54 protein-coding genes (2 of these 54 running past the window's edge) are annotated in these 55687 nt (G+C 65.2%); 38 read left to right on the forward strand and 16 right to left on the reverse strand.

Annotated features, from left to right (window positions below):
- The 15 genes from psrA to J2R76_RS04675 form a co-directional block, all read left to right on the forward strand.
- Window positions 1-513, forward strand: the end of a protein-coding gene (gene psrA, locus J2R76_RS04605; protein ID WP_076831197.1) for an iron-containing alcohol dehydrogenase PsrA. 618 nt of this gene lie to the left of the window's left edge; 513 of the gene's 1131 nt are visible here — the last part of the coding sequence; its start codon lies beyond the left edge, outside the window; its stop codon occupies window positions 511-513.
- A 25-nt stretch (window positions 514-538) separates the two neighbouring features.
- Entirely contained in the window at window positions 539-1786 is a 1248-nt protein-coding gene (gene phnA / locus J2R76_RS04610) for a phosphonoacetate hydrolase (RefSeq protein WP_371852169.1), read from the forward strand.
- Window positions 1787-1812: 26 nt separating this feature from the next.
- A complete protein-coding gene (gene phnY / locus J2R76_RS04615; RefSeq protein WP_076831686.1) occupies window positions 1813-3261 on the forward strand; it encodes a phosphonoacetaldehyde dehydrogenase in 1449 nt (482 codons plus the stop codon).
- An 86-nt stretch (window positions 3262-3347) separates the two neighbouring features.
- Complete coding sequence (locus J2R76_RS04620) at window positions 3348-4664, forward strand: MFS transporter (protein WP_076831191.1); 1317 nt, start codon at window positions 3348-3350, stop codon at window positions 4662-4664.
- 207 nt (window positions 4665-4871) lie between these two features.
- Complete coding sequence (locus J2R76_RS04625) at window positions 4872-5900, forward strand: IS110 family transposase (protein WP_057016162.1); 1029 nt, start codon at window positions 4872-4874, stop codon at window positions 5898-5900.
- A gap of 640 nt (window positions 5901-6540) precedes the next feature.
- A complete protein-coding gene (locus J2R76_RS04630) occupies window positions 6541-7845 on the forward strand; it encodes an MFS transporter (protein WP_028336433.1) in 1305 nt (434 codons plus the stop codon).
- A 52-nt stretch (window positions 7846-7897) separates the two neighbouring features.
- Window positions 7898-8674: an aspartate/glutamate racemase family protein gene (locus J2R76_RS04635; RefSeq protein ID WP_076834556.1), complete on the forward strand. Its 777-nt coding sequence runs from the start codon at window positions 7898-7900 to the stop codon at window positions 8672-8674.
- A gap of 15 nt (window positions 8675-8689) precedes the next feature.
- Window positions 8690-9496: a GntR family transcriptional regulator gene (locus J2R76_RS04640; protein WP_307720418.1), complete on the forward strand. Its 807-nt coding sequence runs from the start codon at window positions 8690-8692 to the stop codon at window positions 9494-9496.
- Window positions 9493-10257, forward strand: coding sequence for an aspartate/glutamate racemase family protein (locus tag J2R76_RS04645; protein WP_057020829.1), 765 nt, complete (start codon window positions 9493-9495; stop codon window positions 10255-10257). The genes J2R76_RS04640 and J2R76_RS04645 overlap by 4 nt, the downstream gene beginning before the upstream one ends.
- Window positions 10257-11663, forward strand: coding sequence for a dihydropyrimidinase (gene hydA / locus J2R76_RS04650; protein ID WP_194295427.1), 1407 nt, complete (start codon window positions 10257-10259; stop codon window positions 11661-11663). Before J2R76_RS04645 ends, hydA begins: the two co-directional genes overlap by 1 nt.
- A 46-nt stretch (window positions 11664-11709) precedes the next feature.
- Window positions 11710-12594 (forward strand): alpha/beta fold hydrolase, encoded by an 885-nt coding sequence (locus J2R76_RS04655; protein WP_076834551.1) that lies wholly within the window; start codon window positions 11710-11712, stop codon window positions 12592-12594.
- A gap of 474 nt (window positions 12595-13068) precedes the next feature.
- Window positions 13069-14715, forward strand: a complete 1647-nt coding sequence (locus tag J2R76_RS04660; protein WP_256521415.1) for an alkaline phosphatase family protein — start codon at window positions 13069-13071, stop codon at window positions 14713-14715.
- Window positions 14716-14824: 109 nt separating this feature from the next.
- On the forward strand, window positions 14825-16156 hold the full coding sequence (locus J2R76_RS04665) for a cytochrome-c peroxidase (RefSeq protein ID WP_076834547.1): 1332 nt from the start codon (window positions 14825-14827) through the stop codon (window positions 16154-16156).
- A 72-nt stretch (window positions 16157-16228) separates the two neighbouring features.
- A complete protein-coding gene (locus tag J2R76_RS04670) occupies window positions 16229-17014 on the forward strand; it encodes an aldo/keto reductase (protein WP_076834545.1) in 786 nt (261 codons plus the stop codon).
- 206 nt (window positions 17015-17220) lie between these two features.
- Window positions 17221-18126 (forward strand): hypothetical protein, encoded by a 906-nt coding sequence (locus tag J2R76_RS04675; RefSeq protein WP_076834543.1) that lies wholly within the window; start codon window positions 17221-17223, stop codon window positions 18124-18126.
- Window positions 18127-18319: 193 nt separating this feature from the next.
- Here the strand turns inward: J2R76_RS04675 and J2R76_RS04680 are convergent, their stop codons facing one another.
- Complete coding sequence (locus tag J2R76_RS04680; RefSeq protein WP_076834541.1) at window positions 18320-18997, reverse strand: DUF599 domain-containing protein; 678 nt, start codon at window positions 18995-18997, stop codon at window positions 18320-18322.
- A gap of 119 nt (window positions 18998-19116) precedes the next feature.
- Here J2R76_RS04680 and J2R76_RS04685 point away from each other — a divergent pair, with 119 nt between their 5' ends.
- From J2R76_RS04685 to J2R76_RS04705, 5 genes are all read left to right on the forward strand, one after another.
- On the forward strand, window positions 19117-19770 hold the full coding sequence (locus tag J2R76_RS04685; RefSeq protein ID WP_076834539.1) for a glutathione S-transferase family protein: 654 nt from the start codon (window positions 19117-19119) through the stop codon (window positions 19768-19770).
- A 117-nt stretch (window positions 19771-19887) separates the two neighbouring features.
- Window positions 19888-20256 (forward strand): YidB family protein, encoded by a 369-nt coding sequence (locus J2R76_RS04690; protein WP_057020822.1) that lies wholly within the window; start codon window positions 19888-19890, stop codon window positions 20254-20256.
- 217 nt (window positions 20257-20473) lie between these two features.
- Window positions 20474-20677 carry a hypothetical protein gene (locus J2R76_RS04695; RefSeq protein ID WP_018272021.1) on the forward strand — a complete coding sequence of 68 codons (204 nt, stop codon included), beginning with the start codon at window positions 20474-20476 and terminating at the stop codon, window positions 20675-20677.
- A gap of 155 nt (window positions 20678-20832) precedes the next feature.
- Window positions 20833-21783 (forward strand): hypothetical protein, encoded by a 951-nt coding sequence (locus J2R76_RS04700; RefSeq protein ID WP_076834537.1) that lies wholly within the window; start codon window positions 20833-20835, stop codon window positions 21781-21783.
- A gap of 138 nt (window positions 21784-21921) precedes the next feature.
- The gene (locus tag J2R76_RS04705) at window positions 21922-22362 is read left to right on the forward strand and encodes a DUF1489 family protein (RefSeq protein WP_028336418.1); all 441 of its coding nucleotides are present in this window, start codon (window positions 21922-21924) and stop codon (window positions 22360-22362) included.
- A 43-nt stretch (window positions 22363-22405) separates the two neighbouring features.
- On the opposite strand, the gene J2R76_RS04710 is transcribed toward J2R76_RS04705, so the two are convergent.
- Window positions 22406-23152 carry a hypothetical protein gene (locus J2R76_RS04710; protein ID WP_076834535.1) on the reverse strand — a complete coding sequence of 249 codons (747 nt, stop codon included), beginning with the start codon at window positions 23150-23152 and terminating at the stop codon, window positions 22406-22408.
- Between the two features lie 141 nt (window positions 23153-23293).
- Window positions 23294-24145 (reverse strand): pantoate--beta-alanine ligase, encoded by an 852-nt coding sequence (panC, locus tag J2R76_RS04715; protein ID WP_076834533.1) that lies wholly within the window; start codon window positions 24143-24145, stop codon window positions 23294-23296.
- A gap of 280 nt (window positions 24146-24425) precedes the next feature.
- On the opposite strand from panC, the gene J2R76_RS04720 reads away from it, so the two are divergent.
- The 4 genes from J2R76_RS04720 to J2R76_RS04735 all read left to right on the forward strand — a co-directional run bounded on the left by J2R76_RS04720 (window position 24426) and on the right by J2R76_RS04735 (window position 28316).
- Window positions 24426-25349, forward strand: a complete 924-nt coding sequence (locus tag J2R76_RS04720) for a division plane positioning ATPase MipZ (RefSeq protein WP_076834531.1) — start codon at window positions 24426-24428, stop codon at window positions 25347-25349.
- Window positions 25350-25740: 391 nt separating this feature from the next.
- Window positions 25741-26682 (forward strand): alpha/beta hydrolase, encoded by a 942-nt coding sequence (locus tag J2R76_RS04725; protein ID WP_057020818.1) that lies wholly within the window; start codon window positions 25741-25743, stop codon window positions 26680-26682.
- 89 nt (window positions 26683-26771) lie between these two features.
- Window positions 26772-27512 (forward strand): VWA domain-containing protein, encoded by a 741-nt coding sequence (locus J2R76_RS04730; RefSeq protein WP_168857453.1) that lies wholly within the window; start codon window positions 26772-26774, stop codon window positions 27510-27512.
- An 84-nt stretch (window positions 27513-27596) separates the two neighbouring features.
- Window positions 27597-28316: a DnaJ domain-containing protein gene (locus tag J2R76_RS04735; RefSeq protein WP_168857452.1), complete on the forward strand. Its 720-nt coding sequence runs from the start codon at window positions 27597-27599 to the stop codon at window positions 28314-28316.
- Window positions 28317-28555: 239 nt separating this feature from the next.
- On the opposite strand, the gene J2R76_RS04740 is transcribed toward J2R76_RS04735, so the two are convergent.
- Window positions 28556-30349: a serine hydrolase gene (locus J2R76_RS04740; RefSeq protein ID WP_253623766.1), complete on the reverse strand. Its 1794-nt coding sequence runs from the start codon at window positions 30347-30349 to the stop codon at window positions 28556-28558.
- A 423-nt stretch (window positions 30350-30772) separates the two neighbouring features.
- Between J2R76_RS04740 and J2R76_RS04745 the strand changes: the two genes are divergently transcribed.
- Window positions 30773-31111: a phasin family protein gene (locus J2R76_RS04745; RefSeq protein ID WP_016844841.1), complete on the forward strand. Its 339-nt coding sequence runs from the start codon at window positions 30773-30775 to the stop codon at window positions 31109-31111.
- Window positions 31112-31183: 72 nt separating this feature from the next.
- On the opposite strand, the gene J2R76_RS04750 is transcribed toward J2R76_RS04745, so the two are convergent.
- A complete protein-coding gene (locus J2R76_RS04750; RefSeq protein ID WP_057020815.1) occupies window positions 31184-33064 on the reverse strand; it encodes a pilus assembly protein in 1881 nt (626 codons plus the stop codon).
- Window positions 33065-33409: 345 nt separating this feature from the next.
- Window positions 33410-33586, reverse strand: a complete 177-nt coding sequence (locus tag J2R76_RS04755; RefSeq protein ID WP_156436563.1) for a hypothetical protein — start codon at window positions 33584-33586, stop codon at window positions 33410-33412.
- On the opposite strand from J2R76_RS04755, the gene clpS reads away from it, so the two are divergent.
- Both clpS and clpA read left to right on the forward strand, forming a co-directional pair.
- Window positions 33579-33911: an ATP-dependent Clp protease adapter ClpS gene (clpS, locus tag J2R76_RS04760; RefSeq protein ID WP_038385792.1), complete on the forward strand. Its 333-nt coding sequence runs from the start codon at window positions 33579-33581 to the stop codon at window positions 33909-33911. The genes J2R76_RS04755 and clpS overlap by 8 nt on opposite strands.
- Window positions 33912-34170: 259 nt before the next feature.
- On the forward strand, window positions 34171-36576 hold the full coding sequence (gene clpA, locus J2R76_RS04765; RefSeq protein ID WP_076834521.1) for an ATP-dependent Clp protease ATP-binding subunit ClpA: 2406 nt from the start codon (window positions 34171-34173) through the stop codon (window positions 36574-36576).
- Between the two features lie 84 nt (window positions 36577-36660).
- On the opposite strand, the gene J2R76_RS04770 is transcribed toward clpA, so the two are convergent.
- From J2R76_RS04770 to J2R76_RS04780, 3 genes are all read right to left on the reverse strand, one after another.
- Entirely contained in the window at window positions 36661-38082 is a 1422-nt protein-coding gene (locus J2R76_RS04770; RefSeq protein ID WP_253623767.1) for an MFS transporter, read from the reverse strand.
- Window positions 38083-38206: 124 nt separating this feature from the next.
- The gene (locus tag J2R76_RS04775; RefSeq protein ID WP_141342905.1) at window positions 38207-38560 is read right to left on the reverse strand and encodes a PilZ domain-containing protein; all 354 of its coding nucleotides are present in this window, start codon (window positions 38558-38560) and stop codon (window positions 38207-38209) included.
- A gap of 163 nt (window positions 38561-38723) precedes the next feature.
- Complete coding sequence (locus J2R76_RS04780; protein ID WP_253623768.1) at window positions 38724-39680, reverse strand: helix-turn-helix domain-containing protein; 957 nt, start codon at window positions 39678-39680, stop codon at window positions 38724-38726.
- Window positions 39681-39889: 209 nt separating this feature from the next.
- Here J2R76_RS04780 and J2R76_RS04785 point away from each other — a divergent pair, with 209 nt between their 5' ends.
- Both J2R76_RS04785 and J2R76_RS04790 read left to right on the forward strand, forming a co-directional pair.
- Window positions 39890-40900, forward strand: coding sequence for a carbon-nitrogen hydrolase family protein (locus tag J2R76_RS04785; RefSeq protein WP_076834510.1), 1011 nt, complete (start codon window positions 39890-39892; stop codon window positions 40898-40900).
- Window positions 40901-40930: 30 nt separating this feature from the next.
- Window positions 40931-41983 carry a phenylacetaldoxime dehydratase family protein gene (locus tag J2R76_RS04790; protein ID WP_229192561.1) on the forward strand — a complete coding sequence of 351 codons (1053 nt, stop codon included), beginning with the start codon at window positions 40931-40933 and terminating at the stop codon, window positions 41981-41983.
- Window positions 41984-42015: 32 nt separating this feature from the next.
- Here the strand turns inward: J2R76_RS04790 and J2R76_RS04795 are convergent, their stop codons facing one another.
- A complete protein-coding gene (locus J2R76_RS04795) occupies window positions 42016-42951 on the reverse strand; it encodes a glycine/sarcosine/betaine reductase selenoprotein B family protein (RefSeq protein ID WP_253623769.1) in 936 nt (311 codons plus the stop codon).
- A 92-nt stretch (window positions 42952-43043) separates the two neighbouring features.
- Here J2R76_RS04795 and J2R76_RS04800 point away from each other — a divergent pair, with 92 nt between their 5' ends.
- The 5 genes from J2R76_RS04800 to tsaA all read left to right on the forward strand — a co-directional run bounded on the left by J2R76_RS04800 (window position 43044) and on the right by tsaA (window position 46976).
- Window positions 43044-44153, forward strand: coding sequence for a lytic transglycosylase domain-containing protein (locus tag J2R76_RS04800; protein WP_253623770.1), 1110 nt, complete (start codon window positions 43044-43046; stop codon window positions 44151-44153).
- Window positions 44154-44345: 192 nt separating this feature from the next.
- Window positions 44346-45098 carry an AzlC family ABC transporter permease gene (locus tag J2R76_RS04805; RefSeq protein WP_168857446.1) on the forward strand — a complete coding sequence of 251 codons (753 nt, stop codon included), beginning with the start codon at window positions 44346-44348 and terminating at the stop codon, window positions 45096-45098.
- Window positions 45095-45439: an AzlD domain-containing protein gene (locus J2R76_RS04810; RefSeq protein ID WP_028343345.1), complete on the forward strand. Its 345-nt coding sequence runs from the start codon at window positions 45095-45097 to the stop codon at window positions 45437-45439. The genes J2R76_RS04805 and J2R76_RS04810 overlap by 4 nt, the downstream gene beginning before the upstream one ends.
- 61 nt (window positions 45440-45500) lie before the next feature.
- A complete protein-coding gene (locus tag J2R76_RS04815; protein WP_253623772.1) occupies window positions 45501-46481 on the forward strand; it encodes a tripartite tricarboxylate transporter substrate binding protein in 981 nt (326 codons plus the stop codon).
- A 3-nt stretch (window positions 46482-46484) separates the two neighbouring features.
- Window positions 46485-46976, forward strand: a complete 492-nt coding sequence (tsaA, locus tag J2R76_RS04820) for a tRNA (N6-threonylcarbamoyladenosine(37)-N6)-methyltransferase TrmO (protein ID WP_076834498.1) — start codon at window positions 46485-46487, stop codon at window positions 46974-46976.
- A 99-nt stretch (window positions 46977-47075) separates the two neighbouring features.
- On the opposite strand, the gene J2R76_RS04825 is transcribed toward tsaA, so the two are convergent.
- The 4 genes from J2R76_RS04825 to J2R76_RS04840 form a co-directional block, all read right to left on the reverse strand.
- Entirely contained in the window at window positions 47076-47501 is a 426-nt protein-coding gene (locus J2R76_RS04825; protein ID WP_057020806.1) for an HIT family protein, read from the reverse strand.
- 52 nt (window positions 47502-47553) lie between these two features.
- Window positions 47554-48804: a GNAT family N-acetyltransferase gene (locus J2R76_RS04830; RefSeq protein WP_253590034.1), complete on the reverse strand. Its 1251-nt coding sequence runs from the start codon at window positions 48802-48804 to the stop codon at window positions 47554-47556.
- 165 nt (window positions 48805-48969) lie between these two features.
- Entirely contained in the window at window positions 48970-49722 is a 753-nt protein-coding gene (locus J2R76_RS04835; protein WP_076834494.1) for a glycerophosphodiester phosphodiesterase, read from the reverse strand.
- 3 nt (window positions 49723-49725) lie between these two features.
- The gene (locus J2R76_RS04840; protein ID WP_016845428.1) at window positions 49726-50193 is read right to left on the reverse strand and encodes a RidA family protein; all 468 of its coding nucleotides are present in this window, start codon (window positions 50191-50193) and stop codon (window positions 49726-49728) included.
- Between the two features lie 263 nt (window positions 50194-50456).
- Here J2R76_RS04840 and J2R76_RS04845 point away from each other — a divergent pair, with 263 nt between their 5' ends.
- Together J2R76_RS04845 and J2R76_RS04850 are read left to right on the forward strand one after the other, a co-directional pair.
- A complete protein-coding gene (locus J2R76_RS04845) occupies window positions 50457-51323 on the forward strand; it encodes a cell envelope integrity EipB family protein (RefSeq protein WP_057020803.1) in 867 nt (288 codons plus the stop codon).
- Between the two features lie 244 nt (window positions 51324-51567).
- A complete protein-coding gene (locus J2R76_RS04850) occupies window positions 51568-51969 on the forward strand; it encodes a RidA family protein (protein WP_038388572.1) in 402 nt (133 codons plus the stop codon).
- Between the two features lie 164 nt (window positions 51970-52133).
- On the opposite strand, the gene J2R76_RS04855 is transcribed toward J2R76_RS04850, so the two are convergent.
- Together J2R76_RS04855 and J2R76_RS04860 are read right to left on the reverse strand one after the other, a co-directional pair.
- A complete protein-coding gene (locus tag J2R76_RS04855; RefSeq protein WP_253623773.1) occupies window positions 52134-53450 on the reverse strand; it encodes a DNA polymerase IV in 1317 nt (438 codons plus the stop codon).
- The gene (locus J2R76_RS04860; RefSeq protein ID WP_076834488.1) at window positions 53429-53728 is read right to left on the reverse strand and encodes a DUF3572 domain-containing protein; all 300 of its coding nucleotides are present in this window, start codon (window positions 53726-53728) and stop codon (window positions 53429-53431) included. The genes J2R76_RS04855 and J2R76_RS04860 overlap by 22 nt, the downstream gene beginning before the upstream one ends.
- Before the next feature lie 228 nt (window positions 53729-53956).
- On the opposite strand from J2R76_RS04860, the gene J2R76_RS04865 reads away from it, so the two are divergent.
- Together J2R76_RS04865 and J2R76_RS04870 are read left to right on the forward strand one after the other, a co-directional pair.
- Window positions 53957-54322, forward strand: a complete 366-nt coding sequence (locus J2R76_RS04865; protein WP_028336390.1) for a response regulator — start codon at window positions 53957-53959, stop codon at window positions 54320-54322.
- Between the two features lie 15 nt (window positions 54323-54337).
- Window positions 54338-55687, forward strand: the 5' portion of a protein-coding gene (locus tag J2R76_RS04870; RefSeq protein ID WP_028336389.1) for a PleD family two-component system response regulator. The gene runs 24 nt beyond the window's last position; only the first 1350 of its 1374 coding nucleotides appear in the window; the start codon lies at window positions 54338-54340; its stop codon lies off the right edge, out of view.

The raw sequence follows: 55687 nt of genomic DNA on the forward strand, positions 1-55687 counted from the left end.
CCGGTGTCGGCCAACCACGCGGTGGCCGCGGCACGCAGCATCCTCGAGGTGCTGCCGAAGCTCGCCAACGACCTCGGCAATCTCGAGCTGCGCAGCCGCATGGCGCAGGCGGCGCTGTTCGCGGGCCTGGCATTCTCCAACACCAAGACCGCGATCGCGCATTCGCTGTCCTATCCGATTACGCTGCGGCACGGCGTCCAGCACGGCATCGCCTGCTCGTTCTCGCTGCCGATGGTGCTGCGCAGCGTCAAAGGGGCGGGCGGGCTCTGCGAGGACAGCTTGAGGCAGATCTTCGGCGCCGACCTGGCCCGCGCGGCCGACGATCTCGAGGACTGCATGGCGCGGCTCGGCATCTCCTGCAATCCGGCCGCCTACAGGATCGAGCGCGCCGAATGGCACGCGCTGATCGCGGACTCGCTGGAGGGCGAGCGCGGCCGCAACTTCTTAGGGTCGAAGGAACGGTTGATCGAGGCAGCGCAGACGCAGCGGATGCCGAGCGCGGCGAACGCGTGACGACGGCGCAGTGACGAGGAGAGGCATCATGCAAGACAATCGTAAAACCATCACCGTGAACGGGCGCGATTACGAGGCGCCGACGCGGCCAACCGTCGTGATTTGCCTCGACGGTTCGGAGCCCGGCTATATCGAGCGGGCGATCGAGGCCGGCGTCGCGCCGACCTTCGCGCGCTTCATGAAGGAGGGCGCGCACGTCCATGCCGCCAGCGTGATCCCGAGCTTCACCAATCCGAACAACCTCTCGATCATCACCGGACGTCCGCCCGCGGTGCACGGCATCGCCGGCAACTACTTCTACGACACGGCGAACAACGCCGAAGTCATGATGAACGATCCGAAGTTCCTGCGCGCACCGACCATCCTCGCCGGTGTCCACGACGCCGGCTACAAGGTTGCCGCCGTCACCGCCAAGGACAAGCTGCGCACCTTGCTTGCGTACGGTCTGGACTATTCCAGCGGCCGCGCCATCGCCTTCTCGTCCGAGAAGGCCGACCAGGCCACCAGGGCGGCGAACGGCATCGATGATGTGCTCGATTTCGTCGGCCTGCCGCTCCCCGAGGTCTACTCGGCCGATCTGTCGCGCTTCGTGTTCGCGGCCGGCGTCAAGCTGGTCGAGCGTTACCGTCCCGATCTGATGTACCTGTCGACCACCGACTACATCCAGCACAAGGTCGGGCTCGGCACCAAGATCGCCAACGACTTCTACGCGATGATCGACGGCTATCTTGCGAAGCTGGATGCGCTCGGCTGCAACATCGTGGCGACCGCCGACCACGGCATGAACGACAAGTTCCTGCCCGACGGCAAGCCCGACGTGATCTACCTCCAGGACGTCATGGACGACTGGACCGGTACGGGCGCCGCACGCGTGATCCTGCCGATCACCGATCCCTATGTCGCCCATCACGGCTCGCTCGGCTCGTTCGCGACGATCTACACGCCGGAGGGCGCCAACGTCGACACGCTGCTGTCGCGGCTGCGTGCGACCGGCGGCATCGAGGTCGCGCTGACGCGCAAGGAGGCCTGCGCCAGGTTCGAGCTGCCGCCGGACCGGATCGGCGACATCGTCGTGATCTCGACCAGGCACAAGGTGCTGGGCACCAGCGAGTCCCGTCACGATCTCTCGGGCCTGACCGAGCCGCTGCGCTCGCATGGCGGGCTCACCGAGGAGCGGGTGCCGCTGATCGCCAACCGCAGGATCGCGCTGCCCGCCGGTCACGCCCTGCGCAATTTCGACGCCTTCGACGTCGCGCTCAACCGCATCCAGTGACGCATTCGGACCCCAAGGACAGTGCCATGAACATCCAGAGCCCGGCCGTTCGCCATGAGCAGATGCGGATCGCAGGCAGCCTCGTCGACACCGACGAGCATGTCGAGGTTTTCAGTCCCTACACCAACAAGGTGGTGGGCACGGTGCCGGCGGCGCGGCCGGAGCATGTGCGCAGCGCCTTCGCCAGGGCGGCCGCGTTCAAGCCGAAGCTGACGCGCTACGAGCGCCAGCGCATCCTGCTGCGCACCGCCGAGATCCTGGCCGGGCGCAAGGAGGAATTCGCGCGGTTGATCACCGCCGAGTCCGGCCTGTGCTGGAAGGATTCGCTCTACGAGGCCGGGCGCGCCTATGACGTCTATTCCTTTGCCGGCCAGCTCGCGATCAAGGACGACGGCGAGACGTTCTCCTGCGACATCAGCCCGCAGGGCAAGGCGCGCAAGATCTTCACGACGCGCACCCCGCTGCTCGGCGCGATCTCGGCGATCACGCCGTTCAACCATCCGCTCAACATGGTGAGCCACAAGATCGCGCCGGCGATCGCGACCAACAACCGCGTGGTGCTGAAGCCGACCGAGCTGACGCCGCTGACCGCGCTCGCGCTCGCCGACGTGCTCTACGAGGCCGGGCTGCCGCCGGAGATGCTGTCGGTGGTGACCGGCAACCCGCATTCGATGGGCGATGCGATGATCACCGATCCGGACGCCGATCTCGTCACCTTCACCGGCTCGGTCAGGGTCGGCAAGCACATCGCCAATAAAGCGGGCTACAAGCGGCTGGTGCTCGAGCTCGGCGGCAACGATCCGCTGATCGTGATGGAGGACGCCGACCTCGAGAAGGCGGCCGAGTTCGCGGTGACCGGCGCCACCAAGAATTCCGGCCAGCGCTGCACGGCCGTGAAACGTATCCTCTGCGTCGAGGCGGTCGCCGACGATTTCGCCGCGCTGGTGCTGACGAAGGCACGCAAGCTGAAATGCGGCGACCCGATGGACCCGACGGTCGACGTCGGCACCGTGATCCATGAGGGCGCGGCGAAGGAATTCGAGCGCCGCGTCAATGCCGCCGTCGCCGACGGCGCCGAGCTGCTGCACGGCAACGCTCGCGACGGCGCGCTCTATCCGCCGACCGTGGTCGACCGGATTCCCTACACCAGCGAGCTGGTGATGCAGGAGACGTTCGGGCCTGTGATCCCGATCATCCGCGTGCCCAACGACATCGACAGCGTGATCCGGATCTCGAACGCGACCGCGTTCGGGCTGTCATCCGGCGTCTGCACCAACCGGCTCGACTACATCACGCGGTTCGTCAATGAGCTCGACGTCGGCACCGTCAACGTCTGGGAAGTGCCGGGCTACCGGATCGAGATGTCGCCGTTCGGCGGGATCAAGGATTCCGGCCTTGGCTACAAGGAAGGCGTGCAGGAGGCGATCAAGAGCTTCACCAACGTCAAGACCTATTCGCTGCCCTGGCCGGTCTAGAGCAGCGCGTTCGACGAGGGCCGCACGCGGACAACAAGAACAACGCGGCGGCCGACTGCGATCAACCAAACAAAGGGGAGGCCTCAATGTCGATCACGTTCAGTCCGTCGGGCGTCGGCTCGGTCGGAGTCCAGAATCCGGAGCTTGCGACATCGTTCCGCCGCGCGCAGTGGCGGATGCTGTTCGCGGCGATGTTCTGCTATCTGTTCTTCTACACCGGGCGGCAAACCTTCGGCTTCGCCATTCCCGGCATCCAGGCCGAGTTCGGCGTCACCAAGGAGGCGCTGGGCTGGGCCAGCGCGGCGCTGCTCTGGTGTTACGCGGTCGGGCAGGCCATCAACGGCAATCTCGGCGACAAGTTCGGCGGCCGCCGCGTGATGAGCGCCGGCGCGATCCTCTCCTTCATCATGAATTGGGCCACCAGCCTGTCGACCGGGATCGTCAGCCTCACCGCGTTCTGGGGCATCAACGGCTATTTCCAGTCGATGGGATGGGCGCCGGGCAGCCGGCTGCTGTCGAACTGGTGGGGCCGCCACGAGCGCGGCACGGTCTACGGACTCTATACATTCGCGGCCGGTCTCGCCTCGGTGCTGTCGTTCGTCACCTCGCTGGTCGTGGTCGGCTACTTCCAGCTCGACTGGCGCTGGATCTTCCGTATCCCGGTCGTGCTGCTGCTGCTCGGCGGCATCGCGTTCTATCTGATCGCGCGCGAGAAGCCCGAGGACATGGGCTTTGCCTCGCCGCATGACGAGGCCGACGATTTCACCTCTGCGGAAACTGCGGTCAGCGCCAATGAGGGCTCGCTGGCGCGCTACAAAGCGGTGCTGTCGAACTGGCGCCTTTTGGTCGCCGGCGTCGCGATCGGCTTCCAGAACGCGGCGCGTTACGGCCTCTTGGTGTGGGTGCCGGTGCACTTCCTCGGCAGCAATTGGGCCAAGGCCGGCGCCGCCTCGGTGATCGATCCGCGCTGGATCAGCATCGCGCTGCCGGTCGGCATGGCGGTCGGCGCGTTCAGCAATGGCTGGGTCTCGGACAAGGTGTTCGGCTCGCGCCGCTACCTCGCCATTGTGCTCTACATGGCGCTCGCCGCGGTCACCTCGCTGTGCATGTACGCGATCCCGACCTCGGACGCCGTTCTCGGGATGACCGTGCTGTTCCTGTGCGGCTTCTTCACCTACGGCCCGCAATCCTCGTTCTGGGCGCTGTGCCCGGATCTGGTCGGCCACAAACGGGCAGGGACCGCGACCGGGGTGATGAACTTCTTCGCCTATCTGTTCGCAGGTCTCGGCGAGCCGATGATCGGCCACTTCATGGACAAGCATAACCAGACGTCGCTGGTGTTCCTGGTGGTCGCTGTCTGCGCGACCTCCAGCGCGGTGGTGGCGGCCTTCATCCGTCGCTAGCTCACTCACTGCGTCCCGGGCAACGGCCCCGGGGCGCCGCTGTCCGTGCCTCCGTAGATGGGGTAACGGGCCGGCCGCCCGCTCGCTACGGCGCAATTTGGAAGCGCGCTCGCGAGCGGCCTGTTGGTTGGAAGGCGGTCGTCCCTCAAACTGATGGTGTTCAACGGAGTCGGGCAAGCCCGCTCCAGGCATCATTAAGGGACGACCATGTACCACTATGCAGGAATTGACGTGTCTTTGGAATGCTCGAGCGTTTGCCTTGTCGATGGGACAGGCAAGATTTTGCGCGAGACGAAGGTTGCGAGCGAGCCGGCGGCGCTGATCGCCTGGTTCCGGTCGCTGGGTCTGGTACTGGAACGGATCGGGCTGGAGGCAGGCCCCTTGTCGCAATGGCTGTATGCGGGTCTGCGAGACGCAGGGCTTGCGGTCGAGCTGCTGGAAACGCGGCACGTTCGCGAAGCCTTCAAGTCGATGCCGGTGAAGACGGACCGCAACGATGCCCGCCGGATCGCGCAGTTGATGCGGCTCGGCTGGTTCCGGCCGGTGCACTGCAAGTCGGTCGCGGCGCAGGAGACCCGCGCCATCCTGACGGCGCGCAAGCTGCTGCAATCCAAGCTTCGCGATGTCGAGAACAGCCTGCGCGGCATACTTCGCGGTTTTGGCCTGAAGGTCGGTGCGACCACCGAGCGCACGTTCGCCGGACGCATCCGCGAGCTCGTGACCGGCCATCCCGGACTGGAGTTGGTCGCGGCGGCGCTGCTCCAAGCCCATGCGGTGCTGCTGCGGGAGTTCAAGAGCCTGGACAAGCACACCCAGAAGCTCGCCAGGACGCATCCATCCGCCAAGCTCCTGATGACAACGCCGTCCGTTGGTCCGATCGTGGCGCTCACCTATGCCGCGGCGATCGACGACCCGAAGCGCTTCCGCTCCTCGAAGGCCACGGGAGCCCACTTTGGGCTCACCCCGAAGAAGTACCAGTCCGGTGAGACCGACTACACCGGCCGCATCAGCAAGATCGGGGATGCCTCCGTGCGCGAGGCACTCTACCAGGCAGCTCACGTCATGCTGACCAAGCCGGTCAAGAATTGCTCGGCATTGAAGAGCTGGGCGATGCGGATCGCCCGGCGCGCAGGCATGCGCAAGGCCAAGGTAGCGCTGGCTCGCAAGCTCGCCGTGATCCTGCATCGCATGCTCGCCGACACCAAACCGTTCAACCCGATGACCAAGGCCATCTAGCCAGGAGCAGCAATCGGTTCCGGGCGGGCCACGACACCAGGCTCTCCCCGAGCGAAGTCCCTCCGCTGGGACGATGGATCCGGTCAGGCCGCCATCCGGGAAGTGGCTCACGACCACGCAATCCGTAGATTGGCCGGCCGGCTCCTCAATGCACCCCATCAGGCGACGGCCTTCGCGCCGATCCCGTACAGAAGCAAGTGCCCGGCGAGTGGATGACGCGAAAAGGGATTGACTAACCAAGGCCCGTTACAGAAGCCCGGATGAAGCGAAGCGCAATCCGGGGCTGGTTTTGTCCCCGCATGTCGCTTCGCTCATGCGGGCTACGCTCGTTTTTGCAGTGAGCAGAGCACCGAGGCGGGCGATTTGTTGCAGCGGCGACGCCGGGCCAATTCCCTGCAATCGCCTGCCTCGCGCGGCTGACCTGACGCCCAATTCCTGATCATCGGCTGCTCAATTGAAGCACAAGATTGATAAAATATCGATTTATATCAATAAGATAAACTAAATTGTATGCAGAATACAAAATGTGCTTGTCCCGTTTGCCGCCTTGAAGCAGACTTCACGCAGGGCAGGAGAGGCCAGCGACCGTCAAGGACGAGGGGCGCGGCAGGGCAAAACAATCTGTCGGGAGGAGCAAGCAATGAGCGATCAGGTGTCCACCATCGCAATGGCAGATACGGCAAAGCCTTCAGGCGTGCGCTGGAAGATTTTCCTGCTGATGCTGTTCCTGATCTCGATCAACTATATCGATCGCGCCTCGCTCTCGGTCGCGATGCCGGTCATCGCCAAGGAGTTCGATATCGATCCGGCGATGCAGGGCCTGATCCTGAGCTCGTTCTTCTGGACCTATGCGCTGATGCAGGTGCCGGGCGGCATGCTCGCCGATCGCTTCAAGCCGCGCATCGTGATCGCGCTCGCGACGCTGTTCTGGGGCTTCTTCCAGGCGCTGGCGGCGCTGTCGACCAGCTGGATGCTGCTGCTGCTGACCCGGCTCGGGCTCGGCGCGTCGGAAGCGCCGATCTATCCGGCCGGCGGCAAGCTCAACGCGATCTGGATGACGCAGACCGAGCGCGGCCGCGGCGCCACCTTGCTGGACGGCGGCGCACCGCTTGGTGCGGCGCTCGGCTCGATCGTGATCGCCTGGTTGATGGCGGCGTTCAGCTCCTGGCGCGTCGCCTTCGTCATCGCCGGCGTCGGCACCATGCTGTGCGGGCTGTGGGCCTGGTACTACATCCGCAACGTGCCGCGCGAGCATCCGTCGGTCAATGAAGCCGAGGCGCGCTATCTCGAGGAGGCGCACGCGATCGAGGATGCGGCGACGCCGCCGTCTTCGGGCGCAAGCTGGATGGCGTACTTCCGGTTTCGCTCGGTGTGGTGCATGTGCCTCGGCTGGATGTTCTTCAACACCACGTTCTACGGGCTGCTGACCTGGATGCCGACCTACCTGTTCAAGGTGCACGGCTTCGACATCAAGGCGCTGGGCGGCGCGTCCTTCATCATCTTCTTCGCAGGCTTCGTCGGCGAACTGGTCGGCGGCTGGATCGGCGATAACTGGCGGGAGCGGGGAGGGTCGCCCAACACCGTGTTCCGCACGCTGTTCGGCATCGCGGCGATCATGGCGACGGTGTCGATCTTCCTCGTCGCCTACGTCACCAACGCGGTTGCGGTCGTGGTGCTGCTGTCGACGACGCTGTTCTTCCTGCGCTGGTGCGGCATGTACTGGGCGATTCCGTCGGCGCTGGCGGGCCGCGGCAAGTCCGGCTTCCTCGGCGGCTGCATGAATCTCGGCGGCAACATCGCCGGCATCACGACGCCGCTGATCGTCGGCTTCATCGTGCAGGCCACCGGCTCCTATTTCCTGGCCCTGATGTATTTCGCCGCCGCGGGCATTGCGCTGTTGATCTGCTCGACCCTGATCGATTACAGCCGCAAGCTCCCGGTCTAAAACGGATGCGGCCGAATCCGCCAAGGATTCGGCCGCTTGATGAGGCTCACCAATGACACGTCCCGTCCGGCTCGGCATGCTGACGCCGTCGTCGAATACCGCGCTCGAGCCGATCACCTGCGCGATGCTATCGGGCGTCGACGACGTCTCGGCGCATTTCTCGCGCTTCAAGGTGACCGAGATCGCGCTGTCGGAGCAGGCGCTGCGCCAGTTCGACGCCAGCGAGATTCTTCGCGCGGCCGAGCTGCTGGCGCATGCCAAGGTCGACGTCATCGCCTGGAATGGCACCTCGGCAAGCTGGCTCGGTTTCGACCGCGACGAGAGCCTGTGCGAAGAGATCACGGCGGCAACGGGTATCAAGGCCTGTACCACGGTGCTGGCCTATCGCGACGTGTTGCGGCGGATCGGCGCCAGCCGCATCGGGCTGGTGACGCCGTATCGCAAGGACGTGCAGGAGCGGATCGTCGCCAACTGGAATTCGCAGGGGCTGCACTGTTTTGCCGAGCGGCATCTGTCGCTGCAGGACAATTTCTCCTTTGCCGAGGTCAGCGAGGCCGAGGTCGCGCGGCTGATCGAGGAGGTGGTGCGCGAGGGCTGCGATGCCGCCGTCGTGCTCTGTACCAACATGCGCGGCGCCGGCGCGGCCGAGCGGCTGGAGCGCGGATTTGGCGTCCCGGTGCTGGATTCGATTGCGGTGACACTGTGGGCATGCCTTGCCGCGGCCGGCTGCGATCCGTCGCGCGTGCAGGGCTGGGGCAGCCTGTTCTCGAACCCCGATCTGCGCGCGGCCGCCGCGATCCACGTGGGAGGGCGCGATCTCCAATCATGACAGTGAAGGCAAGCGGTGACTGAACCCAAGGCGACCAGACGTAACAAGGAACCCAAGCGCGCGATGACCGCGCTGCAACGGCGCCGTCTGCGCGTGCCGCGGGTTGGGCTGCACGAGCAGGCGGCGACGCGGCTGCGCACCATGATCGTGCGCGGCGAGCTGGCGCCGGGGCAATCGCTGGGGGAGGCGGACCTCTCCGACGCGCTCGGCGTCTCGCGCACGCCGCTGCGCGAGGCGCTGAAGCAATTGGCGAGCGAGGGCCTGGTCGAGCTGCGGCTCAACCACAGCGCCGTGGTGGCGCCGTTCCGCCGTGCCGAACTCGCCGAACTGTTCGAGGCCGTCAGCGGCATCGAACGCTGCGCCGCCGAGCTCGCCGCGCTGCGCATGGAGCCGGACGACTTCGAACGGCTCGCGGCGCTGCAGGACAAGATCGAATGGCATCACGGCCGCGGCGAGCTGCGCGATTATTTTCAAGTTAATCAGCAGATCCATTCGGCGATCGTCGGCTTCGCCCGCAATGCCGTGTTGAAGGCGACGCACGAGGCGCTGCTGGCGCGGGCCGAGCGGGCGCGCTTCTTCGCGCTGTCGGTGCTCGGCCGCTGGGATGAATCGGTGGAAGAGCATCAGGAGATTTTGTCGGCGCTGAAGGCGCGTGATGCGGCCCGGGCCGGGCAGATACTGGCCCACCACGTGCGCCGCACCGGCGAGATCGTCGCCGAGACGCTGGATGCCAAGGCAATGAACGACAAGGCGGACGACGCCGCGGCACCGGAGGCACCGGCAAGGCCACGCGGCCGCAAGACGAGGGACGTTGCGCCATGAAGATCCTGCTGCTCAATCCCAACACGACGGCTGATGTGACGGATCTGCTCCATGCCGCCGGCAGCAAGGCGGCGTCGGCCGGCACCGAGCTCGTGCCGCTCACCGCCGCGCGCGGCGTGCCTTATATCGCCACCCGCGCCGAGGCCCAGATCGGTGGTGCGATCGCGCTGGAGATGCTGGCCGAAGCCGGCCCCGGCGTCGATGCCGCTGTCATCGCGGCGTTCGGCGATCCCGGCCTGTTCGGCGCGCGTGAGCTGTTCGCCTTCCCCGTCGTGGGATTGGCCGAAGCTGCGATGCTCACGGCCTGCATGCTCGGCCGCCGGTTTGGTATCGTCACCTTCGCCGGCGCGCTGGCGCCCTGGTACGAGGAATGCGTCGCCATGCACGGGCTGAGCTCGCGCTGCGCCGGCATTCGCACGCTTGACGGTCATTTCCAGTCGATCTCGGAGGTGCAGGCCGAGAAGGAGGAGCTGCTGGTCGCGCTCGCCAACCGTGCGGTCGATCAGGACAACGCCGACGTCGTCATTCTGTCGGGCGCACCGCTTGCCGGACTCGCGGCAAAAGTCCGCGACCGCATTCCGGTGCCGGTGGTCGATCCGGTCGCGGCGGCGGTGCGGCAGGCGGAGACGCTCGCCGTGCTCAAGCCGCGCAAGGCGGTGGCCGGCACCTTCCGCCGTCCCGATCCGAAGCCGACGCGCGGGCTGGCCGAGCCACTCGCCGCAATCATCGAACACCGCTCACCGAAGGAGGGAACAAACTGATGTCCTTCGACACCATTATCCGCGGCGGCATCGTGGTGACCGCGGCCGACACCTTCGCCTGCGACGTCGGTATCCGCGGCGGCAAGATCACGGCGCTCGGCCATGATCTCGGCGATGCAGCCACGATCATCGACGCCACCGACCGCCTGGTGCTGCCCGGCGGCATCGACAGCCATGTCCACTTCGCCCAGCCGTCCGGCGACGGCATCGTAATGGCCGACGGTTTTGCCAGCGGCACGCGATCGGCGGCCTTCGGCGGCAACACCACCGTGCTGCCGTTCTGTCTGCAGGAGAAGGGCCAGACCCTGCGCGAGGCGCTGAAGCATTACCATTCGCTGGCCGAAGGCGAGTGCCATGTCGACGTCGCCTTCCATCTCATCCTCACCGATCCGACCGAGCATGTGCTGGGCCAGGAGCTGCCGGCCCTGGTCGAGGACGGCTACACCTCGCTCAAGGTCTTCATGACTTATGAGGGCCTCGCGCTGTCGGACCGGGAGTTGCTCGAGACCATGTCGGTCGCGCGCGAGACCGGCGCCATGCTGATGGTGCATGCGGAGAATTTCGACGCCATCCGCTTCCTGACCGACCAGCTCGAACGGACCGGTAACACCGCGCCGCGCTTCCATGCGACCTCGCGGCCGATCCCGGTCGAGCGCGAGGCCACCCATCGCGCGATCTCGCTGTCCGAGCTCGTCGACGTGCCGATCATGATCGTGCATGTCTCGAACCGCGAGGCGATGGACGAAATCCGGCGCGCGCAGCAAAGGGGCTTGCGGGTCATGGGCGAGACCTGTCCGCAATACCTCATGCTGACCGAAAAGGATCTCGATCAGCTCAACATGGAAGGCGTAAAATACGTCTGCTCGCCCCCGCCGCGCGACGTCGCCAGCCAGCAGGCCTGCTGGGAAGGTCTGCAGCAGAAGGTGTTTTCGGTGTTTTCGTCGGACCATTGTCCGTTCCGTTACGACGACCCGCAGGGCAAGCTTGCGCCGAAGGGACGTACCAGCTTCCGCTGGGTGCCAAACGGAATCCCGGGCGTGGCGACGCGGCTGCCGATCCTGTTCTCCGAAGGCGTGGTGAAGGGGCGGATCGACCTCAACAGCTTCGTCGCCTTCAGCGCCACCAACCATGCCAAGATCTACGGCCTCTATCCGCGCAAGGGTACGATCGCGGTCGGCTCGGATGCCGACATCGCGCTGTGGGACCCGAAGCGCAAGGTGACGATCCGTCACGAGTTGATCCACGACGGCGCGGACTACACGCCCTATGAGGGGCTCGAGGTCACGGGCTGGCCGGTGCTGACCATGGTGCGCGGCAAGGTCGTCGTCGATAACGGTACGCTCATTGGCGGCAAGGACCACGGCACCTATCTGCCCCGCGCCAAGCCGCCGAAGGCCATTCCGTAACGCGACCAAATCCGTAACAAGCAAAGAGAGAAGGCAGGAGATCAACATGCCCTATGCTGTGACAGACGACGGAGTGCGGCTCTATTTCGAGGAGACCGGATCGGGGCATCCGGTGATCCTGGTTCACGAGTTCGCCGGCGACTTGCGCAGCTACGAGCCGCAGATGCGGCACTTCGGCAAGCGCTTCCGGACCATCGCCTACAATGCGCGCGGCTTTCCGCCGTCGGATGTGCCGGAGCAGGTCTCGTCCTATTCGCAGGCGCGCGCCGCCGACGATATCCTGGCGGTGCTCGATCATATCGGCGCGCCGAAGGCGCATATCGTCGGTCTGTCGATGGGCGGCTTTGCGACGCTGCATTTCGGATTACGTCACCCTGATCGGGCGCTGTCGCTATGCATCGGTGGCTGCGGCTACGGCGCCGAGCTCGATAAGCGCGAGACGTTTCGCGCCGAGGCCGACGTGATCGCGGGCATGATCCGCAAGGAGGGCATGCCGACCTTCGCCGAGCGCTACGCCTACGGGCCGACCCGCGTGCAGTACGAGAACAAGGACCCGCGCGGCCATGCCGAGTTCAAGGCCATGCTGGCCGAGCATTCGGCGGTGGGATCGGCCAACACCCAGCAGGGCATACAGAAGGAGCGCCCTTCGCTCTACACGCTGGTCGACGAGATGAAGCGGATCAAGGTGCCGACGCTGATCATCACCGGCGACGAGGATTGGCCTTGCCTGCTGCCGGGCATCCTGATGAAGCAGAGCATCCCGTCTGCCGCGCTCGCGGTGATGCCGAACTGCGGCCACGCCATCAACATCGAGGAGCCCGACGAATACAACCGGATCGTCGGCGAATTCCTGGCGCAGGTCGAGAGCGGCCGCTGGCCGCAGCGCGATCCGCGCGCGGTCAGTGCTTCGATCACGGGAATGAAGGGGTAGGCTTCACGCCGAGTTGAATCGCGGCCTTCATCCGCCACCAGACCAAGCATCCGCGCTTTTCGGGACACATCCCCGGAAGGCGCGGATTTTTTTCGGGCGTGAGCAAGCCGCGACAGCCGGCGGTGCACAACCTGTTCGCATGATTGCTGGCTGCTGCAGTCATCTCCAACGCGATCCGTTCAATTCCATGTCTTGTGACCGAAACCGCGTCCACAGATAGCCGATCGCGTGAGACGGAAGAGGAGGGCGTCTGTCATGCGCGCAAAGATTGGTCCCCCGATATCTGCAACCGATGCGGACATGAGCGCGCATCATCGTTCGTCGCATTCATTCGACCGACACAGCGCTGTCATCGGTGGTGGATAACTTGTCGCAGGTCGACGTCATAAATCCTTAAAAATAAAAAGGGGCACTACGGTGAAAGCCAAATTTCTTTCGACGGTCGGAGTCTGTCTGGTTGCTGCCGCTGCGGTGATGTGCAGCGCCGCCGCTCAGGACGACAACAAGGGCAATAACGGCCACGATCATCATCCGCACGACATCCACACCCAAACGCCGATCAAGCATCTCGTCGTCATCTTCAACGAGAACCGCTCGTTCGATCACTACTTCGCAACCTACCCGGTTGCGACCAACCCGACCGGCTCGATTCCGTTCACGGCGAAGCCGCATACGCCGAAGGTCAACAATCTCGCCAGCGCCAATCTGTTGACCAATAACCCGAACACCAATCCGGCCAACGGCACCGGCGCAACCAATCCGTTCCGCCTCGACCGCACCCAGGCCAACACCAAGTCGCAGAACCACGCCTACACGCCCGAGCAGCAGGCAGTCGACAACGGCAAGGAAGACCTGTTTCCGAAATTCACCGGTCGCGGCACCGCCGGCGGCGTCGGCGCGTTCGGCACCAACGGGCAGGTGATGGGCTATTTCGACGGCAACACCGTCACCGCGTTCTGGAATTATGCCCAGAACTTCGCGATGAGCGACAATAGCTGGACCGACACCTTTGGTCCGTCGACGCCCGGCGCGCTCGAGGTGATCTCCGGCCAGACCAACGGCGCGCAGAACATCGTCGGCTCGTCATCTTCGATCGCCGACGGCCAGGGCGGCCTGACGCTGATCGGTGATACCGACCCTGCCTACGATGCCTGCTCTAGCACGACCAGCCAGGTCCTGATGACCAGCAAGAACATCGGCGACCTGCTCAATGCCGAGCAGATTAGCTGGGGCAGCTTCATGGGCGGCTTCGACCTGACGCTCAAGAACAGCAACGGCACCACCAACTGCGGCCGCAGCACGTTCTCGAGCAACGTCAACGGCACCGTCGTGGACTACATCCCGCACCACGCCTGGTTCCAGTACTACAAGTCGACCGCCAACCCGAGCCATGCGCGGCCGAGCTCGGTGAATGCGGTCGGACACACCTATGTGCCCGGCAGCAAGACGCTCGATCCGGCCAATCACGCCTACGATCTCGAGGACTTCTATGCTTCGGTGAAGGCCGGCAACTTCCCGGCCGTCTCCTACATCAAGATGCCGGCCTATCAGGACGGTCATCCCGGCAACTCCGATCCGCTCGATGAGCAGGCCGGCAATGTCGAGCTGATCAACTTCCTGCAGAAGCAGAAGGAGTGGGGCGAGACCGCCGTCATCATCACCTATGACGACTCCGACGGCTGGTACGACCACCAGTACCTTGCACCGATCAGCGCCTCGTATGATCCCACCGCCGACCAGGTCAACGGTCCCGGCCAGTGCGGTCGCGGTATCGGCAGGCAGACGCCGCCGAACGGCCTCAACGGCCAGCCGGTAAACGGCCGCTGCGGTCCCGGTACGCGTGTCCCGTTCCTGGTGATCTCGCCCTTCGCCAAGCGGAATTACGTCAGCCACACCCGCATCTCGCAGGCCTCCGTCGTTCGCTTCATCGAGGACAACTGGCTGCACGGCCAGCGTCTCGGCGGCGGCTCGTTCGACGACAACGTCGAATCGATCGCCGACATGTTCGACTTCGAGCGCGGCCACGGCCAGGACCACGAGTACCGGCAGGACACGCTGTTTCTCGATCCGACCGCCGGCACCGTCATCGTCAGCGCGCCGGACGATCACCATCACCACTAACGCCCTTCGGTTCTGATCCAATCAGAACCGAAGCTCTGCCCTGACGCGTTCTGCTCGCGCGAACTGGTCTCCAGTTCGCGCGAAAACGCTTAACGACACTGGATCTGATATGAATGGCCGCACCTTGTGGCTTCTCGGCGCCGGCCTGCTGTGCATGGCCGGCGCCGTTGCGGCCGTCGAGACGCAGGGACTTCCGGGGACCAATCCGAACCCGGTGCAGCTCAGGCGTCCGCCTGTTGCTCCGCTGTCCGCCATGGCGCAGCTCGGCCAGAAGATTTTTTTCGACGCGTCGCTGTCCTCGTCGGGCGCATTGTCATGCGCGTCCTGTCACAGTCCGGACCACGCCTACGGGCCACCCAATGATGGGCCGGTGATGCTCGGCGGGCCCGCGCAATCCCGGCAAGGGACACGCGCCGTGCCGGGCCTGACCTATCTCGAGCGGCAGCCGAATTTCAGCATCGGGCCGGAAAAGGACGAAGACGACAATGTCGTCGACTTCGCGCAACTGGCCGCGCTCGGCCAGCAGGCTCCGCGCGCCAAGAAGGTCGCGACCGGGACTGCCGCGTCGGCGGTCAACATCGTGCCGCAGGGCGGACTGTTCTGGGACGGCCGCGCCGATACGCTGCAGGACCAGGCGATCTTCCCGCTGCTTGATCCCAACGAGATGGACGGCGGCAGCATCGAAATCGTGGCGCAGAAGCTGCGCCAGGCGAGCTACGCGCCGCGCTTCGCCGAGCTGTTCGGCGCCGGTGTCTTCGACAATACGCGGCTGCTGGTCGCGGAGGCGATGTTTGCCGTCGCGCGCTATCAGGTTGAGGAGCCGAGCTTCCATCCCTACACCAGCAAGTTCGACTACTGGCTGGAGGGCAGGGCGCGATTGAACGAGAGCGAATTGCGCGGCCTGCAATTGTTCAACGATCCGGACAAGGCCAATTGCGGCGGCTGCCATACGTCGCAGCCGACCCGGGACGGTCTGCCGCCGCTGTTCACCGATCACCAATATGAGGCGCTCGGTGCGCCGCGCAACGCCGCGCTCGCCGGCAACCGCGATCCCGACCATTTCGATCTCGGGGTCTGCGGTCCGTACCGCACCGACATTGCCGAGCAGACGCAATATTGCGGGATGTTTCTGACGCCGACCTTGCGCAACGCGGCAACGCGTCGCGTGTTCTTCCACAACGGCGTCTTCACCAGCCTCGAGCAGGTGCTCGACTTCTATAACTTCCGCGATACCAATCCGGAGAAGGTCTTTCCGCGCGGCGCCGACGGCACGGTGCGCAAGTACGATGACCTGCCGGAAAAATATCACGGCAATGTCGACGTCAGCGATCCGCCGTTCGAGCGCCATCTCGGCGACACGCCGGCGATGACGGCGCAGGACGAGGCCGACATTATCGCCTTCCTGAAGACGCTAACCGACGGCTACCAGCCGGAGCGGTGAGACGTCGCGACGTTCCATCGCGGAACCGAACCGCGAGTTGGCAGGGCTTCGTCATGCGCGCATAATGGGCGCATGAATGTCGTCGAAGGCAACGGTGCCAGAATCCCGGCAATCGGGCTCGGCACATGGGAGCTGCGCGGGCGGACCTGCGCACGCATCGTCGAGCAGGCGTTGCGGCTCGGCTATCGCCACATCGACACCGCCCAGATCTATGACAATGAGCGCGAAGTCGGCGAGGGGCTGCGTGCCTCCGGCATCAAGCGCGACGACGTGTTCGTCACCACCAAGGTCTGGACCACGCATTTCATGGCCAAGGATCTCGAGCGGTCGGCGAAGGAGAGCCTGGCGCGGCTGCGCCTGACCGAGGTCGATCTGTTGCTGCTGCACTGGCCCAATGCACAGGTGCCGCTTGCCGAGACGCTCGGCGCGCTGGCGCGGGTCAGGCAGGCGGGCCTGGCGCGGCATATCGGCGTCTCCAACTTCAAAGTGGCGCTGATCAAGGAGGCGGTGGCGGCATGTCCCGAACCGCTCGCCTGCGACCAGGTCGAGTACCATCCTTATCTCGACCAGGCCGATGTGATCGAGGCCTGTCGACGCCGCGGCATGGCGTTCGTTGCCTACAGCCCGATCGCAAAAGGGCGGGTCAAGGGCGACCGCGCGCTCGCGCGGATCGGCGACCGCTATCGCAAGAGCGCTGCCCAGGTCTGCCTGCGCTGGCTGGTGCAGCAGAATGTCTCCGCGATCCCGCGCACCTCGAAGCTCGAACGCCTTCAGGAGAACATCGACATCTTCGATTTCGAGCTGTCCGTTGACGACATGCGCGAGATCTCGGCGATCGGGAGCGCTGACGCACGGTGACGGGCCCCGCGACGCATGGGCTCTTTGCCTGAGCATCAAGTCTTGGAAAGCATCAAGTTTTGGAAAAATGGCTGGGTCCTGATCCGGATCATGCTAATGCGCCGCTGGCCGATTGCAGCTTTGGACCGAATGGGGATTGAGGCAGGCGGGTTCCGGCCGGTATTGTGGCCGGGCGGGAAGAGACGTCACTGATGTGATCGAGTGGGATGAAGTTTCGGCCAAACGCGGATCTGATGGCGTCGGTGTTCGTGCACCTGATGCTGCTCGCGCTGATTTTCCTTTATTCGGAGGTCCATCAATTCGATCCCGTCGCCGCTGACACGGTGCCGGTCGAGATCGTGACGCCGCAGGAGGTCGCCAAGTCCGAGGTCGAGACCAAGCCCGAACCGGCACCGAGCCCGTCGCCAACGCCCGAGTTGCAGTTGCCGTCGCTCGATAAGCCGGTGGATTCGGCCAAGCCCGAACCATCGGCACAGGCGCCCGCGCCGCAGCAGAACGCGCAACAGCAACCGCCGCAGAAGCAGGCGACGCCGCCGGCGCCCAAGCCCAGCCCGGCGCCGCAACGTGCCGCGGCCGAGCCGCCGCCCGCGCCGGCACAGCAAACGCCACCGATGCCCCAGCCAACGGCGCAGCAACAGGCGGCAGCGTCGCCGCCTGCCTATGCGCAGCCCGAGCCCGATCTTTCGGTCAAATACAACGTCATGCTCGGCCTGCCGCCGGATATCTCCGTGAAACCGCCAGCCAGCGCGCCGTCCGGCCTCGGACCCGGCAAGGACAATTTCGACGCGGCCGCCACCGAGCAGGCCGATGTCGGCTCGAGCGTGGTTGCCGAATTCCGCCGTCATCTGAAGACCTGCCTGAAGCTCCCGCCGACGCTGAGCGCGGGCGACGACGTGAAGATCAAGCTCAGGGTGTTCATGAAGCCTGACGGCAAGCTCGCCGCGTCACCCTTGCTGATCGAAGCCACCGCCTCGGAAAAGGGGCCGCTGTTGCTGAAGAGCGCGACCGATGCGCTGCAGGCCTGCCAGCCCTATGCGATGCTGCCGCGGGATCGCTACGGCGAATGGAAGGTGCTCGACCTCGATTTCAGCCCGCGCGATTTCGCGTCGTAGACCAGGGACGAGCGGCGCACTCGGCCTCGCCCCGCGTGCGGGGAGAGGCCGGATTGCATCGCCAGATGCAATCCGGGTGAGGGGGAGTCTCCGCGAACGCGTCTCTCTCCGTCGATGCGGAAACAGCCCCTCACCCCAACCCTCTCCCCGTAAGAACGGGGAGAGGGAGCGCAGCACGGCCTCGACCGTCGCGTCAGCTTCCCATCGCCTGCCAGGCATTCGAGGCGAACTGCCGGCGCCAGATCACGATCACGACCGCGGCTGTCGTGACGAACAGCACCCAGGGGCTGACGAACCAGCCGAGATAGCCGAGCGCGAAGAAAAACGCGCGCTGGCCGCGGTTGAAGTGCCGGCCTGCGGTCTCGAACAGCCGCGTGGTGCGGATCACATGGGCCTCGGCCTCCGGCGTGTCGCGCTGGTCGGCCGGCGGCATCGCGCCGAACAGGATCGCCACATAGTTGAACAGGCGATAGGCCCAGGCGAATTTGAAGAAGGTGTAGATGAAGATCAGGATCAGCCCGATGCACTTGACCTCCCACAAAGCGGGCGAGGGCGTGAGGTTGACCGGCAGGGCGCCGAGCACGGCGAGCGCGTCATTGGTGGCGCGCAATAGCGCCAGCCCGCCGCCGATCGCGATCAGACTGGTGGAGGCAAAGAACGCGGTGCCGTTCTGCAAGCTGGCCATGATCTGCATGTCGACCATCCGTGCGTCGCGGTTGAGCAGATTCCGCACCCAGATCTCGCGATAGACATGCATCCGCGCCGATAGGCTGTCGCGCCCATACGCGGTGTGCTCCAGCGTGATGGCGTAGACCAGCCATTCCAGCGCAAAGAAGCCGACGGCCAGGATGTCGGTCCAATAGCCGGTCATGTTGCCTTCCTTCGTGAGCGCGCGGCTGACTGTCCGCGCCGGGCCGCATCCGCGTCATGTACAGGTTGAACGCGTGCAATGCACTATGGCAAACTACCGAGGCAACAGGATTCCCGGACATGCTCAAGCTCGTCATCGGCAACAAGAACTATTCGTCATGGTCGATGCGGCCCTGGCTGGCGTTGCGCGCCAACAACATCCCGTTCGAAGAGGTCTTCATTCCGCTCTACACGGACCAGGCCGACAAGGACCGCATCCTATCTTTCAGCAAGGCTGGCAAGGTGCCGACGCTGATCGATGGCGACGTCACGGTGTGGGATTCGCTGGCGATCATCGAATATCTCGCCGAGAGATTTCCCGAGGCGAAGCTCTGGCCTGCGGATCGTGCCGCGCGCGCGCATGCCCGCGCGATCTCGGCGGAGATGCATTCCGGTTTCATGCCGCTGCGCAACGAATGCGGCATGAATCTGCACCGGCCGATCCGCGCTGTCGCGCTGTCGGATGATGCGCGCGCCAACGTGGCGCGGATCCAGGATATCTGGGCCGAGTGCCATGCGCGCTACGGCAAGCAGGGTCCGTTCCTGTTCGGCGCATTCTCTGCCGCCGATGCGATGTACGCGCCCGTGGTGCATCGCTTCCGCACCTACGCGATCCCGGTGAAGGCCGAGGCGCAGCACTATGTCGATGCCATGATGCAGCTTCCGGCATTCCAGGAATGGACCCGCGACGGCGTTGCCGAGACGCTGCGGATCGCCCGATTCGAGGATGTCTGACGGTTGCTGCGCTTCCGAATTGTGACAGCGGTCGCAAAGATCGCGGCTTGACGCCGCGGGGCCGAAGGCGTCGAATCCGGAAAGGCTGGTTTTGCAAGTCGTGAAAGGACTTAGACCATGGGCATTCTCGATTCCCTGGAGAATTCGCCGGAGCTGAAAGGCATGCTTGGCCAGCTTGGCGCGGCGGTGATCCCCGTCGTGCTCGGCGAGGTCCTGGGCAATGGCGGGCAGGGCGGCTTGTCCGCGATCGTCGCCAAGCTCGAGCAGGCCGGGCTTGGCGAGCAGGTCAGATCCTGGATCGGTACCGGTCAGAACCTGCCGATCACCGCTGAGCAGCTCCAGCAGGTGCTCGGCAGCGACACGGTCAAGCAGCTCGCCGCCAGGTTCAACATTCCGGTGGACCAGCTGTCCAAGGTGCTCGCCCAGCAACTTCCGGCTGCGGTCGACGGCGCGAGCCCGGGCGGCAAGCTGCCGCAGACCGCTTGAGCCGGTGGAATCAGGGTTCCAACCGGGCTCGGCGGGCAATTTCCGGCTGGCACGCAAATTGCTGCCTATCGCCCTGAAAAACCTGCAAAATCGCACCTTCGCTATGCCCCAATCTTGCTGGATTTGGGGAGGTGCGATGTGCTAGCTTGCCGCAGGGTTCTCAAAATGCCGGCCTGAGCTATCGGGACTGTCAGCTCAGCCAGCAATCTCTAAGAAAATGGAGAGGGCGTTGAAGCATAAGTACTCGATTGGCGAGACCGTCTATTTCACGGCCAGCAACGTGGCGCGCCCCGCCGCGAGCGGCACCTATCAAGTGATCCGTCTGCTGCCGACCGACGGTGACGATTGCCAATATCGCATCAAGAGCTCGACCGAAGCTTTCGAACGGGTGGCCAAGGAGAGTCAGCTCGCGCTGTCCTGAAGGAGTGTTGTGCGCAAGCCGGCGGCTGGAGCGGGTTCCGCGCCGCCGCCGTCAAAAGGCCCTGTTCGCAGACCCATTGTGCTGAAGGTTGGACGTCGGGGTGGCGGCGTTCGCCGTCGCCGATTGTGCTTACGCTGCGTTGAGGGACATCGCGCATGAACTGGGCTTCCTCGCTGGATCAGATCTGGCGCTCACCGACCTTCCCGATGTGGCTGACGCTGGCCGCTGCGGGGTTCTTTGGGATCGTCGTTCTGGTCACGCTGCTGCGTGCGGAAAAATCCGTCGCCAACGGCGCGCTGACCGTGATCACGCTGCTGTCGATCGCGGTTGCGGTCGCCGCGACGATCCGTGGCTTCGGCTCGGGCGGGCAGGCGGTGCCGGCCGAGACACGGACGGCGCAACTGGCCAGCCAGACGGTGCCGGCGCTGGCCTGCGTCGACGACCTCGCCGGAGACGCCGTTCTCAACGCCTGCGAGAAGGTGCTGTTCGGTTCATCGGATACGGCGGCGGCGGCGGTCAGCTACGCGGCGGCGCAGGTCTCGCGCCTGACCGCGCTGGGCGACCTCGCGACCGCCGAGCGCAATTCGACCACCGAGTTGCAGGCGCTGCGCCGCGCCATCGAGCATGACCGCTACGGCCTGGTCGCCTATGCGCTGATGGCGCGCGACCACTGCACGCCGACCGCGTGCCCCGCGTTCCGCTCGCTCGGCGACAACCATCAGATCATCGCCAACATGAACGAGCGGACCTACGAGAACCTGATCACGCGCTACGCAGGGTCGTGGAACGCGCCGGCCGGCGCCCAGGCATCGGCTGCCTCCGGCCTGGTCGCGGCGCTGCCGCAGTCGTTGCCCACCGGCAAGCCGACCAATGCGGAGTTTCCGAGCTCAGCGAACACGCCGCCGGTCAGCATCATGACGCCCGAGCCGGCAAAGCCGGCCGCCGCCGCACCAGCGCCGGCCGCGCGCGCTGCCGCCGCGCCGCCCGCCGCAGCCCCGAAGCGTCCGCCGGCGGCGAAGCGCCCGGTCCAGATCGCGCCGGCCCCGGCCGCGCCGGCGTCGCCTCCTGCCGCCGCCAGCGCACCGGCGGCTGCGAACGAGCAATGAGCGTGATGACGGCGGCTTGAGCCGCCGTCGTTGCGCCGTTCCGGCTTCGTTTGGCTCGAAAAGCGCTCTAGTCCCGATATCCACCGCCGCGGAGAGCGCTCCCTTTTCAAAGCGCTCGCCGGCCGCTACATCCGGCGCATGCCGCTTCATCTCATCAAGCTCGCCGTCGGTTGCGACTCCGTCAAGGAACTCAAGGGCTGGGTTGCCGAACGGATGGCGACCGCGAAGAAAAAGGGCCTGCCGCTCCGTCACGTCCACATCACGCGGATGACGCCGAAGCGCGAGGAGGAGATCCTTGCCGGCGGCTCGCTCTATTGGGTGATCCGCGGCGAGATCGCCGCGCGCGAGAAGATCATCGCCATCGAGCCGTTCCGCGACAAGGACGGCATCGGACGCTGCCGGCTGGTGATGCAGCCCAAGGTGATCGCGGTCTCGCCGCGGCCGATGCGGCCGTTCCAGGGCTGGCGCTACCTGACCGCAGACTCCGCGCCGGCCGATCTCACCAAGTCGAGCGCCGCCAGCGTGGCATCGATGCCCGAGCCGATGCGCCGCGAGTTGCGCGACCTCGGCTTGCTGTAAGCAATCGGGTTGCTCTGAGCAATCGAACGGCAGTGATCCGGGATCACTGGGTTACGAGATGCAGCCGAGCCCATTCTGAGGCCGGGACCTCGACATAACGGCCACCCGCCCTGTCGGCGGTGACGTCGAACAGTTCATGGCCGATCCCCATCTCGCTGAGATATCTCCGGAACTGATCGGTGAAGATTGTGGTAAGGCTTTCGCGGTGCTCGGCAGAGACGTTGGGTGCGAGCCGGTCGTAGATCTGCATCCTTGCGGTCAGGATGACGCGGTTGCCGGGCGGCAGGTTACGATGCACGCCGCCCGCAAGCATCAATACACATGCAAGCTCGCAGGGCACACCGGAGAGCTTTTCCTTCGCATCCAGCGGGCCGCCAGGCCGCTTCAGTGCAAAGCATTCCTCCTCGGGTTTTCCGTTGCATGCCTCGACCTCGGTTGCCGCCACCGCCGCATCGATGCCGCGACCGCGCAGGATGCGACCGAGGCTGGCAGCGACGGTGAGGTCGGAGCCCGGTTTGACATTGATCACCACCGGCAGCTTGCGTCCGTTCTGCCGGTCGAGGATCGCTAGCAGGCGCTTGTAGGTGTCCCATTGCACCGCGCCTTCGGCCGCGATCCAGTTCGAGCAGCCGGGGCCGCAGGCATCAGGCGCACCATGCGCGACGTAGAAGATCATGGCGCCGGGCGCCGAATTGACGCCGCCGACCGGCGGCCGGGTCTGTGCCTGCGCCCCAGCCGCGGCCAGCAGCGCGATGCCAAGAACAATGCCTTGCCTGAAGTAATGGTTCATTCCGATCGCCCTTGAAAGGCGCGATCATCCATGCGTCGCGAGCGTGGCGCAAGCACCCGGCCGCACAGATGAGGCCGAGCCCTCATTACAGGCTCGCATCCTCTCTGCGCATGAACCGTTTCACACTTTTCCGGTCCGGTCTCAGACCGCGATATTGTCGATCAGGCGCGTGCTGCCGAGCTTTGCCGCCACCAGCATCCGCATCGGGCCGTCCTTCGGCGAGCCGATCGGCGCCAGGGAGGCGGCGTGGCGCACTTCGAGATAATCGAGCACGAAGCCGGCCCTGGTGATCGCCGCGGCGCCGTCAGCCATTGCGGTCGCGGTATCCTCGCCGGCGCGCAGGCGGCCGGCCGTTTGCTTCATCACCCGGTGAAGCTCAGGGGCGGCGCGCCGTTCCTCCGGCGAGAGGTAGACGTTGCGTGACGACATCGCGAGACCGTCGCGCTCGCGCACCGTTTTGGATCCGATCACCTTGACCCCGAGGTCGAGGTCCGCGGCCATCTGGGTGACGACCCGGAGCTGCTGAAAGTCCTTCTCGCCAAAGATCGCGACGTCGGGCCGGACCTGGGTGAACAGCTTGCCGACCACGGTGGCGACGCCGCCGAAGAAATGCGGCCGGAAGCGATCCTCGAGCCCGGCGGTGGCCGGCCCCTCCGGCACGATCCTGGTGGCGAAGCCGTCCGGGTACATCGCCTTCACCTCGGGATGCCAGATCAGGTCGACGCCCTCGGCGGCGAGCTTGGCGACGTCGGCTTTCCAGGTGCGCGGATAGGAGCCGAAATCTTCGGTCGGCGCGAACTGGGTCGGGTTGACGAAGATCGAGACGACGACCCGCTTGGCGCGGCGCTTGGCGAGCCGCACCAGCGACACATGGCCATCATGGAGCGCTCCCATGGTTGGGACCAGCGCGACGGTTGCCTTCTTGACGCGCAGCGTGTCGACGGCGCGACGAAGGGCGGGGACGGTACGGACGACGGTGGGATTTCTCGGCATCTGGTCTCGGCTCGTGGGGCAATCCGGGTGGGAACGAATCTGGGCGGGACGGGTTGGCGTTCGGCAGGTCACGCAGCTTACCAAGTCCGAACCACGATCGGCAAACCGGCCGATAAGCCTTACACGATCTCGAACGTGCGCGGATCAAAGCCGCCGATCGACGCAGCAGTCTTGCTTGATCGATTCATCAGCACGGCCGCAATCGATTTCCTGTCGCAGCGATGCATTTCACTTGACCGCAGCGGCGCTCGCTTTGAAGATCATTGCGGGGATTTGAATCATGTTGGTGCAGGCTCGTCAGGGTCAATCCGGCTCCGCACATGTCATCGTGCTGGGCAACGAGAAGGGTGGATCGGGAAAGTCGACCACCGCCCTGCATATCGCCGTCGCGCTGCTGAAGGCCGGGCAACGCGTCGCCAGCATCGATCTCGACTGCCGCCAGCAGAGCTTCACCCGCTACATCAGCAATCGCCAGGCCTGGGCGCGACGCACCGGGCTCGACCTCGAGCTCCCGGCACACCACTGCATCAAGTACGGCGAGACGATGCAGATCGAGGAGAACGAGAACGCGGAATTCCAGCAGTTCATGGCCGCTGTGAGCGCGGTGGAACGCGCCTGTGATTTCATCGTCATCGATACCCCGGGCGCGGACAGCTACCTGATGCGGCTCGCGCATTCGATGGCCGACACTTTGGTAACCCCGATCAACGACAGCTTCCTCGATTTCGACGTGCTCGGCACCGTCGATCCCGCGACTTACGCGGTGACCGGCGAGAGCCATTATGCGGAGATGGTGCGCGACACCAGACGCAAGCGCCGCCAGCTCGATGGCGCCTCGACCGACTGGATCGTGGTGCGCAACCGGCTCTCGATGCTCGGCTCGCGCAACAAGCAGCTGGTGGCCGACGGCTTGAAACAGCTCTCGCTGCGGCTCGGGTTCCGTGCGGTCGACGGCTTTGCCGAGCGGGTGGTCTATCGCGAATTCTTCCCGCGCGGGCTGACGGCGCTCGACGACATCGACGAGGCGACGCTCGGCACCCGCCCGAGCCTCGGTCACGTCACCGCCCGCGAGGAGGTGATGAGCCTGCTGCGCCAGCTCAAGCTGCCGCTCGACGAGCGCGGCCGCCGCAGGGCCGCCAACCGGGCCGAATGGTTCAGCCAGGTCGACAAGCCGCTGGAAGTCGACGACATCATCGGCGGCTAGACCGCCGGGCACTCCTTCTGGCAGGTTCCAGGGCGTCGGGCGTCCAGGAAGTGACTATCGTCACTTCCTGGCCCGTCCAGAAGCACGGTAGTCTTGCGGGGTTTTCGGCCACTCCGTCGCCAATATGCCGGAACAAAGCTGGCCAGATCCGGTTTTCCCAAAGCCAGCCGCGTTTCCGCTCCTCGTTGGTTGGTCTTGAGGTATTATCGTACCGCAGAGCCATGGCGCCAGAAGCGAATGCACAAAGGTTGTGTGCACCGCACAATGAACGTGCTGCGAAGTCCCAACTTTTAGACTTCCTGTCACGGCGCTGTGACATATATTCTCAAAAGGAGGCCGAAGAGTCTCCGGCCAAGAATAGCCCTGAAAAGGCGGGCACCTCGAGGACGTCATGAAGCGTGGAATTCTCGTTCTGCTTTCTCTCTCCGTGGTGATCACGGCGGCCTATTTCACCGCGAGCAAGTGGGCGATCCGTCATGAAACTCTCATGTTCAAGGACCCGACGCGCGATGAGCGGCCGGTCGCGGTCGACGTTGCCGTGCGCTTCGACAAGGAGATGCAGGCCGACGCTGGCATGATCACGCTGCCGGTTGCGATCCTCAATCATGGCAATACCGTCAAATTCACCGAATATTCCTTCCTCGCGAACGTGTTCGCGGCGCGCGGCTATCTGACCATCAGCATTCAGAACGACCTGCCGTCGGACGGACCGATGGTGACCAAGGTCGGTGAGCTCTATGTCGGCCGCCTGCCGCAGTACCAGCGCGGCATCACCAACATCAAGTTCGCGATCGAGGAGATGAAGAAGCGCAAGCCGAACGCGGACTACAGCAAGCTGACGATGGTCGGCCATTCCAATGGCGGCGATATCGCGATGTATTTCGCCAAGCAATATCCGGACGAGATCAAGAAGGTGGTGACGCTGGACAATCTGCGCGTGCCGTTCATGACCGACGGCAAGTTCAAGATCCTGTCGTTCCGTTCGCATGACTCGCAGTTCAAGCCGGATCCGGGCGTCGTTCCCGATGCCGACGAATGCGAGAAGGCCGGCATCACCGTGGTGAACACCAACTTCCAGCACAACGACATGCGTGACACCGGGCCCGAGAAGGCCAAGGACTCGATCCAGGCCATGCTCGATAAATTCCTCGCCGATACCGACAGCGCTGTCGCGCCGGTCGACACCAGGAATGCGCCGCCGAAGATTCTGGAGCCCGGTCCCGTCTCGCTTTACGTGCCGGTCGAGAAACCTCAGACCTTGACCGATAAGCTCAAGAAGTCGCTCTCGCTGACCAAGACCGAGACGAAGAAGGATCCGTCGGTCACGAATTGACCGGGCGGCTCGCGGTCCAGGCTGGCCTCTCACGTTGACCAATCCACTGCCGCGGCCCACATAGTGTTTGCTGTACGAGGCAAGCGCTGATGGCCGGCAAGACGATCAAACCGACATCCGGAAGCGATGTACGCCCGGCCCATGCGCCTGGCGTGCCGGCATCCAGCGCGAACGACATCGCGGCATTCGTCGCCAAGGCGCGGGCGATGTCGCCGCATCGCGCCGGCGCCCACGGCAGGCTGGTGTTCGCGCTCGACGCCACGATGAGCCGGCAGCCGACATGGGACATGGCGTGCACGCTGCAGGCGGACATGTTCCGCGAGGCCGGCGCGCTCGGCAGTCTCGATATCCGCCTCGTCTATTATCGCGGCTTCAATGAATGCCGTGCGTCGGGCTGGATCTCCGACAGCGCGCAGCTCGCGCGGCTGATGAGCAAGATCGATTGCCAGGGCGGCAACACCCAGATCGGCAAGGTGCTGTCCGAGACGCGTCGCGAAGCGGTCGAGGCAGGGGTGCGCGCCTTGGTGTTCGTCGGCGACGCGATGGAGGAGAGCGCCGACGATCTCTGCGCCAAAGCCGGTGAGCTCGGCCTGCTCAAGGTGCCGGTCTTCATGTTCCAGGAGGGCAGGGATGCGACCGCCGAGCAAACGTTTCGCGAGATCGCGCGACTGACCGGCGGCGCCTGGTGCAGGTTCGATCCCGGCGCGGCCGCCCAGCTCCGCGAATTGCTGCGTGCCGCCGCAGCCTATGCCGCCGGCGGCCGCGAGGCGCTGCTGCAACTGGCGAAGACGACGAGCGGCGCGGCGAAGCTGATCGGCCAGATGAAATAGCGCCGCGTCGCGTCAGGCTCCGCCTGATGCCGGGGAGACGAAGCTTCGCATGCTTTTTGCCGCCGGGCCGCCTATATTCCCGACATGCCAACGCTGATCGCCGGCGTCATCGCCGTTGTCGTCCTTTATTCCGCGCTGCAGATGTTCCGTGCGGCCAATCCCGCCGTGCTTGCGCGCGCGATCAAGATCGGCGGCGGGGTGCTCGCGCTGGCGGTCGCGGCCTTTACCGGCGTGCGGGGCGAACTGGCGGTGGCAATTCCGCTCGGCATTTTCGGCGCCGGACTGCTCGGCTGGTCGCCGTTCGGAAGCACCGGATTTCCCAATCTCGGCGGTATGTTCGGCGGTTCGCGCAGCCAGGGACAAAGCTCGCGGGTTCGCTCGCAATATCTCGATATGACCCTCGATCACGGCAGCGGCGTGCTCAGGGGCCAGATCGTGGCCGGACCGCAGGCCGGCCGCATGCTCGATGAGTTCGACCTGTCGCAGCTATTGGCGATGGTCCCGAGCTTCGACGCCGAGAGCGTCGCGCTACTTGAAAGCTATCTGGACCGCCGCTTTCCCGCCTGGCGTCAGGACGCACAGGGCGACCGGGCACGGGGGCAGGGCCGCGCGGCGTCGGGCGGCAAAATGACGAACGAGGAGGCCTATCAGATCCTTGGCCTGCAGCCGGGAGCGTCGCGCGACGACATCAGCCGGGCTCACCGAACCCTGATGAAGAAACTCCATCCCGACCAGGGGGGCTCGACGTACCTCGCGGCCCGTGTGAACGAGGCCAAGGACACTCTGCTTCGCACGCATCTCTAACTCCGGCTACGCTACCAACGCCACAGCCGAGAGCTGCCTTCCGTTTCTGATTGATGCCCCGTCTGGCCCGCCGCTGTCCGGCGTGGCCGATCGCTCTTTCGGGAAAACTTAACCGTAAAATCTTGACGAGAAGTTTCATGGTTGCGCCGCTCGCGGCCGGCCGGCTGTTTTCGCGGCGGCAAAAGCAAAACGGCCGGCGCTTGCGGCGCCGGCCGTTCGAAATCGGCAGATGCTGACGATCAGTTGCGAACGGTGATGCAGGAGATCTCAGCGCGCTTCAGCGTCTTGCAAGCCGCCTCGGCCTGATCGCGCTCGAGGCCGGCAAAACGGGCGCGATAGAGCTTGCGATTATCCTTGGCGACCACCTCGGTAAACGGGTCCGCCTTGCTGAGCAGGCCGCGGGCCGAGCTGCGCGCCAGGTCGATGCGCTTGTTGGCTTCGCCCTCGGACTCCAGCGCGCCAACCTGGATGATCCAGCCGGTATGCGCGGCGCTCGGCTTTGCTGAGCTGGTCGGCGGAGCGGCCTGCACGTTGCGGGTTGCGGGCTCGATCGACGCAACGGCCTGTGGCGCCGGGGTAGCGGGTGCATGGACGGCCGAGGCCGGTAGCACGCCGAGGATGCCGTTGCCGGTGCCGAAATTGGCCGGCTGCGGCGGCATTTCCGGCCTCGAGGTCTCGGCGGCCCGCGCCATCATCGCATTGGAGGTCTCGGGGACCTCGCCGCGCGAGGGGATCGTGTTGGTGATCGGAGGCGCGGACTGCGCGGGGCCGGCCGCGGCGAGCTTGATCTGGCCGGCCTTGACCTGCACCGTCTTCACCTTGACCGGCTTCATCGGTTCAGCCGAGCCGGGGATCGCGGCGATCGGCTGGGTCTGGATCACGCCTGAGGTCAGCGGCGCCGGCTCGGGCTTGGCCTGCGGCTCCGGCTTGGCCGGAAGCGGCGGCAGCGCGGCGGCGGCCGCCGCCATCAGCGAGGGCTTGCTGGCCGGGCGCGGCGCCTGGATCGCGGCAGCTGCAGCGGCGGGCTCCGATGCCGCGACCGGCGAAGTGTCCGGCGCGCGCGCACTATCCGCGTCGGCGACCTCGACATTGGCGTCGGCCGGATTGCGTTCGGTGATCGCTGCGGCAGTGCGGGTGGTCGCGGCCTTCCCGACGTTCTCGGCGAGCAGGTTGCGCATGATGGCGTCACGCGAGCCGCCGCTGCGGCCGCCAAGCACCACGCCGACCAGGAAGCGATTGCCGCGGCGCATCGAGGTCACGAGGTTGAAGCCGGACGCGCGGGTGTAGCCGGTCTTGATACCGTCAACGCCCTCGACGTTGCCGAGCAGATGGTTGTGGTTGCGGATCGATTGGCCGCGGAAGTTAAACACCGAGGTCGAGAAGTAGCGGTAGTAGCGCGGGAAGCGGTCCTGGATCGCGCGGCCGAGAGTCGATTGATCGCGCGCCGTCGTCACCTGCTCATCGTTGGGCAGGCCGGAGGCGTTGCGATAAACGGTCCGGCTCATGCCGAGCGCACGGGCCTTGCGGGTCATCATCCGGGCGAAATCGTCTTCGCTGCCGCCGATCGCCTCGGCGATCACGACCGCGGCGTCATTGGCCGAGCGGGTGACCAGGCCCTTGATGGCGTCTTCGACCTTGATGGTCGAGCCGGGCCGCAGGCCGAGCTTGGTCGGGTCCTGTTCGGAGGCGTGCTCGGACACCGGCATTTCGGTGTCGAGCTTCATCTTCCCGGAATCGAGGCGCTCGAACAGCAGATAGAGCGTCATGATCTTGGTCAGCGAGGCCGGGTGGCGCAAGCCGTCGGGACTGGTGGCGGTGAGCACCGAACCGGTGTTGCCGTCGACGATGATCGACGCGAATTGCGGGCTGTAGCTCTCGCGCGCTTCCTGGCTGTGGTGGTGACGGGCGTAGTGGCGCCGGTGACGGCGCGCCTCGGCGCTATCACTCGTGATCAGGATCGCCGTCGTGACGGTAACGAGCCCAAGAACGCCAACTCGCAGCGCCCGCGAGGAGGCCAAGGTTGTTCGAAGCATCTACTTCCCCGTCCCAATTTCTATCTAGATCACTGGCTCGTGAGGCGAAATTGTGCCCGGCGGCCATCGATCCTTGCCTGCGCAACAAACCACTTCGGGCAGAACCATCGGCCGAGGTGGCGGCTCAGGTCGCTCTTCTAGCTAAGGTGTTGTTCACAAACAGCTTTCGAGGCTGTCTGTCGGAAGGCGAACAAAGTCCGGGAATCAGGTTAGGCGGACCGAGTTTCCAAAAGATTAAGCAACCGTTGCGTAGTCCCCCGGGGTTTATCGCGAATGCCGGAGATTCGGGGTTGTGGGATTGTGCGATGCACAATATTCGTTGACTCTATTGTGCGATGCGATATGGCTATCGGCGTCAGGGGGCCGGGAGCTTCCCGGCAATGGGAATTTGCGCCTTCAAGTCTGGGAAAAGGAATTCCATCCATGGTCAAGATCGAAGACATTCAGAACTACGGCAAAGAGCATTTCGAGTCGGTCACCGCGTCGGCGAACAACCTGCAGAGCGGCGTTCAGGCCATCGCCACCGCCTATGGCGACTATGCCAAGAAGTCCTTTGAGGACACCAAGTCGTTCGTCGAGAAGCTGTCGGGCGTGAAGTCGCTGGACAAGGCGCTCGAGGCGCAGACCGAGTACCTGCGCTCGTCCTACGAGACCTTCGTTGCGGAATCGCAGAAGATCGCCGGCCTGTACAGCGACTGCGCCAAGCAGACCTTCAAGCCCTATGAGGGTCTGGTCTCCAAGTTCGCGCCCGCCGCTCAGTAAGCGTTGCCGTCCAAGACAAACGAAAAGCCCGGCCGTTTGGCCGGGCTTTTTTGTTGTGCCTCAAGCGGGCGACTATTTGGCCAGCCGCAGCTTGCTGAGGGCCGTTCCGATCGTGTTGAACGTCGTCAGGATCTGGGTCGAGCTGGTGAGCATGAAGAATTTGTCGGGCGTGCTGGCGCAGTTCTTCAGGACGGTCGAGGTCGGATCGGCGGGCGAGTGCGTGTTCACCTGGATCGTGTAGATCGTGTACAGCGGTTGGCCGCTGGAGTCCTTCGCGGCCTGCAGATTCTGGCACAGCAGGGCCTGCCTGGCGTCGATCGGGTTGCCGGAGGCCTGCGTGCGGCCGTCGCCGTATTCGGGCCAGCGGTCCTCGGTGTTCAGACCGTCGGACAAGAGAATGATGACCCGGTTGTAGGTGGTGTTGGAGTCCTCCGCCGGCGTGTTCAACGGGCCGCCCACCAGTAGCGACTGCCATGCCCACGCCAGGCCGACCGCCTGGTTGGTGCCGCCGGTCGGCTGCATCGCGTTGACCGCATTTTTGAGCGCGGTCCAGTTGTAGCTCAACGGAATGATCGGCTCGAGCTGCGGCGAGGAGTTGCTGCTGCAGTAGGAGTAGCCGTTCTCAAAGAGCTCGTTGGCCGGGAAAAGCGTGGTGACGTCGGATGACGCCGGCAGCACGCCGGTCGCATCATTCGGCTGGGTGCGGTCGGCGATGCAGCCCGTCCAGTTGCCGATCGGGTTGGTGGACGCTTGCCGCCAGTCGTTTTTCACGGTGGGGATCTGGTTGGTCGAGGTCCATTGATTGTTGGTCCATCCGACGACGGCGCTGACCCGGGGCTGGCCCTGATTGTCGGCCGTGTCGTTGGGGCCGGGCTGCGTCCAGTCGTGGGTATACAGCTTGCCGGTGCATTGATAGACTCCGCCGGAGGTGCCGCAACTGCAGCCGGAGACATCGTTACCCGACGAATTCTTCGGACAGCTGCACGACGTCGAGCCGCTGCAGAACACGCCGGTGCCGACCTGCGTGCTCACCCAGCAGCCATTGTAGCGCGTGTAGGAGTTCGCATCGACGCTGGGGCAGATGTAGCCTGAATAGGTCCCGCTGGAGGGGATGTAGTTCGCGCTGCCCGTATTTGTCGGGCTCTTCTGGCAGGTGAAGCCGCCGTTGTTGTTGGTCCACGGGCATCGCGCACCGGGTCCGACCGCGTGCCAGTTCATCGGCAGGCTTGCCTGCATGGTGCCGTTGGCGGGCTGCGTGGTCGGGGGATTGAGCCAGTCGGTCCAGTCGATCCAGCTCTGACCGACATTGCTGGTGCCGACATTGACGACCTTCTCGAACGGAATGACGGAGATATAGACGTCACCATTGTTCTTGCTCAGCGCGCTGAGCTGGTCGATCAGCCCGCCGGTTCCGGCCACCGCGTTGCGCAGCGCGGTGATCTTGTTGTCGTCCGACATCGATCCCGTGTTGTCGAGGGCGAGGGCGACGCGCATCTTGACGTTGCCCCAGGTGGTGGTCGTCGAACTCTTGAAACCCAGCGTCGGAAAACCGGCCAGCTGCATGAAATCGGATTTGATGTGGCCGGATCCGCCCAGCAGGATGGTGGCCGCCGCGCTCGAGGTCGGGGTGGTGTAGTTCGCCGTGACGGAAATGCCCTGGCCGTCCTTATTGGTGTAAAGCGCGGTGAAATAGGTCTGCGCCTTGCTCGGGATATCCGCAGCCGTGATGTTGCCCATGGTCAGATCCTTGGACAGCATCAGCGCGGTCGAATCGAGGGCTGCCTGCATCGCGGAGCGGGCGTTGTTGGCGCGGGTATAGTCGATCGCGGCTCCCACGAAAGCGAGGAGCGGCAGCATTGCGAAGGTGAAGATCACCGCGACATTGCCGTTATTTGCCCTGGAAAACCGGCGAGCAACCGCGCAGACGCGATCGGAAATGGCTGAACCAAGCATGGCACTCTCGTCGAAATGGATTGCGGTGGCATCTCGACCGGCGCCGCTAAACAGATGGTGAATCGGGCGCGGGAAACCCGGCAGGGCGGCGCGGGGGAGGCTCAAAAGCCGGGCAAAAGCGCTCGCTATCCTCAATGGCGTCTAAATTGGCCGCCCGACTCCTTTGTCAAATCGGGCAGAAATGATTAACCTTCCGAGGGTTGCCGCGCCCGGAATCGGACCGGTGGGCCGCGCCGGGTCTGCGCTTGCGGCTGGGCCTCGCGAGGCCCATATTCGGGAAGTCGATCCGGCCGCCGGATCGGACCGGGAGCGGCAATCTGGAAAGCATTGCTGGGGGTTCCGCGATCAGTCTTGCGGCAATCGCGACCACCATCCAATTGCCATCCGGTTTCCCGCCATCCGGTTTCCCTTGGGGAATTCGAACGCCTGAGCCATGTTGCGATCCACGTTGACAGTCCCGATTTCCGAGCCGGTTTCGTCGATGCCGGCGGTGGCCGCCGCGCCGGCGCCGAAAATGAACAATGATGACAACCGCAATGGGACGGGCAACGGCCCCTCGACCTCGGTCATCACCAAGGTCAAGCCGAAGACCAAGCGTCCGAACCTGTACCGAGTCCTGATCCTGAACGACGACTACACGCCGATGGAGTTCGTCGTTCACGTGCTGGAACGATTCTTCAACAAGGACGCCGAGGCGGCGACCAAGATCATGCTGCACGTTCATCACCACGGGATCGGCGAGTGCGGCGTTTTTACCTACGAGATCGCCGAGACCAAGGTGACGCAAGTCATGGACTTCGCGCGCAAGCACCAGCATCCACTGCAGTGCGTGATGGAAAAGAAATAGGTCGCTGGAACGACTGACCCGCCGCGAGGCGCGGAACGGGTCTTGCATCGCGGATTTTGATGGTGGTGAACGGCGTTCCCGTACGATCACGGGCGTCGCCGCGCGACGCCCCCATGCCCCGAATTTAGAAGAAAACCATCATCGCGGGACCGGTCTTTCGCCACGATCCGTCGTAACTATATCAAAGGCGATCACGAAGGTTGTTATTGCCTGACCCGGTAATGGCGATCATGATGGCAGGGGGCCATAGAGGACGCGAATGCCAACTTTTTCCCAAAGCCTTGAACAGTCGCTGCACCGTGCATTGGCGATCGCAAACGAGCGTCACCATCAATACGCGACGCTCGAACATCTGCTGCTGTCGCTGATCGATGACTCGGATGCGGCGGCTGTGATGCGGGCCTGCAGCGTCGATCTCGACAAGCTCAGGACCAGCCTCGTTAATTATCTCGAGACCGAATTCGAAAACCTGGTGACTGACGGCGCCGATGACGCGAAGCCGACCGCCGGGTTCCAGCGCGTGATCCAGCGCGCGGTGATTCACGTCCAGTCGTCCGGTCGCGAGGAAGTGACCGGCGCCAACGTCCTGATCGCGATCTTCGCCGAGCGCGAGAGCCACGCCGCGTACTTCCTGCAGGAGCAGGACATGACGCGCTACGACGCCGTCAACTACATCAGCCACGGCATCGCCAAGCGGCCCGGCGTGTCCGAGGCGCGGCCGGTGCGCGGCGTCGACGAGGAAACCGAGACCAAGGGCAACGAGGACGCCAAGAAGAAGGGCGAGGCGCTCGAGACCTATTGCGTCAACCTCAACAAGAAGGCGCGCGACGGCAAGATCGATCCGGTGATCGGCCGCAATGCCGAGATCAATCGTGCGATCCAGGTGCTGTGCCGCCGCCAGAAGAACAACCCGCTGTTCGTCGGCGAAGCCGGCGTCGGCAAGACCGCGATTGCCGAAGGCCTCGCCAAGCGCATCGTCGACAGCGATGTGCCGGAAGTGCTGGCGGCCGCGACCGTGTTCTCGCTCGACATGGGCACGCTGCTTGCGGGCACCCGCTATCGCGGTGATTTCGAGGAGCGGCTCAAGCAGGTCCTGAAGGAGCTGGAGGCGCATCCGAACGCCATCCTGTTCATCGACGAGATCCACACCGTGATCGGCGCCGGCGCCACCTCCGGCGGCGCGATGGATGCGTCCAATCTGCTGAAGCCCGCGCTGGCTTCGGGCACGATCCGCTGCATGGGCTCGACCACCTACAAGGAATACCGTCAGCACTTCGAGAAGGACCGCGCGCTGGTGCGGCGCTTCCAGAAGATCGACGTCAACGAGCCGACGGTGGAAGACGCAATCGCGATCCTCAAGGGCCTGAAGCCCTATTTCGAGGATTACCATCGGCTGAAATACACCAACGAGGCGATCGAGGCGGCGGTGCAGCTGTCGTCGCGCTACATCCACGACCGCAAGCTGCCCGACAAGGCGATCGATGTGATCGACGAGTCCGGCGCGGCGCAGATGCTGGTCGCCGAGAGCAAGCGCAAGAAGACGATCGGCATTAAGGAGATCGAGACCACGATCGCGACCATGGCGCGGATCCCGCCGAAGAGCGTGTCGAAGGACGATGCCGAGGTGCTGAAGCATCTCGAGCAGACCCTGAAGCGCACGGTGTTCGGCCAGGACAAGGCGATCGAGTCGCTGGCGGCGTCGATCAAGCTGGCGCGAGCCGGCCTGCGCGAGCCGGAGAAGCCGATCGGCAGCTACTTGTTCTCGGGTCCGACCGGCGTCGGCAAGACCGAGGTGGCCAAGCAACTGGCGGCGTCGCTCGGTGTCGAGCTGCTGCGCTTCGACATGTCCGAATACATGGAGCGGCACACCGTGTCGCGCCTGATCGGCGCACCTCCCGGCTATGTCGGTTTCGACCAGGGCGGCCTGCTCACCGATGGCGTGGACCAGCATCCGCATTGCGTCGTGCTGCTCGACGAAATCGAGAAGGCGCACCCGGATCTCTACAACGTGCTGCTGCAGATCATGGATCATGGCCGGCTCACCGACCACAACGGCAAGCAGGTCAACTTCCGCAACGTGATCCTGATCATGACCACGAATGCCGGCGCGGCCGATCTTGCGCGGCAGGCCTTCGGCTTCACCCGCTCGAAGCGGGAAGGCGACGATCACGAAGCGATCAATCGCCAGTTCGCGCCGGAGTTCCGCAACCGGCTGGATGCGATCGTCTCGTTCTCGCACCTCAATGCCGAGGTGATCGGCATGGTGGTCGAGAAGTTCGTGCTGCAGCTCGAGGCGCAACTCGCCGACCGCGACGTCACGATCGAGCTGTCCGAGCCTGCAAAGGCCTGGCTGATCGAGCACGGCTATGACGAGCAGATGGGCGCACGTCCGATGGCGCGCATCATCCAGGAGCACATCAAGAAGCCGCTCGCGGATGAGGTGCTGTTCGGTCAGCTCAAGGGCGGCGGACACGTCCGCGTCATCCTGGTCAAGGACGAGGCGACCGCCAAGGACAAGATCGGCTTCGAATATGTCGAGGGCCCGGTCACGCCGAAGCCCGAGAACCTGCCGCCGCGCAAGCGCAAGCCGCCGAAGGGCGGTCCCAACGGCGGCGGAGGCGGCACCAAGGGGCCGGCCTCAAAGGGACCGATGGTCAAGGTCTGAGGCGCGAGCGAACAACCAAACGAAAAGGCCGGCTGAACAGCCGGCCTTTTTGTTTCTGGCGGTGGGAGGCGCGTCTCCGCGCCGTCACTCGCCCTTCAGCCGCTGGCCCTCCTGGACCCGCACCCGGTCGGCGCCGCGGCTGCCGGCCGAGGACAGCCGGAGCGTGCTGAGCACAGCTCCCACGACGGCAAAGCCGACGCCGACCATCAGCGAGATCCGGGTGCCGTCAGCCGGATAGCGAGCCAGCAGCAGCGCCACCAAAGCGGCGCCGATGGTCTGTCCGAGCAGGCGCGCGGTCCCTAACATGCCGCTGGCGCCGCCCGAGCGCTCGCGCGGGGCGGCGGCGATCATGGTGCGGTTGTTCGGGGTCTGGAACAGGCCGAAGCCGGCGCCGGCCAGCGCCATGCGCCAGACCACGTCGATCGGCGTGGCGTTGACCGGCATCAAGGCCAGCGTGCCCAATCCCGTCGCGAACAGCAGCAGGCCGATGCCGCCGAGCAGGCCGGCCGGATAGCGTTCCACCAGCCAGCCCGCGAGCGGGGCGGCGAACGCGACCGCAATCGGCCACGGCGTGATCAACAGGCCGATCTGCACCGCCGAATATCCGAAATGGTTTTCCAGATAGAACGGCATCGCGACAAAGGCCAGCATCTGGCCGCAGAACGAGGCGATCGAGGTGCCGATCGAGAGCGCGAAGATCGGAATCCGCAGCAGGTCGACGGGCAGCAGCGGCGAGGGCAGATGCTGCTGCCGCCGGTACAGCAAATGCGAGGCGACCGCGGCGACCGCGAACTCCAATGCGCAGAGATACAGCGACCCGCCATGGCCGGCGCTGTCGATCGCGCTGATACCGAACCCGAACGCGATGGCGCTCAGCGCGGCGCTCTGCCAGTCGAAGGCGTGAACCGCCGGCCTCGTGCGCGGCAGGAAGCGCCAGCCCAGCGCCAGCGTGACGATGCCGAGCGGGACATTGATGGCGAACAGATACGGCCAGGTCCCGACCGCCAGGATGAACGAGGCGATGGTCGGGCCGACCGCAGCGGAGATCGCGACCACCAGCGCGTTGACGCCGATGCCGCGGCCGAGCAGCGAATGCGGATAGATGAAGCGGACCAGCGCGGTGTTGACGCTGAGGATGCCTGCAGCGCCAAACCCCTGCAGGATGCGGGCGACCGTCAGCAGCGGCAGCGTATACGACAGCGCGCAGAACAGCGAGGCCAGCGTGAACAGCAACAGCCCCGCCAGATAGACGCGGCGATAGCCGATGATTTCGCCGAGTGAGGCCAGCGGCAGCAGCGAGATCGTGATCGCCAATTGATAGCCGTTGACGATCCAGATCGAGAACGCGGGGCTGGCGTTCAGATCCCGGGCAATGGTCGGCAGCGCAACGTTGGCGATCGAGCCGTCGACGACGGCCATCACGAGGCCGAGCGCGATCGTGAGAACGGCCCAATTGCGCTGCGGCTGCGGCAGCCCGTCGGGATGCTCAATGATCGCGGACGACATGTCGTGGAGTGGCTCTCGGTTCCGGCGTTGCGGGGATTACCGCATGCTGGATTAGCCCGGCCTTTGCAACCCCGAATGCCGGATGCCGGCCGCGACGGAAACGAAGACTCCGAGCCGAGGCGGCTCAGCCCTGGCCGAGCAATTCGTTGATGCGTCGCTGCAGCTGCCGCTTCTTGATCTCGCTGTGGCGGACCCGCTCGTCGAGATCGCTGACCGGCGTGTCGGAAGTCATGATCCGGAAGGCGAGGCCGACCTTGTTGGCCTGGCGCCAGATCAGGCGGGCCAGGAACGAGCGGCCCTTGCGTGCGACGCTGAGATTCATCTCTTCGGGCAAGTGCGCGGCATCGCTAAATTCAACGCAGGCACCGCCTTCGCTGATGTTGCGGACGACGCAATCCATCGTCGAGCCGCGTTCATTGATCTCCGCAACCGCACCATAGAACACCTTCTCGCGTACGTTCTGGCGCCGGTCCTGCATGGGAAATCCTCCAAATGAACGGCACGAATGTACCGGTCCGCCGCAGCGAAAAGAAGTGCGCCGGGGGAACCCGTTGCAGTTAGTGTAAATATTTGCATCCGTGATGGCGTGGATTCCCGGCTATTTTGCGCCGCAAGAGACCCTTGGCTTCACGGAGAACGCTTTAGTTCGGCAGCCGGCTTTGCCGCCAGTCGCGCGGCGACAGGCCGTAATGGTCACGGAACACGCGGCCGAAATGCGAGAGATCGTTAAAGCCCCAGGCGAATGCAATCTCGCCGATGTGGCGATGCGCGTGCGCCTGCGAGGCGAGGTCGCGCTTGCAGCGCTCCAGCCGCTGCGCCAGCACGAAGCGCTGGAACGAGGTGTCCTCGTCGGCCAAAAGGCTGTTGACGTAGCGCGGCGAGATGCCGAGCGCGGCGGCGGTCTCGGCGAGGTTGAGCTCGGGGTTCGGCAGATGCGCAAGCACATGCGCCTTCAGCCGGTAGAGCAGCGCGGAGCGGTGGGTCGAGGCGGGCAGCGCGGCGCCGCCGAGCCGCTCGCTCATTGCCATCGCCAGCAGGTCGGCGGCCTGGTCGGCGAGGCGGATCGCGTTGTCAGGATCGAGCTTGTCGGCGATCTCGGAGAGCCCCGCGATGAACTGCCAGGCGAGCCGCTGCACGGGACGATCCGATGTGAACGTGGTCGCAGTTAAGCCCTGGGTGCCGGCGAAGCGCCGGTGCAGGATGGCGCGCGGCACCTGGAAGATGGTCTGCGTGAAGTCGGCGTTGAAGCGCAATTCATAGGGCCGGGTGGTGTCGTAGAATGCGAACTCGCCCGGTTGGATCACGGTCTCGCGGCCGTCCTGCAGCACGGCGCCCGCGCCACTCCGGCCGAGGGCGAACAGAACAAAATCCTCGCTGGCGCGAGCGATCCGCGACGGGGTACGCAGCACCCGTTGCCGGCTCGACGAGACGACCGAGCATTTCACCGCGCCCAGCTGCGCGCTGGTGATGGCGCCGTGGAAGGCGGTGCCGAGGTCGGACTTGCAGTCGAGCTGCACGAACACGTCGCAGACGATGTCCTGCCAGAGCGCAAGGCGCCGATGGGTGGGCGCGTCTTCCGTGGTGAACAGGGCCGGCATGATTTCCTCCCTTCACGAGTGCAAACGCTGGCCACGCAAACAAAGCAAGCTTCATACCGGGGACGGCCGGGGAATCTCCTCCGCAGTCGAATTTTCCTTCCGTCCTGGTCGAACGGCGTGCCCGGTCCCGGGGCAGCATGATGTCAGAGGCCGCCATGGCCGATCAAGCACGAACCGGCCGCAAGCGTCGGCCGCGAGAGGAGGACATCATGGGCATCGAACATCCGAAATACCGCGTTGCGGTGGTGCAGGCCGCACCTGCCTGGCTCGACCTCGACGCCTCCATCGCCAAGTCCATCGCGCTGATCGAGGAGGCCGCCGCCAAAGGGGCGAAGCTGATCGCGTTTCCCGAGGCCTTCATCCCCGGCTATCCCTGGTACATCTGGCTGGACTCGCCGGCCTGGGCGATCGGACGCGGCTTCGTGCAGCGCTATTTCGACAACTCGCTGAGCTACGACAGCCCGCAGGCCGAGAAGCTGCGGCTCGCGGTCAAGAAGGCCGGCATGACCGCGGTGCTCGGCCTGTCCGAGCGCGACGGCGGCAGCCTCTACCTCGCGCAATGGCTGATCGGACCCGACGGCGAGACCATCGCGAAGCGGCGCAAGCTGCGGCCGACCCATGCCGAGCGCACCGTCTATGGCGAAGGCGACGGCAGCGATCTTGCGGTGCATGACCGTCCCGGCATCGGCCGGCTCGGCGCGCTGTGCTGCTGGGAGCATCTGCAGCCGCTGTCGAAATACGCGATGTACGCCCAGAACGAGCAGGTCCATGTCGCGGCCTGGCCGAGCTTCTCGCTGTATGATCCGTTCGCGCCGGCGCTCGGCTGGGAGGTCAACAACGCGGCCTCGCGGGTCTATGCGGTCGAAGGCTCGTGCTTTGTGCTGGCGCCCTGCGCCACGGTCTCGCAGGCGATGGTCGACGAGATGTGCGACCGCGACGACAAGCACGCGCTGCTGCATGTCGGCGGCGGACATGCCGCGATCTACGGGCCGGACGGCAGCTCGATCGCCGAGAAGCTGCCGCCCGAGCAGGAGGGCCTGCTGCTCGCCGATATCGATCTCGGCGCGATCGGGATCGCCAAGAATGCCGCCGATCCAGCCGGGCACTATTCGCGCCCCGATGTCACGCGTCTGCTGTTGAACAAGAAGCCCTCGAAGCGCGTCGAGCATTTCGCGCTTCCGCTCGACAGCCTTGAGGAGATCGACGCGGCCGCGAGCTGAAAGCACGACATCCAACCGGAGGCGACTGCCATGGAATCCGCCATTCCATCTCATTTGCAGACAGTCCGATCGCGTCATCGGCGTGTGCCCGACGATTACGCGCCGCCTTATCCGTCCTTCGTTGCGCGCCACAAGCCCGCGGTCACGCGCGTGATCATGGCCTATTTCGGCGTACAATATCGCGGTGAGCGGAGCGCGGCGGCGACCGACGCGCTGGCATCGATCGCAAAACGCTTTGCCGGCGAGAACGGCCCGACGCATTGGGACCGCGCGCAATATGTCGACCAGGCCGGCTACACCAACGTCGTCTCGGTCGCCTATTGGGACGACGCCGGGCGTTTCGACGCCTGGTTCGACGGCGCGCGCGAGGCCTGGACCGGCAGCGGCGCCGGCGATGGCGTCGGTCGCTTCATCGAGGTGCTGCGGCCGCATGTTGCGCGCTACGAGACGCTGTTCTCGTCGCTGGGCCGTCCGGAGGGCGTCGCGGTGCTTGCCGACGGCATGAGCGGAGAGGTGCAGGAGCACGCCTATTGGGGCGGCATGCGCGACCGTATCCCGCTGTCGCAGACCGACGCGATGACGCCGGGCGGCGAGCCGCGCGTGATCCGCGACGGCGCACGCATCCGTGTGGTCGCGCATGACAATCTCTGCCTGATCCGTTCCGGACAGGATTGGAGCGATACCGAGGCAGCGGAACGCAAGATGTATCTCGACGATGTCGAGCCGGTGCTGCGCGAGGGCATGGATTTCCTGCGCGACGACGGTGTGCCGATCGGCTGCTATGCCAACCGCTACATGCGCGTTGTCGATGCGGAGGGCAGGCCGACCGAAAAGTCTTACGGCCAGAGCTGGTGGAAGAGCCTTGCGGCACTCGAGCGCTGGGCGGAATCGCACCCGACCCATGTCAGGATTTTTGGCGCGGCGATGAAGTATCTCTCGACCTTGGGGCCGAACGCCAAGCTCAGGCTGTATCACGAGGTCACGTTGGCAGGCGCCGACGAGCAGTTCTTCGAATATCTCGGCTGCCATGAACGGACCGGCATGCTCACCGCCGTACAGGTCGCCCGAGCGACGACGCCTTGAGTTGGCTAAGTGCTCGTGTCTAGCGCCGAGCCTTACGCCACGCGCTCGCGCAGGCCCTTGGCGACTTCCTTCTGCGCGTCGAACTCGCGGCGCAGGCGGGCCAGCTCCTCGGCGCTGAGCGCATCGGCGTTGCTGTAGTCGCGCTTCCAGGAAGCATCCTCGCTCCAGCGCAGCGGTGACTGCACGGTGGTCTGCGGACCGGGCGCCTGCTCAAGCACGCGCAGCGCCAGCTCCAGCGTGAACGCCTGCGAGGCGACGTCCTGCGGCTTGCCGGCGGAATTGCCGAGCGGGAAATCGGAGAACAGGAAACGCGGCACCGCGGCATGCTCGACGATATCCTTGGCGCAGCCCATCACGACCGTGGAAATCCCGTTGGCCTCGAGATGCCGCGCCACCAGGCTGACGGTCTGGTGGCAGACCGGGCAGTTCGGCACCAGCACCGCGGCGTCGACCTTGTCGTCACGGCAACGCTTGAGGATTTCGGGCGCGTCGGTCTCGATGGTGACGCGGTGGCTGCGGTTGGTCGGGGCGCCGAAGAAGCGCGGCGCGACGTCGCCGATCGTGCCGGCCGCGGCGAGGCGCTTGAGCTGTGCCAGCGGGAACCAGGTGCCGTTGTCGATCGCCGTGGTGTGGGTGCGGTCATAGGCGATGTGCGAAATCCGCAGATCGTGCTGCTTTGACGTGTCGCCGTCATAGACCGCATAGAACTTGGCCCCGCCGTTGTATTTCGCGCCGGGACCCTGGTCGCCCCGTGCCGGATCGAACGGCGCCGCGGTCGTGATGATGGCGACCCGGGACTGGTTCAGCGGCTTCTTCAGGGGCTGGAACGGGGCGGAGGTGTAATGCGCCCAGCGGTAGGGGGTGGTGTAGCCGATAGCCGCGTAATAATCGCGGGTTCGCTTCATATAGCCGATCGGGGCGTCGTTATCGGGGGCAAAGCCGAGTTGATCGTCGGATGCTGCGGCCATTTTGCGCTCCCTTTTGCGCGCCATCATTTCAGTCCATAGCTAGACCACGAGCTTGCGGTGTCAAGCCGCGCCCGCACGGGAACAGAATTGCCATGCGAACCGGTCGTTGCGCCGCATTGGTCATGCTTGTGCTGCTGGTGCCGCCGGCCCGCGTCGGCGCGGAGGACGCTCCGGCCGCGGCCCCGGCGCCGCCGCCTGGCACCGAGCAGCCGGCAGCGCCGCCCCCGGACAAGCCCGCTGAGCAGCCCGCGGCCGCGCCGGCGGAGCCGCCTGCGCCACCGCCGGGAGAGCAGGCCGCACCATCGGCCGACAAACCTGCCGCGTCCCCGGCGGATACGCCCGCAGCGCCGGCCGAGAAGCCCGCGGCGGCGACCGACAAGCCCGCGGACGATGTGCGCGAGAGCGACACCCGCGAGGCGATGTGCCTGATGATCGAGTCGGCGGCGCGGGCCAACGATCTGCCGCTCGAATTCTTCGCGCGCGTGATCTGGCAGGAGAGCCGCTTCCAGGCCGATGCGGTTGGTCCGATGACCCGCAACGGCCAGCGCGCGCAGGGCATCGCGCAATTCATGCCGGGCACGGCAAACGAGCGCGGGTTGCTCGATCCGTTCAATCCGGTGCAGGCGCTGCCGAAGTCGGCCGAATTCCTCAGCGAGCTGCGCAACCAGTTCGGCAATCTCGGCCTCGCGGCCGCGGCCTACAATGCCGGCCCGCGCCGGATCCAGGATTGGCTCGCCGGCTCCGGCTACATGCCGCAGGAGACGCGCAATTACGTCTCCGCGATCACCGGCTCCAGCGTCGACGACTGGGCCGCTGCCGGGCGCAACGGCAAGATGCCGCAGCGCGCGCCGACCACGAGCTGCCGCGAGCTGATGGCGCTGCTCAAGCGCGCGCCGAATCCGTTCGTCGCTGGGCTCGAGCAGCACATCACGCTGTCGGCCGCCAAGGTCTGGGGCGTCCAGCTCGCCGCCGGCTTCAGCCGCGACAAGGCGCTCGCGATGTATGCCCGCGCCATCAAGCGGCTGTCGAACGTGATCGGCGATCAGGATCCGAGCCTCTTGAGCTCGCGGCTACGCACCCGCGGCAGCGCGACCTTCTACCAGGTGCGCATCGGCGCCGACACGCGCCCCGAGGCCGACGGCCTGTGCAACCGCATCCGCAAGGCGGGCGGGGCTTGCTTCGTGCTGAAGAACAGGGCGTGATTGCGTGGATCGGTAGCCCGGATGAAGCGAAGCGCAATCCGGGACAGCTCTCGCCGGTTGCAAGAGCGGCCCCGGATTTCGCTGGCGCTTCATCCGGGCTACCAAGGCGCATACCCGCCCTGTGCCGTCTCTTGCTTGACCCTGCGTTGTCAGCGCCCTAAGCCGCCGCGATTGCAAACCATCCGGTTCCCCGTGGCGCTTCCTCCGCTCGATTCTCCGCAATGGCACACCTCATTCCGCGCCTTCCTATGGGGCGCGCGGTCGATCGGCGCGACCGTGCTGACCCTGGTGCTGTTTGCGACCTATCTCGGCATCGGCGCGCTGGCGCATGATTCCGGCTTCTCGCTGGGCTGGACCCTGGCGAGCACGGCGTTCGTCTGGGCTGGCCCTGCGCAGATCATCGTGATCACGACACTCGGCTCCGGCGCCACCGTGCTGCAATCGGCGATCGCGGTCACCGTCAGCGCGATCCGCCTGTTTCCGATGGTGGTGTCGGTGTTGCCGATGATGCGGACCGAACAGACCAAGCGCCGGCATCTGATCCTGGTGGCGCATCTCACCGCCGTGACGCTGTGGGTCGAATGCTTCCGCTTCCTGCCGCAGGTGCCGCGCAACCGGCGGATCGCCTTCATCCACGGGCTCGGCTGCGGCCTGGTCACGGTCTGCCTGATCGCCAACACGATCGGCTACATGCTCGCGGCCAACCTCACGCCGCTGTTCGCCGCCGGCATGCTGATGCTGACGCCGCTCGCCTTCCTGTTCTCCACGGCGCGCAACTGCCGCGAGCTCGCCGATGTCATCGCGCTGGTGCTCGGCCTATTGCTGTTCCCGCTGGCGGCGATGCTGAACAGCGGCGTCGACATCCTGGTCAGCGGGGTCGTCGCGGGCACCATTGCCTATGCCGTGCACCGGGCGAGGGCGGGCATCGTCGGGGTGCGCGCATGAGTACCTTCATCGGCGACTGGCACGCGCTGGCGATCCTGTTCGTGGCGGGCGTCATCCCCAACCAGATCTGGCGCATGCTCGGCCTGTGGTTCGGCGGCGGCATCGACGAGAACTCCGAACTCTTGGTCTGGGTGAGGGCGGTCGCCACCGCGATCCTCGCCGGAATCATCGCGCAGATCGTGGTGCAGCCGCCGGGCGCGCTCGCCAGCGTGCCGGACTGGCTGCGCTACGGCGCGGTCGCCGCGGGCTTTGTCGTGTTCATGCTGGCGAGGAAATCGATCTTCGCCGGCGTGATCGCGGGCGAGATCGTCATGATCGCAGGCAAATACTGGCTCGGCTGATTGCGGCGTCCGCATTATCCGCTACTCTCGCTCCCCAAGAACAAGACAACGGGGAAACGGCATGCAGCGGCGCGCATCATCGCTATGCATTGTTGCTCTGACGGCATTGCTGGCGGCGACGCTGCCGGCGCGTGCTGCGGATTATCCAACGCGGCCGATCAAGCTCGTGGTGCCCTATGCCGCGGGCGGGCCGACCGACGTGCTCGGCCGCATCGTCGGCGAATATCTCGGGCGCGATTTCAAACAGGTGGTCGTGGTCGAGAACAAGGCCGGTGCGCAGGGCGCGATCGGCGCCGAGGCCGTGGCGCGCTCCGATCCCGACGGCTACACGCTGTTCGTGACGGCCGCCTCGATCTTCGTGCTCAATCCGATGCTCTACAAGAAGCTGCCCTACGATCCGGCCAGGGATTTTCGCCTGCTGTCCGTCATCACGGACGCGCCGATGATCATGGAGGTGCACCCGTCGGTGCCGGCGAGGACGATCGCGGAGTTCGTCGCTTACGCGAAGAAGAATCCCGGAAAACTCAATTTCGGATCGGCGGGCACCGGCGGCACGGTTCATCTCGCCGGCGAGATGTTCAAGCAGATGGCCGGCGTCGAGATGACCCACGTGCCGTACAAGGGCGCAGGACCCGCGCTGACCGATCTGCTGTCCGGCAACATCCAGCTGATGTTCGACACGCTCGGCACCGCGCTGCCGCCGGTCAAATCGGGCATGCTGCGGCCGCTCGGCGTCAGCTCGACCGAGCGCATCCCCGATTTGCCCGATCTGCCGACGATCGCCGAGAGCGGCTATCCCGATTATGCGGTCAGCGTCTGGTATGGTATCGCAGCGCCGTCGAGGGTGCCTGACGACATCGCCGACAAGATCAAGGCGAGCCTCGACCGGGCCTTGAACGACGAAGCGTTCCGCGCTTCGCTGCTCAAGATCGGTTTCCCGCCGCTCCGCGCGAAGAGCCAGGCCGAGATCGACGAGTTCGTGAATACCGATCGCGCGCGATGGGCGGGCGTGGTCAAGGCGCTGAACATATCGCTGGATTGAGACATGGTACGTGAAATGGAACTGCGCCAGGGCGAGGTGGCCGTCGACATGCCGACGGCGCGCGATGCCGGGCTGGTCTTCATCGGCCGCATCCGCACGCCCTGGACCTCGCGGCTGGCGACGCCCCGGCAGGGGCGCCATGACGGCCCGGTGTGCCGGCTCGAGATTTTCGAGCCCTGGGTCGCCGCGATCAAGGGCGTCGATTTCTATTCAAATCTCGAGGTGCTGTACTGGCTGCACCAGTCGCGCCGCGACATCGTGCTGCAAAGCCCGAAGAACAACGGCAACACCCGCGGCACCTTCTCGCTGCGCTCGCCGGTGCGCCCCAATCCGATCGGCACCGCGATCGTCAAGCTGGTCGGCGTCGAGCGCAACGTCATTTTGGTGCGCGGCCTCGACTGCCTCGACGAAACGCCGCTGATCGACGTCAAGCCCGACCGTTGCGAGTTCACTCCGCTCGCCCCGCCGCAGGCCGGGGACTTCGAGACGGAGTAGAATCTCTCAACCGGTCATTCCGGGGCGATGCGAAGCATCGAACCCGGAATCTCGAGATTCCGGGTTCGCGCTCCGCGCGCCCCGGAATGACAGCGGGGATTACTTCAACGCTGCGATCAGCTTCGCCGCGCTGGCCTCCAGCACCTTGCCGTCTTCCTTGTGGCTCGCGGGCGGCAGCAGCGCGACGCCGTCCTTGCGTGGCATGACGTGCATGTGCAGATGGAAGACGACCTGGCCACCGGCCGGCTCGTTGAATTGCTGCACCGTGATGCCGTCGGCTTCGAACGCCTTCATCGCGGCGGCGGCGATCTTGTGCGAGGCGCGCGCGACATGGGCGTAGTCGTCGGGCTTGATGTCGAGGATGTTGCGGGCAGGGGCCTTCGGGATCACGAGCGTGTGCCCCGGCGAGCGCGGCATGATGTCGAGGAACGCGAACACGTGCTCGTCCTCATAGACCTTGTAGCAGGGCAGCTCGCCGCGCAGGATCTTCGCGAAGATGTTGTTGTTGTCGTAGGCGGCGGGCATGGCGGCGGCTCCTCGATGATGCTGATTTATTGCCTAGCTGGCGGCGGAGACGTCAAGCGTCGTCGTCGACCGTCTTGCGGAACGGGCCGGCCTCGGTGAGCTCGCGGCCGACCTCGGCGACATAGTCGCGCTCGCGCTTGAGGTAATCGGCGATCGCACGGCGCAGCCCGGGATCGGCGATGAAATGCGCCGAATAGGTGGTCTGCGGCAGGTAGCCGCGCGCCAGCTTGTGCTCGCCCTGCGCGCCGGCCTCGACCACCTTGAGCCCGCGCTGAACCGCGAAATCGATCGCCTGGTAGTAGCAGACCTCGAAATGCAGAAACGGGTGGTGCTCGATGGCGCCCCAGTTGCGGCCGAACAGCGTGTCCGAGCCGATGAAGTTGATCGCGCCTGCGATCCAGCGGCCGTTGCGCTTGGCCATCACCAGCAGCACGTCCCGGCTCATGGTCTCGCCGATCAGCGAGAAGAATTCTCGGGTCAGATACGGCCGGCCCCATTTGCGCGAGCCGGTCTCCATGTAGAACTCGAAGAACGCATCCCAGGCGTCCTCGGTGATGTCCGAGCCGGTCAGCCAGTGGATGGTGATCCCGGCGGCGACCGCCTCGCGGCGCTCGCGCTTGATGCCCTTGCGATGGCGGGAGTTCAGCGAACCGAGAAAGTCGTCGAAGGTCTTGTAGCCCTGATTGTGCCAGTGGAACTGCTGGTCGGTCCGCTGCAGGAAACCGTGGGCGCCGAGGAACCTGGCCTCGTCCTCGCGGGCGAACGTCACATGCACGGAGGACGCCTCGGTGGCGTTGCAGAGCGCCCGCAGGCCCCGCGCCAGCGCCGAGCCGATCACCTCGCGGTCGACGCCGTCGCGGATCAACAGCCGCGGCCCGGTCGCGGGCGTGAAGGGGACCGACACCTGAAGCTTCGGGTAATAGCTGCCGCCGGCGCGGTGGTAGGCCTCGGCCCAGCCGCGGTCGAACACGTATTCGCCCTGCGAGTGCGATTTCAGATAGCAGGGCACGACGCCGACGATCCGGCCATCGAGCTTCGCGATCAGATGCCGCGGGCCCCAGCCGGTCCGCGGGCAGGCCGACTTGGAGGCTTCGGCGGCGGCAAAAAAGGCGTGGGAAACGAATGGGTTATAGCTCGAACTTGCGGTGGTCTGGCAATCCTTTGCGGAACCGGGCGAGGCCAGCGTGTCGAGGTGATGGATGCTGTCCGCATCCGCCTTGGGATTGGCGCAGGCGTCCCATTCGGCGGCCGGAATGCCGCCGATGTCGGCTACAGCCTCTAGGGTGATTTCAGAAGACGCCATCGAGAATGAAGACCGGTGCCTCGTTTGAGCGTGATCTTTCCGGAACAGCTGGCTCCACGTCCGGATCATGCCCCGCATTGCGCCATCGCCGATGACGACCAACCCTCGCCAACATCGTGCGTCGCAGCGACGAGTTCAAGACTGCAAGGGCATGTCTCGGACATGTCAGGTTCCCGGCACAAACCCCTCGAAAATCATCTGGTCGGCGTAGCGCGCCGCGCGCTCGCGCTGTTCCACCGTCCGCACGGTCCAGGCCAGCAGCGCACAGCCGAACACGTTGCGGGCGATCCACGGCTCCGGTGCCGGCAGCTGGTTGACCCAATAGGCGACGAAATGCGGCTCGGTCGTAAAGCCGTGCCGCAGGTATAGCATGCTGTCGCGCTGTGCTGGCGTCAGCTTGTCCCAATGGCCGTCGTCATAGGTGCGCTGGGCGGTGATGCCGCGCGGCAGGTTCGGCATGATCTCGCGCAGCGCCAGCACCTGGTCGGGATCGAAGGACATGCCGACCACCGGGCCGGAATAGGACGCCAGCACCTCGGCCATCCGCCGCACCAGCTTGCGGTCGCCGTCGAAATGGCTCTTCACCTCGACCACCAGCGGCACGCGGCCGGCGACCAGCGCGCAGAGATCGCCGAGCGTCATCATCTGCTCGGCGGTGTCCTTGAACTTGACGGCCTTCAGCTCGGCCGCCGTCCTGGTTGCCAGCAGCCCCGCCCCCTCGGTGAGGCGGCCGAGCGCATCGTCGTGATGCACCATGGCCTCGCCGTCGGCGGTGAGCTGGATATCGCACTCGATGGCGAAGTTGCCGGCTACCGCGGCGGTGGCCGCGGCCGGCATGTTCTCGATGATGCCGCGTGCGGCATCGTGCAGGCCGCGATGGGCAACCGGCCGTTTCGTCAGCCAATCAGGAGCGCGCATCGATCAGGCGACTTCGAACACGCCTTCGACTTCGACCGCAGCGTCCGCGGGCAGCGAGGCGACGCCCACGGTGGTACGGGCATGGCGGCCCTTGTCGCCGAACGCCTCGACCATCAGGTCGGAGGCGCCGTTCAGCACCTTCGGCCCGTCAAAGAAGTCGGGCGCCGAATTGATGAATCCGCCGAGCCGCACCACGCGCACGACCTTGTCGAGGTCGCCGAGCGCGGCCTTGATCTGGGCCAGCAGATTGATTGCGCAGCCGCGCGCGGCAGCGGCGCCCTGTTCGAGCGTGACGCCGGCGCCGAGCTTGCCCTTGGCGATCAGCTTGCCCTCGGCGTTGAAGCAGACCTGGCCGGACACGAACAGCAGGTTTCCGCTGCGGACGAAGGGGACATAGTTTGCGACCGGGGAGGTCGGCTCCGGAAGTGTGATGCCCTGTGACGCCAGTTTTTGTTCGACGGTACCCGCCATTTTTGGTCCCCCAATTGGATTGCACGAAGCCTGAAACGCGGTCAGGGCCAAGTTTGTTTCGATTGTTTCGCGCATCGTGCCGCCGGTTGCAAGCGACGGTAAGGTGAGGACAACGCGGCCATGACGTGCCGAATCGCACGGAAAGCTGCCGAAAATGACGGCAATTTCGCTGCATACATTGCCATTTTGTCAGACTTGCCCCAGTTGCGGCGCAATACCACCGTCACTATTGTGGCGAATCCCTGCCTCCTTGAGGAAACCACATGACCCTGCCGTTCCGGACTCCGTCGCGTGCCCTGGTGTTTGCGATCGCCGTTGCCGCAGGATCCGGCCTGGTTCAGGGGCCCGCGGTCGCTGCGGCAAGCGGGCCGTTTCTCGCGCATCAGGCGCTCTACGACCTCAGCCTGGTGAAATCGCGCGGCTCCAACTCGGTCAGCGATGCGCGCGGGCGCATCCTCTACAATTTCTCCGGCAACTCCTGCGAAGGCTACACCTCCGAATTCCGCCAGGTGTCCGAGCTCGACAGCGGCGAGGGCAAGGTGACGCTGTCCGATCTTCGCTCCACGTCCTGGGAGGACGCGTCGGGCAAAAGCTACCGCTTCAAGATCGACACGCGGATGAACGACAGCGAATCGTCGCCGGTCGACGGCATCGCCGAGCGGGTCGGCGATCATATCACCGTGAAGCTGACCCAGCCGGTGAAGAAGACGTTCAATATCGACGGCAAGATCGTGTTCCCGACCGAGCAGATCCAGCACATCATCGCTGCCGCCCGCGACGGCAAGTCGGTGCTCGAGCAGACCGTCTATGACGGCTCCGACAACGGCGAGAAGATCTACAACACGCTGACCGTGATCGGCCGGCCGATCACAGGCGACCGCGCGCCGTCATCGCCCGATCCGTCGACGGCGAGCAATGCGATGAAGGCCATGACGCGCTGGCCGGTGACGGTGAGCTATTACGACAGCGACGCGCGCGCGAAGGACGGCGAGCAGACGCCGGTCTACGCGATGTCGTTCGAGCTGTACGAGAACGGCGTCTCCCGTGCGCTGGTGCTGGACTACAACGATTTCGTGATCTCGGGCGCGCTGGACAAGTTCGACGTCAGGGATTCCAAGCCCTGCAAGTGAGGGCTGGCTATCGCCACCCACTCAGCGTCGTCCCGGGCAAGCGAAGCGGGACCCATCACCACAGGGGTGAGTTGTTGAAGGGGGCTGTGGCCCCAGCGTCGCACAACAATCACCTTCGGTGGATGGGTCCCGGCTTTCGTCGGGACGACGGCGGAGCAAGCCCGAGCACTCCACGACACCGCACTGGCCGGAACCGTCCGACACGAGTACGCTTCCCAAAACGCACGTGTCAGGGAGGCACCTCATGAGCGAGCTCAACCACCTTCGCCCCAGCGGCCTGCATCACAATCCGGCTTACTCCCACGTCGTCGTCGCCTCCGGCGCGCGCACGATCTACATTTCGGGACAGGTCTCCGTCGACGAGGAGGGCCGCGTGGTCGGCGCCGGCGATCTCGCCGCGCAGACGACGCAGGTGATGCAGAACCTCGGCATGGCGCTGAAGGCCGCCGGAGCCAGCTATTCCAATATCGTGAAGATCACGACCTTCGTCGTCGGCTACAAGCCGGAGCTCCGTCCCATCATCGGCAAGGCACGTTCGGCGTTCTTTGAGGGCATGGAGCCGCCGGCCTCTACGCTGGTCGGCGTCACCGCGCTCGCGGCGCCGGAATGGCTGATTGAGATCGAGGCGGTTGCGGTCGCGGATTGAGAAGGGCATCGTGACGCTGAGTACCGTCACCCTGAGGAGCGCGCATCGCGCGCGTCTCGAAGGGCGACGGCCCGAGGCTTTCCGGTCATCCTTCAAGGCTCGCTCCGCTCGCGCCTCCAGCGACAAAGGCGAGGCCTTTGCGCGGGGATGACGTCAACGATGAATTACTCCCCCTCGCTCTTCTGCGGCCCCTCATAGGCAATGCCCCTGATCACGGCGGCATTGCCGAATTTCCTGCGCAGATTGTCCATCGCGCGTTCGGCGTGCGCCGAGCGGCGGTCGAGCATGTCGGAATCGTTGGCCTGCGCGCCCGGGCGCAGCGCGCTGACGCCGGTGCCCATCAGGCGGAAGGCGGTGCCGTCGACTTCCTTCGCGAGCATCTCGCGCGACACCGCAAAGATCTTGGCGGCAAGCTGGGTCGGGGTCTGGATCGATTGCGAACGGGTACGCTGGCGGAAGTCCGCGGTCTTCAGCTTCAGCGTGATGGTACAGCCCGAGAGCTCGCTGGTCTTCAGCCGCGCCGAGACTTTCTCGGACAGTTTCCAGAGCAGTCTTTCCAGCGTTGCGAAGTCGCGGATGTCGGTCTCGAAGGTGGTCTCGCTCGAGATCGTCTTGGCGCCGCGATCGGCCACCACGCTGCGGTCGTCGATGCCGCGCGCGAGCCGCCACAGCCGGCGGCCTTCGCTCGCGAACTGCTTCATCAATTCGTTCTCGTCGGCGCGCTGCAGGTCGGCGATGATGCGGAAGCCGCGCTGCACCAGCTTCTCCTGGGTCGCAGGGCCGACGCCGTAGATGAAGCCGACCGGTTTGCTGGCGAGCATCTCGCGCGCCTCGTCCTGGTCGAGCGCGGCAAAGCCCCTCGGCTTGTCGAGGTCGGAGGCGATCTTGGCGAGGAACTTGTTGCAGGACAGCCCGACCGACACCGTGATGCCGATGTCGCGCTCGACATCGCGGGCGAATTTGGCGAGCACCTTGGCCGGGATCATGCCGTGGACGCGCTGCGTGCCGGCGAGATCGAGGAAGGCTTCGTCGATCGACAGCGGCTCGACCAGCGGCGTCAGCGCCTGCATCGCCTGCCGCACCTCGCGCCCGACCCGGACATACTTCGCCATGTCCGGCGAAATTACGGTCGCATCCGGGCAGAGTTCCAGCGCCTTGAACATCGGCATCGCCGAGCGGACGCCATAGGTGCGGGCGATGTAACAGGCGGCCGACACGACGCCGCGCTTGCCGCCGCCGATGATGACCGGGCGGTCGGCGATCTCGGGATTGTCGCGCTTCTCGACGGTGGCATAGAACGCGTCGCAGTCGATGTGCGCCAGCGCCAGCGCGGGCAGGGCGCGATGACGCACCAGCCGCGGCGAGCCGCAATGGCTGCATCGCTTCACCTTGATATCGAGGTCGCCGAGGCAGTCTCGGCAGAAACTGAGGGGGCCGTCGGAAGCTGCCGCTGCCGTCGTCACGGCACGTCGCGCTCCCATTTCGGGTCGCCCAGCGCCTGATGGGCGGCGGCGATATTGGTCGGGTGCAGTTCCGAGGCCCTGGCAAACGCCTTCACGGTGGCGTCGTCGCGCATCACGAAATCGAGCACGCTCGCAAGAAATTGAGGGTTGGACGCGGCGTTCCGCAGCGTCTCTGGACCGATTCCGGTTTCAGCCAGGAACAGGCCCAGCCGCTCGGGATCGCCGGCAATGAAGCCGAGCGCCTGAATCGCAACGATTTCAGCAACTTCCCGGGGGTTGTGAACAGGCTTTTTCAACGCGCCGGTTTGCCTTTCCGTTAACTTATGGTCTCTATTGAGAGGCCCATCATGCCCGAGTCTTCCTCATGTGTTCAAGCAACGGAAACCACGCTGCGGAAGTTGGACTTCGGGTTAACGGGTTAGAGCGATTCTGGCGCTAGTTTGAATTCACATTTTCGACGCGCCCCGAGCGCGGTGCGTGAGGTACCGCAGCCGGGCCCGTCTCCTGGGTTTGGGAGGGACGGGATGGCCAAAACCGTCCTGATCGTGGAGGACAACGAGCTCAACATGAAGCTCTTTCGCGATCTGTTGGAAGCGCACGGCTATCAGACTTCGGGCACCAGCAATGGCTTCGAAGCGCTCGACCTTGTCCGCAAGCTGCGCCCCGACCTCATCCTGATGGACATCCAGCTACCCCAGGTTTCCGGCCTGGAGGTCACGCGCTGGATCAAGGACGATCCCGATCTGCGCGCAATTCCGGTGGTCGCGGTCACCGCCTTCGCCATGAAGGGCGACGAAGAACGTATCCGCGAGGGCGGCTGCGAAGCCTATTTGTCCAAGCCGATCTCGGTCGGCAAATTTATTGAGACTGTCCGACGCTTTATCGGATAGGGGAGTTGTGGTGCAATGTCCGCGCGTATCCTCGTGGTCGATGACGTTCCGGCGAACGTCAAGTTGTTGGAAGCCCGTCTGTCAGCCGAATATTTCGATGTGTTGACTGCCTCCAACGGGACCGAGGCACTGGAAATTTGCGCACGCGCCGAATGCGACATCATCCTGCTCGATGTCATGATGCCCGACATGGACGGCTTCGAGGTCTGCCGCCGGCTGAAGTCGAATCCGGCGACCCATTTCATTCCGGTCGTCATCGTCACCGCGCTCGACAGCCCGGCCGATCGCGTGCGCGGCCTTGAAGCCGGCGCCGATGACTTCCTGACCAAGCCGGTGTCCGACGTCGTGCTGATCGCGCGCGTCCGCTCGCTGACGCGGCTGAAAATGATGACCGACGAATTGCGCATGCGCGCCATCACCTCGCTTGAGATCGGCATGCAGGCGCCCGAGCGCAGCGCGATCGCCGACAAGGGCACCGGCGGCCGCATTCTCCTCGTCGACGACCGGCCGTCGTCCTACGAGAAGCTGGCGCCGATCCTCTCGGCCGAGCATACCGTCGACGTCGAGATCAATCCGTCGGAAGCCTTGTTCCACGCCGCCGAGGGCAATTACGACTTGCTGATCGTGTCGCTCAGCCTCGACAATTACGACGGCCTGCGGCTGTGCAGCCAGGCCCGCTCGCTGGAGCGCACGCGCCAGGTCCCGATCCTCGCCATCTCGGATGCCGACAACAACACGCGGCTGATGCGCGGGCTCGAGATCGGCGTCAACGACTATCTGCTGCGTCCGGTCGACAAGAACGAGCTCTTGGCGCGTGCGCGCACGCAGATCCGCCGCCGCCGCTACACCGATCATCTGCGCGACAATGTGCAGAACTCGATCGAGATGGCGATCACGGATGCGCTGACCGGTCTCAACAACCGGCGCTACATGGAAAGCCACCTCGCGACGCTGGCGGAGCAGGCCTCGATCCGCGGCAAGCCGCTGGCGCTGATGATCCTCGACATCGACTACTTCAAGGCGATCAACGACACCTACGGCCACGATGCCGGCGATGATGTGCTGCGCGAATTCGCCGTCCGTATCCGCAAGTCTATCCGCGGCATCGATCTTGCCTGCCGCTATGGCGGCGAGGAGTTCGTGATCGTGATGCCCGAGACCGACTTGCATGTCGCCGGGATGGTCGCCGAGCGGCTGCGCCGCTCGATCGCGGGCGAGCCCTTCACCGTCGACAAGGGCGGCAAGCGGATCACCGTCACGATCTCGATCGGTCTCACCACGCTGGAGCGCAAGGGCGAGCAGGTCACCGATGTGCTCAAGCGCGCCGACACCGCGCTCTATCGCGCCAAGCACGACGGCCGCAAC

This window comes from Bradyrhizobium sp. USDA 4532 (genome assembly GCF_024171315.1).
Lineage (GTDB): Bacteria > Pseudomonadota > Alphaproteobacteria > Rhizobiales > Xanthobacteraceae > Bradyrhizobium > Bradyrhizobium australafricanum.

What these genes read in the sequence shown, in the direction of transcription:
- phnY (WP_076831686.1), top strand. Translation starts at nt 1,813, where the DNA reads ATGAACATCCAGAGCCCGGCCGTTCGCCATGAGCAGATGCGGATCGCA.
- J2R76_RS04620 (WP_076831191.1), top strand. Translation starts at nt 3,348, where the DNA reads ATGTCGATCACGTTCAGTCCGTCGGGCGTCGGCTCGGTCGGAGTCCAG.
- J2R76_RS04625 (WP_057016162.1), top strand. Translation starts at nt 4,872, where the DNA reads ATGTACCACTATGCAGGAATTGACGTGTCTTTGGAATGCTCGAGCGTT.
- J2R76_RS04630 (WP_028336433.1), top strand. Translation starts at nt 6,541, where the DNA reads ATGAGCGATCAGGTGTCCACCATCGCAATGGCAGATACGGCAAAGCCT.
- J2R76_RS04635 (WP_076834556.1), top strand. Translation starts at nt 7,898, where the DNA reads ATGACACGTCCCGTCCGGCTCGGCATGCTGACGCCGTCGTCGAATACC.
- J2R76_RS04645 (WP_057020829.1), top strand. Translation starts at nt 9,493, where the DNA reads ATGAAGATCCTGCTGCTCAATCCCAACACGACGGCTGATGTGACGGAT.
- hydA (WP_194295427.1), top strand. Translation starts at nt 10,257, where the DNA reads ATGTCCTTCGACACCATTATCCGCGGCGGCATCGTGGTGACCGCGGCC.
- J2R76_RS04655 (WP_076834551.1), top strand. Translation starts at nt 11,710, where the DNA reads ATGCCCTATGCTGTGACAGACGACGGAGTGCGGCTCTATTTCGAGGAG.
- J2R76_RS04660 (WP_256521415.1), top strand. Translation starts at nt 13,069, where the DNA reads ATGTGCAGCGCCGCCGCTCAGGACGACAACAAGGGCAATAACGGCCAC.
- J2R76_RS04665 (WP_076834547.1), top strand. Translation starts at nt 14,825, where the DNA reads ATGAATGGCCGCACCTTGTGGCTTCTCGGCGCCGGCCTGCTGTGCATG.
- J2R76_RS04670 (WP_076834545.1), top strand. Translation starts at nt 16,229, where the DNA reads ATGAATGTCGTCGAAGGCAACGGTGCCAGAATCCCGGCAATCGGGCTC.
- J2R76_RS04675 (WP_076834543.1), top strand. Translation starts at nt 17,221, where the DNA reads ATGAAGTTTCGGCCAAACGCGGATCTGATGGCGTCGGTGTTCGTGCAC.
- J2R76_RS04680 (WP_076834541.1), bottom strand. Translation starts at nt 18,997, where the DNA reads ATGACCGGCTATTGGACCGACATCCTGGCCGTCGGCTTCTTTGCGCTG.
- J2R76_RS04685 (WP_076834539.1), top strand. Translation starts at nt 19,117, where the DNA reads ATGCTCAAGCTCGTCATCGGCAACAAGAACTATTCGTCATGGTCGATG.
- J2R76_RS04690 (WP_057020822.1), top strand. Translation starts at nt 19,888, where the DNA reads ATGGGCATTCTCGATTCCCTGGAGAATTCGCCGGAGCTGAAAGGCATG.
- J2R76_RS04695 (WP_018272021.1), top strand. Translation starts at nt 20,474, where the DNA reads ATGGAGAGGGCGTTGAAGCATAAGTACTCGATTGGCGAGACCGTCTAT.
- J2R76_RS04700 (WP_076834537.1), top strand. Translation starts at nt 20,833, where the DNA reads ATGAACTGGGCTTCCTCGCTGGATCAGATCTGGCGCTCACCGACCTTC.
- J2R76_RS04705 (WP_028336418.1), top strand. Translation starts at nt 21,922, where the DNA reads ATGCCGCTTCATCTCATCAAGCTCGCCGTCGGTTGCGACTCCGTCAAG.
- J2R76_RS04710 (WP_076834535.1), bottom strand. Translation starts at nt 23,152, where the DNA reads ATGAACCATTACTTCAGGCAAGGCATTGTTCTTGGCATCGCGCTGCTG.
- panC (WP_076834533.1), bottom strand. Translation starts at nt 24,145, where the DNA reads ATGCCGAGAAATCCCACCGTCGTCCGTACCGTCCCCGCCCTTCGTCGC.
- J2R76_RS04720 (WP_076834531.1), top strand. Translation starts at nt 24,426, where the DNA reads ATGTTGGTGCAGGCTCGTCAGGGTCAATCCGGCTCCGCACATGTCATC.
- J2R76_RS04725 (WP_057020818.1), top strand. Translation starts at nt 25,741, where the DNA reads ATGAAGCGTGGAATTCTCGTTCTGCTTTCTCTCTCCGTGGTGATCACG.
- J2R76_RS04730 (WP_168857453.1), top strand. Translation starts at nt 26,772, where the DNA reads ATGGCCGGCAAGACGATCAAACCGACATCCGGAAGCGATGTACGCCCG.
- J2R76_RS04735 (WP_168857452.1), top strand. Translation starts at nt 27,597, where the DNA reads ATGCCAACGCTGATCGCCGGCGTCATCGCCGTTGTCGTCCTTTATTCC.
- J2R76_RS04740 (WP_253623766.1), bottom strand. Translation starts at nt 30,349, where the DNA reads ATGCTTCGAACAACCTTGGCCTCCTCGCGGGCGCTGCGAGTTGGCGTT.
- J2R76_RS04745 (WP_016844841.1), top strand. Translation starts at nt 30,773, where the DNA reads ATGGTCAAGATCGAAGACATTCAGAACTACGGCAAAGAGCATTTCGAG.
- J2R76_RS04750 (WP_057020815.1), bottom strand. Translation starts at nt 33,064, where the DNA reads ATGCTTGGTTCAGCCATTTCCGATCGCGTCTGCGCGGTTGCTCGCCGG.
- clpS (WP_038385792.1), top strand. Translation starts at nt 33,579, where the DNA reads ATGAACAATGATGACAACCGCAATGGGACGGGCAACGGCCCCTCGACC.
- clpA (WP_076834521.1), top strand. Translation starts at nt 34,171, where the DNA reads ATGCCAACTTTTTCCCAAAGCCTTGAACAGTCGCTGCACCGTGCATTG.
- J2R76_RS04770 (WP_253623767.1), bottom strand. Translation starts at nt 38,082, where the DNA reads ATGTCGTCCGCGATCATTGAGCATCCCGACGGGCTGCCGCAGCCGCAG.
- J2R76_RS04775 (WP_141342905.1), bottom strand. Translation starts at nt 38,560, where the DNA reads ATGCAGGACCGGCGCCAGAACGTACGCGAGAAGGTGTTCTATGGTGCG.
- J2R76_RS04780 (WP_253623768.1), bottom strand. Translation starts at nt 39,680, where the DNA reads ATGCCGGCCCTGTTCACCACGGAAGACGCGCCCACCCATCGGCGCCTT.
- J2R76_RS04785 (WP_076834510.1), top strand. Translation starts at nt 39,890, where the DNA reads ATGGGCATCGAACATCCGAAATACCGCGTTGCGGTGGTGCAGGCCGCA.
- J2R76_RS04790 (WP_229192561.1), top strand. Translation starts at nt 40,931, where the DNA reads ATGGAATCCGCCATTCCATCTCATTTGCAGACAGTCCGATCGCGTCAT.
- J2R76_RS04795 (WP_253623769.1), bottom strand. Translation starts at nt 42,951, where the DNA reads ATGGCCGCAGCATCCGACGATCAACTCGGCTTTGCCCCCGATAACGAC.
- J2R76_RS04800 (WP_253623770.1), top strand. Translation starts at nt 43,044, where the DNA reads ATGCGAACCGGTCGTTGCGCCGCATTGGTCATGCTTGTGCTGCTGGTG.
- J2R76_RS04810 (WP_028343345.1), top strand. Translation starts at nt 45,095, where the DNA reads ATGAGTACCTTCATCGGCGACTGGCACGCGCTGGCGATCCTGTTCGTG.
- J2R76_RS04815 (WP_253623772.1), top strand. Translation starts at nt 45,501, where the DNA reads ATGCAGCGGCGCGCATCATCGCTATGCATTGTTGCTCTGACGGCATTG.
- tsaA (WP_076834498.1), top strand. Translation starts at nt 46,485, where the DNA reads ATGGTACGTGAAATGGAACTGCGCCAGGGCGAGGTGGCCGTCGACATG.
- J2R76_RS04825 (WP_057020806.1), bottom strand. Translation starts at nt 47,501, where the DNA reads ATGCCCGCCGCCTACGACAACAACAACATCTTCGCGAAGATCCTGCGC.
- J2R76_RS04830 (WP_253590034.1), bottom strand. Translation starts at nt 48,804, where the DNA reads ATGGCGTCTTCTGAAATCACCCTAGAGGCTGTAGCCGACATCGGCGGC.
- J2R76_RS04835 (WP_076834494.1), bottom strand. Translation starts at nt 49,722, where the DNA reads ATGCGCGCTCCTGATTGGCTGACGAAACGGCCGGTTGCCCATCGCGGC.
- J2R76_RS04840 (WP_016845428.1), bottom strand. Translation starts at nt 50,193, where the DNA reads ATGGCGGGTACCGTCGAACAAAAACTGGCGTCACAGGGCATCACACTT.
- J2R76_RS04845 (WP_057020803.1), top strand. Translation starts at nt 50,457, where the DNA reads ATGACCCTGCCGTTCCGGACTCCGTCGCGTGCCCTGGTGTTTGCGATC.
- J2R76_RS04850 (WP_038388572.1), top strand. Translation starts at nt 51,568, where the DNA reads ATGAGCGAGCTCAACCACCTTCGCCCCAGCGGCCTGCATCACAATCCG.
- J2R76_RS04855 (WP_253623773.1), bottom strand. Translation starts at nt 53,450, where the DNA reads ATGGGAGCGCGACGTGCCGTGACGACGGCAGCGGCAGCTTCCGACGGC.
- J2R76_RS04865 (WP_028336390.1), top strand. Translation starts at nt 53,957, where the DNA reads ATGGCCAAAACCGTCCTGATCGTGGAGGACAACGAGCTCAACATGAAG.